The organism is Streptomyces sp. CMB-StM0423, assembly GCF_002847285.1.
Taxonomy (GTDB): Bacteria; Actinomycetota; Actinomycetes; order Streptomycetales; family Streptomycetaceae; genus Streptomyces.
The window spans coordinates 7,735,578-7,791,329 of record NZ_CP025407.1 but is presented as its reverse complement, the minus strand read 5'-3'; the positions used below and the strand labels follow the sequence as shown (position 1 = coordinate 7,791,329).

Below are 55,752 nucleotides of genomic sequence, written 5' to 3'. Positions count from 1 at the left end.
GATCGAATGGCCCTGATGCACGGAAGACTGCTGGCCGTCAGCGACCTGCACGTCGCCTACCAAGAGAACCGCGACATCACCGCCGGACTGCGTCCCACCGCGCCCGGCGACTGGCTGATCGTCGCCGGCGACGTCGGCGAGCGCGTCTCGGACATCGAATGGACCCTCGGACTGCTCGCCGAGCGGTTCGCCAAGGTCGTCTGGGTGCCCGGCAACCACGAGCTGTGGACCCACCCCGACGATCCGGTCACGCTGCGCGGCGAGGAGCGCTACCGGCACCTGGTGGAACTCTGCCGCGGCCTCGGCGTCGTGACGCCCGAGGACCCGTACCCCGTCTGGCACGGCGAGGGCGGGCCGGTGACGATCGCCCCGCTGTTCGTGCTCTACGACTACTCCTTCCGCGTCCCGGGCGCGGCGACCAAGGAGGAGTCGCTGCGCCTGGCCCACGAGGCCGGGGTCGTCTGCACCGACGAGTACTTCCTGCACCCCGACCCGCACACCTCCCGGGACGCCTGGTGCCGGGAGCGGGTGGCCCTGACCGAGCGGCGGCTCGCGGCCGTCGACCCTGCGCACCGCACGGTGCTCGTCAACCACTGGCCGCTGGTGCGCCAGCCGACGGACATCCTGCGCTACCCGGAGTTCGCGCAGTGGTGCGGCACGACGCTCACCGCCGGCTGGCACCGCCGCTTCCGCGCCGCCGCCGTCGTCTACGGCCACCTCCACATCCCCCGCGTCACCTGGTATGACGGGGTCAAGTTCACCGAGGTCTCGCTCGGCTACCCGCGGGAGTGGAAGCGCCGCCCGCCGCGCGAGCTGCTGCGCACGGTCCTGCCGCCGTCGTCGACGACGGCGGCGGCCCCGGCGGGGCGGCCCAAGGAGCTCACGACGACCCCCGAACGGGCCCGGTTCCTCCAGGAGTTACTGCCCGGCGAGGTGACCGCGGCCGAGGCGTTCACCGATCCGCCCGAGCCGCCCGCGGAGCGGCTCTACCCCGAGGAGGCGCGGGCCGTCGCCCGGGCCGTACCGCACCGGCAGGCGGAGTTCGCCACCGTACGGCAGTGCGCGCGCCGCGCCCTGGGCACGCTCGGCGTCGAGCCCGCGCCCCTGCTCCCCGGCCGCCGCGGCGCGCCGCAGTGGCCCGCCGGGATCGTCGGCTCCATGACACACTGCGCGGGCTACCGCGCCGCCGCCGTCGCCCGCCGCGGCGACGTACTCGGCATCGGCATCGACGCCGAGCCCAACGAACCGCTGAAGGACGACCTCCTGGAGGCCATCGGGCTGCCGGAGGAGCAGGAGCAGGTACGCGCCCGGATGCGCGGCACGTCCGAAGTCTGCTGGGACCGGCTGCTGTTCAGCGCCAAGGAGTCGGTCTTCAAGGTCTGGTACCCGCTGACCGCGAGGGAGCTGGACTTCGACGAGGCCCGTATCGACGTCGACCCCGGAAAGGGGACCTTCACCGCCCGGATCCTGGTCCCCGCGCCCACCGTCGACGGCACCTCGCTGGCACACATGAACGGCCGCTGGCTGTGCCGCAGCGGCCTGCTCGTCACCGCCGTCGCGCTGGCCGCGGGGGCCGGCCGGCGCGCCGGGGACGGCGGGTAGGTGCGGGCGGCGCGGGGCGGGACGGGCCCGGTGCCCCAGTCCGTCCCGTATCCGCCGGGCGACGGCGTGGGCACGGTGGGCGGGGAGCGGACGGTGGGCGTCCTGTACGACGCGGGCTCGGCCGGTGCCGCGGAGGTCGCGGCCGCCGCCCGCTTCTGCGGGGCGGAGCTGTTCCTCGTCGTGGACCGGGCCTCCGAGCACGTACGGGAGTTGCTGCCGGTGCTGACGCGGCGGTTCGCGCTGTGCGACATCACCGGGCTGGACGCGCAGGACGCGGCGCGGGCGGTCGCCGTGTTCGTACCCGACGGGCTGCTGACGTTCAGCGAGCCCCGGATGGAGCTCACCTCCGCGATCGCGGCGGCGCTCGGCATCCCGTACTGGCACACCCCGGCGGTCACCGGCCGGCTGGTGGACAAGCTCCAGCAGCGCCGGACGTTCGCCGAAGCGGGCCTGGACGACCTGCCGTTCGCGCCCGTCGCCGACGCCGCCGACCTCGACGCCGCGCTGGACACGGTGGGGCTGCCCGCGGTGCTGAAGCCGCGGCGCGGCGCCGGGGGCCGCCTCGTCCACCGGCTCGACAGCCTCTCGGGCGCCCGCGCCGCCGTCGCGGCCTGCGCGGACGCGGCGCCCGGTGCGGACCTGCTGGTCGAGGCGCTGCTCCCGGGCGACCCCGGGGCGGCCGGGGCGCAGTGGGGCGACTACGTCTCCGTGGAGACGGCCGTGCACCGCAAGGAGTGCCAACCTCTCTGCGTGACGGGGAAGTTCCCCCTGGTCGAGCCGTTCCGGGAGCGCGGCTCCTTCGTCCCGCACACCCTGGACGCACCGCTGGCGGAGTGCGCGGAAGACCTGGCCGAGGCGGCGATAGGCGCGCTGGACATCAGCGACGGGATCGTGCACACGGAGCTGAAGCTCACCGCGGACGGGCCCCGGCTGATCGAGGTCAACGGCCGCCTCGGCGGCCTCGTCGGCGACGTCGTACGGCGCGGCTCCGGCTTCGACCTGGTGGCGGCGGCGATGCGGCTCGCGCTGGGGCTGCCGGTGCCGGACCCGCCGCGGTTCGAAGGGGTCACGTACCAGTACACGCTGCTGCCCCCCGCCCGCGGGACCCGGCAGAGACCCGCGGGCGGCCCGGAGGACCTGTCCGCCCGGCTCGACGGCCTGCGCCACCTGCCGGGCGTCGACCTCGCCGACCTGGCCACCGCCGCCGCGCCCCCACCCGACCCCCGGGACGGGGCGGGCGCACGCCTCGGGCACCTGCACGGCCGCACGGCGGACCACGCCGAACTCGCCCGGCTGGCAACGGCGATCGCCGAGCTGTGCCGCCCGGTCCCCGGCACCGTCTGAGGCGCCGGCGCGGAGCGGAAGCAGGCGGGGCGGGGATCGCTCCGTGACTCGTCCGGGGGTCGTTCGTTTGGCGGTACGAGCCCGCCCGTACGAACCCCGTGGATGGTCCCCATGCCGACGAGCAGCCGCCCGCACCTCCGCGACGGCGACCGCCCCCGCGACCGGGCACCCGCCGCCGCACCGGGGGCACCGCCGCTGGCGCACTACGCGCCGCTCGCCCGGCTCGCCTACCTCACGCTCCCGCCGGCCCTCGGCAGGCACCGGCGGGTCCTCACCGCCCACGCCGCCGTGCAACGCGCGTTCGCGGCCGGGCGGTCGCGGCGTCTGGCGCGTGTCCCGGCGCAGCGCACACCCGTGCCGCGCGAGCCGGAGACCGACGTCCGCCTCGACGAACTGCGGGTGCGGGTGCTGCGGTACGCGCTGCGCCGGGACGCCGCGGCGCGCCGCGGGCCGGGGTGGCTGCGGGCGGGCCAAGGGCTGCCCCTGGTGCTGGGGCTGCGGCTGGCCACGGCTGCCGGGGGCGCGGACGAACTGGGGCTCGAACGGTCCCTGGCGCGGCTGTCGGCCCCCGAGCGCGCCGCCTTCGCGCTGCTGACGGAAGCCGGCCTGGGCTCCGCCCGCGCGCGGGACCTGCTGCGCCGGGCGGGCGTGCGGGACCCGGGGGCCGCGCTGCGTACGGCGGAGAGTGTCGCCACCGCCGTGCCGGAGTCGGAAGCGCTGCTGCGCTCAGGCGAGTTCGACCCCACGGCGGTGCAGTTGCGGCCGACGGACCTGGTACGCCGACGCCGCCGGCGGCGGGCCGCCGCGGCGCTGGTGGCCGCGGTCGCCGCCGGCGCGGTCGGGGCGGGTCTCGCCGTGCTGCCCGACGACGACGGAGGCGGGCGCACCGCCGGCAGCGCCCGGGAGGCCGCCGTCGTACCGGCCGCGCTGCTCGACCCCGGCCGGCTGGCGCAGGCACCGCCGGAGGCGTGGGCGGACACCGCGCGCGTGGACTTCACCGCCTGGCCCGCCCGCGGCCCGCTGACCGGCGACGACCAACTGCTGACCCGGGCACTGTCCGCCTGGGCCGCGCCGCCACCGGAGACCCGGGTGACCGCGACCCCGGGCACGTCCGCCGCTCCGCCGGCCACACCGCCCCGACTGCTGTACGCGGGCGAGGTCTCCGGCGCGGCGGTCGTCATGCTCTACGAGGGGCAACGCGTCGTGCGCTACGCCGAGTCCGCGGACGGCGCCGGCGCGCCCCCGGCCCTCGACGTCGCCCGGGTCGACGACGCCGACGTGACGACCGCCGCGGCGGTGGCCGTCAGCCGCGGCGGCGACGGCATCCGCTACCTCCTCGCCCCCTGGGTGGCGGAGACGGCCACCCGCGACCTGCTCCGCCCCGACGACCCCGCGCGCGACCTGGCCGTCACGGACGACGGGGTCACGGACCCGGTGCCGTCGAGCCCCGCCGAGGGCTGCGACACCTGGCCGGCGCTCCAGCTCCGGTCCTCCACGCGGATCGTGGAGGACCACTCGTTCCTCGTCACCGACCTCGGCGACCTCACCCCCGTCCATCTGACGTACACCCCGGCGCCCGGCGGCGACGCCCCGGCCCGGCAGCCGCGCGAGGCGACCGGTGGTACCGCGCTCACCGGCTGGGCCCGCTCGGCGTGCCGGCTCGACGGCTGGCGCGGCGAGGGCGTACGGGCCGTGAACAACTGGGTGTTCGCGCAGCAGAAGCTGCCCGAGGATGCCGGCCGGGCCGACTGGGTGTGCAGCAGGGCCGCCACCTGGCGGGGTCCTGGGCAGATCGTCGTCCAGTTGCAGCCGCCCGCCCGCTCCGCCGCGACGCCCGGCCGCGTGGTCGCCGCGCAGAGCAGCGGGGAGGACTCCGCCGCGTGCAGCCGCTTCGGGCAGCACGTCCTCGCGTCGACCGACTGGCGTGCCCCCTCGGGCGACTGGTACCTGCTGGCGGCCGGCAGCCGGGACGTACGCGACCTGGAGGCCACCGGGGACGTGACGGCCAGCGCCGAAGGACCGACGCTTGCGAAGCGGGCGGAGAAGGGCGTACGGGCCCGGGTGACCGGCCGCGTCGAGGGCGGCGGCAGCCTGGCGACCGGGCGTTGAGCGCATGCCCGCGCCAGGGGCCGTCAGGACGGGGCGAGGGGCACGGTGGCGTGGGAGGGGCCGCCACCGCGCCCCGGCACGTCAGCCCTGGTACTGGGCGAGGATCGAGGTGAACTCCCACGGCTCCTGCGGGATCCCCCCGCAGGTGTCGGCGCCGCCGCCGTTGCAGGGCCGGTCGCGGTTGGCGGACCAGAAGGTGAGCCGGCCCAGGCCCTTGTCCTGCGCGTAGCCGAGCATCGTGCGGAAGTCGTCCTGGTCCACGACCTCGCCGACGTCGGTGTTGCCGTTCATCGAGGAGATGCCCATGCGCGGGTACACCTCCTCCTCCCCGTACCCGTACGCCTCCTGCAGCGAGCCCTTCAGCCCCTCCGACGCCTGGACCGACAACTGGCCCATGTCCCCGCCGTTGCCGCCGAAGTTGAACGGCATGATCGTCCAGACGTCCACGTCGAGCCCGGACTCCGCGGCCCGGTCGATGAGGCTGGTGTCGGGGCCGTTCTGGCCGGTGCCGATGGTGAAGATCACCCGCAGCCCGGGATTGGCGGCCTTGACCGCCTTGAGCGCGTCGACCGTGCGCTGCTGGACCTCGGGGCTGTCATAGGCGTCGGCTTCGAGGTCGATGTCGATGGCCGTCAGGTCGTACGCGTCGATCACCTTCTGGTACGCGGCGGCGAGCGCGTCCGCGGTGCCGCAGGAGCTCTCCAGCTTGTTGCCGCTCCAGCCGCCGAAGGACGGGACGACGTCGCCGCCCGCGGCGCGGACGGCGGCGACGGTCTCCTCGTCGACGCCGCCGGTGAGCGGGCGCTGCCCGTCCCACTGCGGGTTGCAGGTGCCGTTGCTGAGGACGAACGCGAGCGTGAACCCGCCGACGCCGGTGGCGTCCATGACCTCGGCGGGGTCGGGCGGGCTGCCCCAGCCGTTGTAGAGGTAGGGCGCCACGGCCGGCGCCGCGGCGGCGGCCCTCTCTCCTGCGTCCGAGGCGCCGGCGGCGGGCATCAGTGCCCAGCCGCCGGCGACCGCGGCCGCCGCCGCGCCCGCGACGAGCGCCCGGCGGGCGGTCCTGCGGTTCGTTCGGTGTGTTCCCATGTGCTGTCACCGTCCTCTTCAGGCCGGCGCGCGGGGGCAGCCGGCCGCCGATCCGGGCACGCGTGGGCACGGGCACCGGGACGGCGGGCCGCGGCGGCCGGGGCGCGGCGGTGAAGTCGAGTGGGGGGTCCGGCTATTTCACGTGTTGAAGTTAAGGGGGCGCCGGGAAGCGGCGTCAAGACTCGGGTCCGTACCTGCGAGAGCGCTTTCCCGGCACCCCTGCGGGGCCCGTGGCGCTAGGGTCTGTCGTCGATCTCCCGGCTGCGGCTGGGGGTACCGCCCACCTGCGCGCAGCGCGCTGTGGGGGAGCCCGGCACGCACGCTCGCCGCGTTGTCGGGATCGACCGGACAGACCCACTGCGCGGTCGGCCCTCCGCCTTACGATCACACGCACCGGCCTCCCCCTACGCCCTGGGGGCGTGGGCGGTACCCCCTGCGCCGCCCGCCCTGCGGGCGAACGACGCGGGATCGACGACAGACCCTAGGAGTTGAGCGTCCACTTCTGGTTCGCGGCGCCGGTGCAGGTCCAGAGCTGCGTCGGCGTCCCGTTGGCCGTCGAGCCGCCCGCCGTGTCCAGGCACTTGTCCGCGGGCAGGTTGACGATGTCGCGGGTGGCCGAGTTGTACGACCAGCGCTGGGCGCCCGTGCCGTTGCAGTCGTAGAGCTGCACCCGGGTGCCGTCGGCGGTGCCGGCGGCGGCCGCGTCGAGGCACTTGCCGAGCGCGCGGATGGTGCCGTCGGTGCCCACGGTCCAGCGCTGCGCGGAGGTGCCGTTGCAGTCGTAGAGCTGGACCGCGGTGCCGTTGGCGGGGTTCGCGCCGGCCACGTCGAGGCACTTGTCGCCCGCGCCCGTGAACGTACCGGAGTTACCGCCGCCGTCGGAGGTGCTGACGCGGACGTAGTCCACGACGAGCTGCTGCGGGAAGGAGGTGCTGCCGTCGGGGTCGCCGGGCCAGTAGCCGCCGACCGCGAGGTTGAGGATCAGGAAGAACGGCTTGTCGAACACCCACTGCCGGCCGCCGAGGTCGGCGGGCGTGCGCGTCTGGTAGACGTTGCCGTCGACGGACCAGGTGATCTTGTTCGGCGACCAGTCGACGGCGAAGGTGTGGAAGCCGTTCGCGAACTGCTGCCCGCCGGGCAGCGTGTACCCGCCGCCGATGCCGCCGGAGCCGGAGTAGCCGGGGCCGTGCAGCGTGCCGTGGACGGTGCCCGGCTCGAAGCCGACGTTCTCCATCACGTCGATCTCGCCGCTGGCGGGCCAGCCGACCTGGCCGATGTCGTTGCCGAGCATCCAGAACGCGGGCCACATGCCCTGGCCGCGGGGGAGCTTCATCCGGGTCTCGACGTGGCCGTACGTGGTGGTGAAGCGGCCGGAGGTGTTGAGCCGGGCGGAGGTGTACTCGCACCGGCCGTACCAGCACTGGTAGTTGCCCGGGTTCTCGCGCCGGGCGGTGATGACCAGGTTGCCCTGACCGTCGAGCGCGGCGTTGGCGTTGCCGGCGGTGTAGTACTGCCGCTCGTGGTTGTTGACGTTGTCGCCCGTCTCGATCAGCCACTTGCCGCCGTTGACGGCCGAGCCCGCCGGGCCGTCGAAGTTGTCCTCGAACGTGACGGCGTAGGGCGCGGCTTCGGCTTTTCCGCCGGACTCGGGGGCCGGTGCCGAGCCCGCGGCGCCGGGCAGCGGCACGGCCAGCACGGCGGCGAGGGCCGTGGCGACGAGCACGGCCCTGCGGAGCGGATGTCTGCGTCGTCGTACGAACATGGAGCTCACCTCGATGCGTCGTGGGGTCGAGCGTGGAGCATGGTCCATACCTTTGCGCGAGGTGAGTGAACTCCCTTCATGTCATGCAGTCAATGGGTCCGGCGGGCACGCGCGGTGTTCAACTCCCGGAGGTCGTACGACCGCGCCCCTTGACAACGCATCCACACCTCACGACGCTCTGAGAGCGCTCTCTGTACGCCCGGCCCGCCGGGCAGCTCCCGCCTCGGGCCGTGTACGCCCCCACAGCGAAGGAGCCCCCGCATGTCCCCCGCGCACCCGACGTGGCCCAGACGCCACCGCGGCCTGCTGACGGCCGCCGTCGCCCTGCTGTTACTCGCCTGCTTGGCGGTGGCCGACCGCACCGGCACGCCCGCCCACGCCGCCGTACCGCCCGCACCCGGCCCGGCCCCCGCTGCGGGCGACCCGCCGCCGGCCTCCTTCTGGGGCGACACGGGCGCCATCCCGCCCGCCCAGAACGTGCTGACGGTGCAGATCCTCAACAGGACCAACGGCCAGTACCCCGACGACCAGGTCTTCTGGTCCTTCGGCGGGCAGACCCGCTCGATCGCGCAGCAGCGCTACGTGGACATGCCCGCCAACTCCGCCGGCCGGATGTACTTCCACCTCGGCTCGCCCGACAGCCGGTACTCCGACTTCATCGAGTTCACCGTCGGCCCCGACGCCTTCCACGGCAACACCACCCGCGTCGACGCCTTCGCGCTCAAGCTCGCCATGCGGGTGCACGGCCACGACGGCACGGACCGGCAGGTCGGCGAGGACTACGCGACGTTCCAGGAGTCCCGCGAGGCCACCTGGCAGAAGTTCGCGGCCGCCATGCCGCCGGAGTTCGCGTCGCTGAGCCAGGTGCAGGCCCCGTACCGCATCCCCTCCCCCGGCAACGTGCCGGACTTCCAGCCGGGCGGGAAGCACGCCGCCTACATGAGCGACTACGCCCGGTCGGTCGGTCGGAATGTCTCGACCCAGGAGGTCTTCGGCTGTTCGGGCCCGCTCGCGGGCGACGCCCCCGGCTGCGCGGCGCTCAACCGGCACGTCGCCGAGCTGCCGCAGAACCAGTGGGGCGACCCGAGCCGCTTCTACCGGCAGGGTCCCGCCAACTACTACGCCCAGTTCTGGCACCAGCACGCGATCGGCAGCCTGGCGTACGGCTTCCCGTACGACGATGTCGCCGAGCAGTCGTCGTTCGTCTCGGTCCGGAACCCGCAGTGGATGGTGGTCGCCGTCGGCTGGTGACAGCCGGGCGCCCCGCACCCCGGTCGCCCCGTCCGGTCAGCCCGCCGCGAGCCCCGACAGGACGTCGGCGGCCGGTTCCGGGTGCACCAGCCAGCGCAGATGGCCACCCGGCACGGTGTGCACGTCGAACGGGTTGCCGGGGGTGAGGGCGTCCGCTTCGCGGATCAGCCGGTCCTGCATGGCGGGCGGCATGCTGACGTCGTCCGCCAGCCGCACGTAACTGCGCGGGATCCGGCCCCAGGTGGCCGCCTGCGCGCGGTCCGCGGACGAGCCGGCGTCCAGGTTCTCGTCGGGCTGGAAGGTGTTGAGGAAGGTCCGGAACTCGTCGTCGGTGAGGTCGGCGGCGAACGCCTGCCGGAAGGCGGCGAGCGCCTCGGGGTCCGCGGTGCGGAAGTTGGTACGGATCAGGCCGAGCGCGGCCGGGTCGCCGGCGAGGGCCCGGGCGAGCCCGGCCGCGTCGACTCCGGCCATCTCGGGCTCGGCGTAGTAGTCGTTCACGTCGAGGTCGACGGGGCACCAGGCGGAGACGTAGACGAGACGGTCGATCAGGTCGGGACGGGCGTTGCCGGCGGCGGTGGCGGTGATGCCGCCTCGGCTGTGGGCGACGACGATCGCCGGGCCGTGCCGCTTCGCCCGTTCCAGGACACCGATGAGATGGGCCGCGTTCTCGGCGAGCGTGACGCCCTTGATGCCGCCGGGAGTGGTGGCGAGCGCGCCGAGATCCTGCGGGGCCTGATAGGCCGCGGGGAACGTGGCGGCGAATCCGTGGCCCGGCAGGTCGATCGCGAGGGAGCGGTGTCCGCGCAGAGCGAGTTCCGCCTGGAGCGGCGCGAAGGAGAAGGAGTTCGCGAACGCCCCGTGGACGAGGACGAAGGTCGGCGTGTTCGGCATGGTGCCACCCTCACACACGACGATCAGCCGGTACGCGGACGGGGGTGATTCGGGGCGCGGGCGGTCTGTGGTATCCCGGGGCGAATTCCCCCGGCTTTCCGGACGGGAATGCGCGCGTACGGGCCGGCCGTGGCCCGTGGCCGGGGAGTCTCCGCCCCGGCCACGGGGGTGTCGTACGTGCGGTCCGACGGTCAGGGCGCGTCGACGACGATGCGTCCGTCCATCGGCACGAGGCTCGCGAAGCCGCCGCCGTAGTTGGCTTCGACCTGCGCCCGCTCGGTCGCGTTCGGGACCGGGTTGGTGCAGCTCACGCCGGCGGTGGAGCCGGACATCAGCGACGAGCACGGGCCGGGCTTCCGGTCGGGCAGCCCGAGGCTGTGGCCCAGTTCGTGCGCGGCGATGCGGGTCGTGTCGTACCCCTCGTTGACCGCCTGGCGGCCGAACCAGACCGTGGCGCGCCCGCCGGGGCGGACCGGGCCGAGGGTGGCCCGCGGCCAGCCGTCGTCGGCGATGACCGTGATCTCGGCGCGGGTGCCCGCCGGGGCCTTCGCCAGCTTGACGTTCTGCACCGTGGAATTCCACTGTTCTGCGCCCGCGGTGACGGCGCCCTTGAATTCACCGGCCTGGCTGTCGTCGTAGTACAGCGTGGTGGCGACGGCCGTACGCTCCGGTGCGGGAGCGGGGGCGGCGGTGGCCCCGGGGGCCGAGGACAGAGAGACGATTGCGGCAGCGGCCATAACGCCGATACCCAACTTTCGCAGCATGCGGGGAGCCCTCCTCTTGGTGTGAGAATCGAGCACTACTGCGCGACCCCGATAAGGGTCGGCCCGAGTGTAGGAGCGGCGCTCCGCGGCCCACAAGAGGCGGCAATGGCAGCAGATTTCACCTTCTTACGCCATCTCGGCGCCGCCCCCGGTATTCCCTGAGCGGCGCACACGGCCGATTTCGTACGGGCGGAATCCGGTCGCGCGCCGCGGGTCATTCTTCCGGAGTAGTCGGGAAGTCGAGACGGATTGCGCCTCAGGGCCGATCCGCCGCGCCGGACGTCTTGGCAGACTGCACCGGTACGCTGACCGCGGGCGGGCGGGGGCCCGCGGTCCCGCGAGGACGGCGGTGGGGGGACGTGGGCACACAGGCAGAGCCCGGCGGGGCGGACCGGGCGCCGCGGGTGGTGATCGCCGACGACCAGGCGCTCGTCCGCACCGGCTTCCGGATGATCCTCGCCGCGGACGGCATCGACGTCGTCGGCGAGGCGACCGACGGCGAAGAGGCGGTGGCCGCCGTCCGGCGCAGCCTGCCGGACGTGGTGCTGATGGACATCCGCATGCCGGGCGTGGACGGTCTGGAGGCCACCCGCCGGCTCCTCGGCGCGGACGGCCGGACACCGGCTCCTGGTTCCGGGCCCGGGCCGGGCGGGCCGCGGGTCATCATCCTCACCACGTACGACCTCGATCAGTACGTGTACGCGGCACTGGCCGCCGGCGCCAGCGGCTTCCTGCTCAAGGACGTCACCCCCGAGCATCTGGCCGCCGCCGTCCGCCTCGTCCGCTCCGGCGACGCGCTCCTCGCGCCGTCCATCACCCGCCGCCTGGTGGAGCGCTTCGCCACCCGCGACGACCGCGCGGTGGCGCTGCACCGCGACCTGTCCGCGCTCACCCGGCGGGAGCTGGAGGTGCTGGAGTCCCTGGCGCGCGGCCACAGCAACGCGGAGCTGGCCGCCCGCTTCCGGCTCAGCGAGGCGACGGTGAAGACGCACGTGGCCCGCATCCTCGCCAAGCTCCAGCTCCGCGACCGCGCCCAGGCGGTCATCGCCGCCTACGAAACCGGCCTGATCACCCCCGGCTCCCCACAGCCCCCGCCCGCGCCGTGACTCACCGCCGTACGAACCTGCTCGGGGGCGGGCCGAGGTAGCTGTGGCGTACGCCGCCGGTGTCGACCACCAGCTTCTGCACCACCACTGTCGGGTCCACCATCCACAGCTTCAGCACGTGCACGCCCGGCCTGGTCACCCGGTGCTCCGTCACCGTGACGGTGGCGTTGTCCGACGTGTTGCGCTCCCACTGGCGGTTCATCCGGCCGTCGTCGGCGCCCGTGACCCGGGTGACGTTCACCGTCTGCGGGGCGTCGTCGTCGAAGGCGACGGCGTAGCGCAGCCCGTCCGGGGTGAGGACGCTGTTGCGCGGCGAGAGGTACGCGGCCACGCGCAGGGTGCCGGTGGTGAACAGCGTCATCGTGTACTCCAGCCGCGGCCCCTGGCCGGCCGGCCGCGGGGCGGCCGTCACCGGGAACGGCGCCATGCCGCTCCCCGTGCGCCCGATGTCGGGGATGCGGCGCCAGGCGACCCCGGCGGCGGGGACGGCGCGGGTGTGGCGGTCGGCCTCCACCGAGACGCAGCCGCCCGCCTCGACGGAGCCGGCGAGCGCGGAGTGGCGCACGGACGGGCGGTGCACCCGGGCGTGTACCTCCACGGTGCGGCCCGCGCCGCTGACGACGAGGGGCACGGTGGTGGTGCCCCGGGGGGCGCGGGCGAAGTCGACCCGCAGCCGGGCGCGGATCTGGGTGGTGACGCGCCCGCGCGGGCGGTCGACGCGCAGCCACGGCACCGCGGGCTCGATCTCGTAACCGAACGGGCTGCGGCCCCGGTTGAAGACCTCGATGTACGGGGCGGGGCCGCTGTCGTACGGGCTGACCACGGGCAGCACCGCGGGCCCGGCGGCGTCCGGCCACCACTGCTCGGAGCCCTCCACCGCCACGCCGAGCACCGCGCCTGCGGCGGGGTCGATGCGCCGGACCGCGGGGAAGACCTCGTCGGGCAGCGCCTCGTTGTCCTTCTCCGGCTGCTGCCAGGGGGCGTTGGGGCCGTAGCGCTCGACGTCGCCGTAGCCAATCTTCGGCTGGGTCTGGAAGCCCTGCCACTTCCCGCCGGAGAGCGTGTGGTTGTAGTAGTCGGCGAGCGCCTGGTCCTCGGCGAACAGGGCGTCGGTCTCGGCGGCAAGCTGGTTGGCGGCGGCACGGCCCTGCTCGGCGTAGAGGAGGTTGGTGAACTCGGCGCGGCGCAGCGCGTAGACGACGGCGGTGCCGCGCACGGCGTAGCGGACGAGCTGGAAGTAGGCCGCCCGGTCGGCGCGGTCGAGGCGCGCCTCGACGCGGTCCGCCCTGCGGGCCAGCTCCTGCCATTCGTCGGTGACCAGGTCCAGCTCGCCGTAGTTGACGCGGCTGAAGGGGGTGGCCCGGTCGTCGTAGACGACGGCGGCGGCGTCGGTGGCCGGGTCCCTGGCCGGGTCGAGGGTGATGCGGCGGTTGAGCAGCTCGGGCTTGCGCCGGGCCTGGAGGCGGCCGTACTCGTGCAGGACCTCGGCGATCTCGGCGGCGTGCCGGGGGCCGAAGTTCCCGGCGGCGTAGCGGCGTTCCCACTCGGGCAGGGCGCCGGCCGGCCAGCGGTCGGGGTTCCAGGCGTAGTCCAGGAAGAACTGGGTGGGCAGCTCGTTGGACTTCAGGTCGCCGACGTTGGCGACCCACAGGTTGCGGATGCCGTACGCGTACGTCTGCTGCAACTGCTCCCAGGTACTGGCGAGGTTGGCGGTGTCGACCCACTTGTAGTTGCGGCCGCCGCCGACGTAGTCGAAGTGGTAGTACAGCCCGTAGCCGCCGGACCGCGGCGGCAGCGAGGGGTCCGGCACGCGCCGCAGGTTGCCCCAGTTGTCGTCGGTGAAGACGACGGTGACGTCGTCGGGCGCCTGCATGCCGCTGTCCCAGTAGTGCTGGACCTCCTTGTACATGGTCCACACCTGCGGCACCGCGGCCGCGTCGCCCAGTTCGTCGGCGAGGATGCCGCGCTCGGTGGCGATGATGCGCTGCATCAGCTCGATGCCGTCGCCGTCGGGCAGCGAGGTGTCGCCGTTGCCGCGCATCCCGAGGGTCACCACGCCCTCGAAGCCCTCGGCGGCCATCCGGCGGATGCCGTCGCGCCAGTACGCCCGGATGGCGGCCTCGTTGCGTACGAAGCTCCACTCCCCCGTGCCGCCGTACGGGTCGTGGCCCTCGGTGACGATGTTCCCGTCCGCGTCGCGCACGGCGGGGACGGCGTGCCGGTTCCACTCCTCGATGCCCCGCATCATGGGGGCTTCGTGCGAGGTGCCCATGACGATGCCGTACTCGGTGGCGGTGGCGTGGTTGGCGGGGTCGTCCTCGGCGAAGGCGCGGCCCCAGACGGCCGGCCAGAGGTAGTTGGCCTTGAGCCGCAGCATGGCTTCGAAGACCTTGGCGAAGAAGGCGCTGTTGAAGCCGCCGGGGTGGCCCTCGGCGTGGCCGGGGCCGAAGAAGCCGGGCGCCCAGCGGCCGAGGGCGGGGTTCTCGTCGTTGATGAAGATGCCGCGGTACTTGACCGCGGGCGTGCCCTGCGAGAACCGGCCGGGCAGCACGTAGAGCGCGTCGTGGCGGCGGGGCGGGACGTCGGCCCAGAAGTGCCAGGGGGAGACGCCGATGCCGCGGGAGACGTCGTAGATGCCGAAGATGGTCCCGCGCTGGTCGCTGCCTGCGATGACGAAGGCGCTGTCCAGGCCGGGCAGCGGGTCGGCGACGACCTGGTGCAGCGAGGTCTCCCACCGGCCCTCGACACCGGTCACGTCGAGCTTGCCCGCGGCGATCAGGCCGTCGATGAGCGGGCTGCGGCCGATGGTACCGACGAGCACCGCGGTACGCCCGGAAGGCGCCCGGCCGCGGGTGAGCGCGGGGCGTATGCCCGTGACCCGCTCCAGGTCCGTCCGCAGGTCGCCCAGCGCGCGCAGCACGCCCGGGAAGTCGCCGCCGTCGGCCACCAGCGGCGCGGCCCGGCCGCCGGCGACGAGCGGGAACCGGCCGGCGCCGGGGCCGTGGGCGATGTACGCGCCGGGGTCGGTCGGCCGCGGCGGGTCCTGCGGCGCCGCGGCGGCCGGGCCCGGCAGCGCGAGGACCCCGCCGGCGGTCGCGGAGAGCGCGCCGAGGCCGGCGCCGAGGACGCGGCGCCTGCTGACGCCGTCGCCGGGCGGGAAGTCGGACGCGGGAGACGGGTCGTGCCGGGAGTCGCTGCTGTCCATGCCGGGCCTTCCTTCGCCGAGCCTTCAGGAGCAGGCGGCAATGTTTCGTAAATCATCGCGAATATTTCTGGGAAACCTAGGGTGAGGCCATGGGAAGGTCAAGACATCGCGCAGCGGCGGGCGGCGGGGCTACCATCCCGCCATGAGTGGTGCTGGAGTGCAGTTCGACGGAGAGGCCGCCGCGGCCGGCGAGGAGCCGCAGGCCACCGCCACGCTGGCGGCGATCGCGGAGGCCGCCGGCGTGTCGGCGTCGACAGTTTCGAAGGTCCTCAACGGCCGCTCCGACGTCTCCCCCGGCACCCGCGCCCGGGTCCAGGACCTGCTGCGCGAGCACGGCTACCGGCGCCGGGGCGGCGGCGCCCGCCAGGCCCCGCTGCTCGACCTGGTCTTCCACGAGCTGGAGAGCGCGTGGGCGATGGAGGTCATCAGGGGCGTGGAGAACGTGGCCAGGGCGGAGCGGCTCGGCGTGGTGCTCTCGGAGAGCGCCGGGCGGCTGACGCCGGGGCAGACGTGGGTGGAGGACGTGCTCGCGCGCCGGCCCGCGGGCGTCATCCTGGTGCTGTCGGACCTCTCCGCCGACCAGCGCGCGCAGTTCACCGGCCGCGGCATCCCGTTCGCGGTGCTGGACCCGGCCGGCGACCTCGCCGAGGACGTGCCCTCCATCGGGGCCACCAACTGGCAGGGCGGGCTGGCCGCCACCCGCCACCTGGTGGGCCTGGGCCACCGCAGGATCGGCGTCGTCGGCGGGCCGCCGACGATGATGTGCAGCCGGGCCCGTATCGACGGCTACCGCGCGGCGCTGGGCGTCGCCGGGCTGCCGGTGGACCCCGAGCTGATCCGGGAGGGCGACTTCCACCACGAGGCGGGCTACGCCGCCGGGCGGGAACTGCTCACCCTGCGCGACCGCCCCACCGCGGTCTTCACCGGCAACGACCTCCAGGCCCTCGGCCTGTACGAGGCCGCCCGCGAGCTGGGCCTGCGCATCCCCGACGACCTCAGCGTCGTCGGCTTCGACGACCTGCCGGTGGCCCGCTGGATCGGCCCGCCGCTGACGACCGTGCGGCAGCCGCTGATGGAGATGGCCGAGGCGGCGGCCCGGCTGGTGCTCGACATCGGCCGCGGCCACGAGCCGGTGACGCGCCGCGTCGAGCTGGCGACGAGCCTCGTCACCCGCAACAGCACGGCCCCGCCGCCCGAGCGCTGACGGCGCCCCGCAGGAACCGAAACTTTCGAACGGCAGACGCTCCCGGCACTCATCGCCGCGCGGCGGGCTTCGCGGCCTTGGGACCGCGGGCTGCACCGGGGTCGTGCAGGGCGGCCGGCACCGGCCCGGGGCGTATGACGGGCGCCGGCCTGCGGCGGCCCGGGCTCACCGCGAGCGTGTAGCCGACGAGCAGCCCGACCGACAGGACCGCGAGCCGCCCCGCGGCCGGCGGGCTGTCCGGCGGCGGGTCGTAGCCCCCGTCCTCCAGCCCCGCCGCCTGCTCGAAGTGGTTGTACGCGCCGGGGAAGAACACCTCGTCCGCCGCGTACAGCGCGGGAAACGCGGCCGGCCCCGCGAGCAGCGACCCCAGCGCCCACTGGTCGGAGTGGCGCGCCTCGTGCTCCGACAGCTTCCGCATCCGCGGCGACTGCGTCTCGGCCCGCTGGTCGGTGAGGAAGACGGTCCCGTACATCGTGCCCGCGCGGGCGAACCCGTCGTCGAGGACGACCGCGGTGGTGCCGTTCGCCGCGCAGTGGTACATCTCGCCGCCCTCCCCCGCCGCGTACAGCAACGCCGCGCCGGAGACGGGGGCGTTGAGGACCGTACGTGCCGTCTGCCACACCCCGCCGCCCTCCCCGTCCGCCGCGCACGGCCGCATCTGGCCGCCAAGCCCGAGCACCGCGAAGGCGCACGCGAGCACTGCCTGCACCACCGTGCCCCACACGACGATCAGCACCCGCCGCCGCGACGGCCGGGCGCCGCGCAGCGTGCCGACGACCGCGAGGAGCAGCCCCGTCAGCCCGCCGCAGATCAGGCAGGCCGCCCACCACACCACTCTGCGCTCGACCGGTCTCGCCGGGGCCCGCCGCTCGGCCGGGACCGTCAGGGAGGTGGGTCGCTCCAGAGTCGCTGTGCCGGCCGCCATCCGTCACCCCTGTCTCACGCCGACGCACTGGGCTCTGCGTGCCGCCGCGGACCCGGCCACAGCCGAACCCCGCCGTCGCGCGGCGGGGTTCGGCAACCTGAGTCGTTGCATGCAGTCGCAGACAAGTTCTCAGATTACGGTACCGTAACGAATTGACGTCGAACTGGCCTCGAATTCCGGCCGCTTACGACGGGAAGGGTGTGAATGGCTGCAGGCGGGATCCGCCAGGTGATCCCGTACCGAACGGAAGGGCGCTGATGGGCGACGAGGACGAGCAGGAGCCCGCGACGAAGGCCGGTCCCGCCGCCACCGGCGCGGCCGAACCCGAGGGCGGTGAGTCGGTGTGCTGGCTGGAACGCGTCTGCCCCGAGTGCGGGCGGCTCGCCGACTCCGCACCCCCGGTCCGCTGCACCCGCTGCGGCACCCTGCTCACCGGCTGACCGCGGGCCGCGGGACTACCCGCCTACCTCCAGGAGCCGCCGGTCAGCACCACACCGAGCGCGGCCAGCCCCAGGATGACCCAGCCGAACCAGAGCCATCCGCTGCTGCCCACCGACACCGTGTACGCCGTGATGACCACGAGACCGGCCACGGTACTCACGACCATGGCCTTCGCAGAACCGGGCTTGTCCATGCCGCCTCCACCAGCCGTCAGCCGACGGCCGTCCCCGCGCGACCGCACGCAACCTTGCCCCCATGGTCCCTCGCCGGGCACCGGTGCGGTAGTCGGAAGAGCGGCGGGTGTCCGCGCGGCTACTGTTCGCGAGCCTGGAGCGAGGCCAGATAGGCGTTGTACGCCGCCAGCTCCTGGTCCCCGTCGCGGTCCGCGGTGCGGTCGCTGCGCTTGGCGTGGCGCTGCTCGGAGTTGTACCACTGGTAGACCAGCGCGATGAGGACGAGCACCGAGGGGATCTCGCTGAACGCCCAGGCGATGCCGCCGGCGGCCTGCTGGTCGTCGAGGGCGTCGATGCCGAGGGACGCGGGCGGGTTGCTGTAGACGTCCACCATGGGCTCGCTGCCCATCATCAGCGCGATGCCGAAGAAGGCGTGGAACGGCATGCCCGCGAACAGCGTCAGCATCCGCATCACGTGCGTGGGCCGGTTCGGGCCGGGGTCGACGCCCATGATCGGCCAGAAGAAGACCAGGCCCACGGCCAGGAAGTGGATCATCATCCCGACGTGCCCGGCTCTGCTCCCCATCAGCGTGTCGAAGAGCGGGGTGAAGTACAGCGCGTACAGGCTCGCGATGAACAGCGGGATCGTGAACACGGGGTGCGTGATCACCATCAGATAGCGGCTGTGCAGCACCGAGACCACCGCGGAGCGCGCTCGGCCGGTCGGCAGCGCGCGCAGCAGCAGCGTCACGGGGGCGCCCAGGAGCAGCAGGATCGGCGAGAGCATGCTGATCACCATGTGCTGCACCATGTGCACGCTGAACATGGCCATGCCGTAGTCGTTCAGGCCCGTGCACATGACGAGAACGATGGTCAGCACGCCGATGGTGAACGCCACGGTCCGCCCGATCGGCCAGTCGTCCCCGCGGCGGCGCAGCCGGAGGACCCCGTACCCGTAGAGGGCGAGGGCCACGAGGGAGCCGATGAGGAAGACCGGCTCGCCGGTCCACTCCAGCCCGCGCCCCAGGGTGAACGGCGGAAGGTCCAGGTGGCCGCCGTGCCCGCCGTGGTCCATGTCGGTGTTGCTCCTTGTGCCGGTGATGCCCTGACTCAGGCTAGACCCGGCCCGTTCCGCCGCTTCGCCGGGGTACCCCGGCGGGGTGGGCCTGGGTCCGCGGCGGCGTCAGCGGGAGGCGCTGGCGGCGGCGATGCGCTCGTTGCGCAGGGCCTCGTACCAGCGGTCGTCGACCGGCGGCAGTCCCTGGGACTCCAGCGCCAGCCGGATCAGCAGGTCGGCGATCTGCGGGTTGCGGGCGAGCACGGGGCCGTGCATGTACGTGCCGAAGACGTTGCCGCTCCACGCGCCCTCGGTGCCGTCGCCGGTGCCGTTGCCGTGGCCGAAGCGGACCCGGGCGAGCGGCTTGGCGGTCGGGCCGAGGTGGGTGACGCCCTGGTGGTTCTCGAAGCCGGTGAGCTGGGGGAGGCCGAGCTGCGGGTCGATGTCGCCGAGCACGTCGCCGACGCAGCGGCCGGCCTGGCCGCGGCCGCTGGTGACATCGAGCAGACCGAGGCCCGGCTCCTGCCGGTCGAGGTCGTTGATGAACTCGTGGCCGAGGATCTGGTAGCCGGCGCAGACGGAGAAGATGATCGCGCCGTTGCCCGCGGCCCGGTTGAGGCCGCCGTCGCGGCGCAGCCGCTCGGCGGCGAGCCGCTGCGGGCGGTCCTCGCCACCGCCGATGAGGTAGATGTCGGCGGAGGCGGGCACGGGCTGGTCGGAGCGGACGTCGACGCGCGTGACGTCGTAGCCGCGCTGCCGCGCGCGGCGCTCGACGACGAGGGCGTTGCCCTGGTCGCCGTAGGTGGACAGCAGGTCGGGGTAGACCCAGACGAGGCGCAGGCTGGTGTCGTTCATGCGGTGGCTCCTTGGCGTCTCGTACGGGTCAGTTGCCGACACGGCGGCGCAGGTCCTGGAACGCGGTGTAGTTGGCGATGACCTCGATCCGGCCGGGCGGCGCGGCGGCGACGGCCTCGTCGACGTGCTCGCAGACGCGGAAGCTCTGGTTCGCCACCTCAAGCCGGACGGCGAGGTCGAGCTTGCGGTCGCCGATGACGTACAGCGGGTGGCCGGTGAGCCGGGTGTAGTCGACGTCCCACAGCCAGGAGGTGTCGGTGCCGTCGGCGCCGCGGGCGTTGACGGAGAGCACCACGGGGGTGGGCGGGGGGTCGATGAGGGAGAAGGTCTCCAGCCAGCCGGCCGGGTTCTTCGCCAGCAGCAGCCGCAGGTCACGGCCGCCGAACTGCACCGTGTCGTAGCGCCCGGCGACGGCGGTGACCTCCCACATCCGCTCCAGCGCCGTCTGCGGGTGCACGCCGAAGGCGGCGGCCACGGCGGCGGCGGTGGTGGCGTTGGCCCGGTTGGCCCGGCCGGGGAGCTGGAGGCGGATCGGCCAGGCGGCGCCGTGCGGGTCCAGCACGTGCTCGCCGGAGAGCGCCCAACTGGGTACGGGGCGGCGGAAGCCGCACTCGGCGCACAGCCAGTCCTCGCCGGGGCGCTGGAGCACGCCGCCGCAGGAGGGGCAGGACCAGGCGTCGTCCTTCCACTCCTGGCCGACGGCGACCCAGACGACGTTCGGGCTGGAGGAGGCGGCCCAGACCACGAGCGGGTCGTCGGCGTTGGCGACGACGAGGGCCTTGTTGCCGGCGAGGCCCTCGCGCCAGCGCTCGGCGAGCATGCGGGTCTCGGCGGCGCGGTCGAGCTGGTCGCGGGAGAGGTTGAGCAGGGCGATGGCCTTGGGGGTGACGTCGCGGGCGACGCCGGAAAGGTACTTCTCGTCGACCTCGATGACGCCGTAGCGCGCGTCGGAGCCGCCGGCGAGCGCCGAGGTGATGCCGGCGGGCATGTTGGCGCCGAGGGCGTTGGAGACGACGGGACCGGAGGCGCGCAGGGCCTCGGCGATCAGCCGGGTGGTGGTCGTCTTGCCGTTGGTGGCGGAGACGAGGACGACGTCGAGGTGGCCGGCGAGCCGGCCGAGCAGGTCGGGGTCCAGCCTGAGCGCGACCTTGCCGCCGATCACGGAGCCACTGCCCTTGCCCGCGGCGCGGGACACCGCTGCTGCCGCTTTGCCCGCCGTGACGGCCAGCTTGGACCGTGGCGACAGCGGTTCCGTGTTGCCTGCCATCGTCGTAGCTCCTCCTCGCGTGCCCGTGCGTGGTACGCCGCGGTGCTCCGGTGTCCTTCGTCCGCTGCCCGGCCTGCGGCGCGGCGCGGTAGCGGCCAGCCTACCGAGATCCGCGCCCGGCCCCGAATCGCGGCACGTCGCGGCGCTCGCGGGCGGGTCCCGTAGCGGCCCCGGAGGCCCCTAGAGGCCGGGTCCGCCGGCCTTGTCCGCGGCGGCGGCGAGCCGGCCCCAGAGCAGATCGGCGAGGCTCTGCACCAATTCCGCGCGGGTGCAGGGCCGTTCGTGCAGCCACCAGTCGCCCGCGGCGTGCATCATGCCGACGATGCCGTGGCCCCAGGCGCGGGCGATCACCGCGCCGCCGGGGCCGAAGTCGATGCGGTCGGCTATGACCTGGGCCAGCTCCTCGCCCAGCCGGCGGAGCAGCGGCGCGGAGTGGCGGCCGACCTCGAAGCCGCGCTCGCCTGACTCGGGGGACGCGGCCGGCTCCGGGATCTCCGCGACGCCGCCGTCGGCGGGGTGCATGAGGAACCGGTAGACCTGCGGGCGCGCCTCGATGGCCGAGAGGTACGTGTCCAGGGTGGCCTCGACCCGCTCGCGGCGGCCGGTGGGGGCGTCGAGCGCGGCGCGCAGGGCGGCGAGGAGGGCGTCGGTGTGGCGTACTGCGAGCGCGCGGTAGAGGCCGCCCTTGTCGCCGAAGTGGCGGTAGAGGATGGGCTTGGTGATGCCGGCCTCGGCGGCGATCGCGTTCATCGACGCGCCGGGGCCGTCGCGCAGGACCACCCGGTCCGCGGCTTCGAGCAGTTCGCGGCGCCGGTCCTCGGTCGCCTGCTCCCTCTCGCCGCGCCGGTTGTCCATGGAGACCGCTCCCCTGCTGGTCGATGCCCGAATGCCTGCGCAACCTAGCACCCCCGCGGCATGGCCCCCGCGGGCGTACGGGAGTTGACATCGTCTACTCGCGGGTAACAGACTTACGTTACCGACGGTAACGAATTGCGAAGGCTGCGGAGGCGCCATGTCTGAGTTCACGTTCGAGCTCAACGAGGACCAGAGGTCCGTCCAGGAGTGGGTGCACGGCTTCGCCGCCGACGTCATCCGCCCCGCCGCCGCCGAGTGGGACGAGCGCGAGGAGACCCCCTGGCCGGTGATCCAGGAGGCGGCCAAGATCGGCCTGTACTCCCTGGACTTCTACGCCCAGCAGTACTTCGACCCCACCGGGCTGAGCATCCCGATGGTCATGGAGGAGCTGTTCTGGGGCGACGCGGGCATCGCCCTGTCGATCGTCGGTACGGGCCTCGCCGCCGTCGGCGTGCTGGCCAACGGCACCGAGGAGCAGATCGGCACCTGGATCCCGCAGATGTACGGCGACGTCGACAACGTCCGGCTGGCCGCCTTCTGCTCCTCCGAGCCGGACGCGGGCTCCGACGTCTCCGCGATGCGCACCCGCGCCGTCTACGACGAGGCCAAGGACGAATGGGTGCTCAACGGCACCAAGACCTGGGCGACCAACGGCGGCATCGCCGCCGTGCACGTCGTCGTCGCCGTCGTCGACCCGGAGCTGGGCACCAAGGGGCACGCCTCGTTCATCGTCCCGCCGGGCACCCCGGGTCTTTCGCAGGGCCAGAAGTTCAAGAAGCACGGCATCCGCGCCTCGCACACCGCCGAGGTGGTGCTGGAAGACGTGCGCGTGCCGGGCTCCTGCCTGCTCGGCGGCCGGGAGAAGCTCCAGGAGCGGCTGGCCAGGGCGCGCGAGCGGGCGAAGTCCGGCGGCGAGCGGGTCAAGAACGCGGCGATGGCCACCTTCGAGGCGTCCCGCCCCGCGGTGGGCGCGCAGGCGGTGGGCATCGCGCGCGCGGCGTACGAGACGGCGCTGGAGTACGCCAAGACGCGGGTCCAGTTCGGCCGCCCGATCATCGACAACCAGGGCGTCGCCTTCCAGCTCGCCGACATGCGCACCCAGATCGACGCGGCCCGGCTGCTGGTCTGGCGGGCGTCCTGGATGGCCAGCGCGGGCAAGGGGTTCACCTCGGCGGAGGGCTCGATGTCGAAGCTGTACGCGGGCGAGGTGGCCAAGGACGTCACCGCGCGGGCGATGCAGATCCTCGGCGGCAACGGCTTCACCCGCGAGTACCCGGTGGAGCGCATGCACCGCGACGCCGCCATCTACACCATCTTCGAGGGCACGAGCGAGATCCAGCGGCTGGTGATCGCCCGGACCCTGGCCGGCGTCCCGATCCGCTGACTTCGGCCGCTCCTCTCCCCCCGGCGGGCGGCGCGCGGCTACTCTGCGAGCGCACGAGGACCGACCGGGGGAAAGGCGAGGCCGCGGTGTTCTACCACCTGCTGAAGTACCTGTTCTTCGGGCCGCTGCTGCGGCCGCTGTTCCGGCCGCGGATCGAGGGCCTGGAGCACATTCCGGAGGAGGGGGCGGCGATCGTCGCGGGCAACCACCTGTCTTTCGCCGACCACTTCCTCATGCCGGTCATGCTGAAGCGGCGCATCACGTTCCTCGCCAAGGCCGAGTACTTCAACGGCCCCGGCCTCAAGGGGCGGCTGACCGCCGGCTTCTTCCACGGCATCGGCCAGATCCCGGTCGACCGCCGGGGCCGCAAGGCGGCGCAGGCCGCCATCGAAGAGGGCCTGGGCGTCCTGGCCAAGGGCGAGTTGCTGGGCATCTACCCGGAGGGCACGCGCTCGCACGACGGCCGCCTGTACAAGGGCCGGGTCGGGGTCGCGGCAATGGCGCTGCGGGCGGGCGTGCCGGTCATCCCGTGCGCGATGCTCGGTACCCGCGAAGTCCAGCCGCCCGGGCAGAAGATCCCCAGCCTCGGCCGGGTCACCATCCGCTTCGGCGAGCCGCTGGAGTTCTCCCGGTACGAGGGGCTGGAGGACCACAAGGCCGTGCTGCGGGCCGTCACCGACGAGATCATGTACGCGATCCTCAGCATGTCGGACCAGGAGTACGTCGACCGCTACGCCCAGGAGGTCAAGGCCGAGCAGGAGGCCGCGAAGAAGAAGCCGCCGGCCGCGGCCTGAGGGAGCGCCCGTGGAAACCCGGTGGTCGCGGCCCGCCCCGGTGCGTACGGTCCTGGCATGACGAGGACAGCGGACCGCGCCGTCCCGGCGGCCCCCGGCACGGTACGGACCGGCCGCGGCGGTGCCCGGTGAGCGCGCGGCTGCGCGAAGTGGCGCGCGACAACGAGCGGATCCTCGCCGCCGGCGGGTACGAGACCGCGGGCCGGTGGGTGCCGCTGGGCGAGGCGGCCGCCCAGGCGGCGGACGGCACGCGGATGTACGGTCCCGGACCGGTCGCGGGCGCCGGAGGAGCCCCCGCGGACGGGCCGCAGGACACGCCGGCCGAGGTGACCGCCGAGACCTCGCTGGCCGCCGCCCGGCGGCTGGCCGGGGACGGGGCCGACCGCGTCGGCGTGCTCAACTTCTCCTCCGCCCGCAACCCCGGCGGCGGCTACGTCAACGGCGCCCGGGCGCAGGAGGAGGAGTTGTGCCGGGCCTCCGCGCTCTATCCGGCGCTGCTGCGGGCCCCGGAGTTCTACGCCGCCCACCGCACCGACCGCAGCCCCTTCTACACCCACCGCGTCATCCACTCCCCCGCCGTCCCGGTCTTCCGCGACGACGCGGGCGCCCTCCTCCCCGAGCCGTACGCCGTGGACTTCCTCACCTCTTCCGCCCCCAACGCGGGCGTTATCGCCCAGCGCACGCCGGAGGAGACGGACCGGATCCCCGCCGCGCTGGCCGGGCGCGCGGAGCGGGTGCTGGAGGTGGCGGCCGTCGCGGGGGTGACGGCGCTGGTGCTGGGCGCGTGGGGCTGCGGGGTGTTCCGCAACGACCCGGCGCAGGTGGCAGTGGCGTTCCGTACGCACCTGGCGCCCGGCGGGCGCTTCGCGGGGCGGTTCCCGCGGCTGGTGTTCGCCGTCTGGGACCGGCAGCCGCGGTCGGCCAACAGGGCCGCGTTCGAGGCGTCGTTCGCCGGCTGAGCACCCGGGCCGTGGTGCGTGGGGACCAGGACGCGTAGCGGGCTGGTCCGGGGGCACCAGGGGAAACCGGTGACGCCGGACGATGCCCCGCGAGGCGCCGGAAGGAAGTGTGGAAAGCGCGCCCGAACCGCGCTTCTTCCCTTCCCCACGGTGTCTGGAGTGATCCACAGGTGGCGGATTCCCCCGCCCGTACCGGGTGGCTGCCGATCGGCGCCCTCGGCTTACTGGCCCTGGCCCTCGGCACCCTGCAGTCGGTGGTGGAACCCGCGCTCCCGCTGCTGCAACGCGAGTGGGGGGTCAGCCCCTCCGAAGGGGCGCTGGTGGCCAACACGTTGCTCGTCACCGGCGCGGTCGTCACCCCCGTCGCGGGCAAGCTCGGCGACCGCTACGGCGGGAAGCGGGTGCTGCTCGGGCTGATGGCCCTGGTGTCGGCCGGCGGGCTGCTGGCCGGGCTGGCGCCGAACCTGCCGGTGCTGCTGCTGGGGCAGGTGTGCCAGGGCGTGATGGTCGGCGCGCTGCCGCTCTCGTTCATCCTCGTACGCACCCACCTCCCGGCGGCGCGGTCGCAGGCCGCCATCGGCTTCGTCATCGCGCTCTTCACCGGCGGCGGCATCGCGGGCACGATGCTCGCCGGGCCGGTCGCGGACGCCCTGTCGTGGCAGTGGATGTTCCTGCTGCCGACGCTCGCGGTCATCGCGACGACGCCGGCCGTGGCCCGGCTGCTGCCGCACGATCCGCCGGCCGCCTCGGACGAACGGATCGACTGGCCCGGAGTCGCGCTGCTGAGCGGCACGTTGCTCGCGTTCATGGTCGGGCTCGTGTCGGTGGCGCGGCACAGCCTGCCGCCGTACGCGATCGGCGCCCTCGCCCTGCTCGTGCTCGCCCTCGCCACCGGCTGGGTCGCCGTGGAGCGCCGGGCGGCCTCGCCGATGGTCGACCTGCGCATGCTGGCGAGGCCCGTCATGTGGCAGGCGTGCCTGCTCACGTTCGTCATCACCACCAGCCTCGGGATGGTGGTCTTCCTGCTGCCGCAGTTGTTCGCGCTGCCGGCCGTCGGGTACGGCTTCGGGGCCGACACCACCGCGATCGGCTGGTACCTGCTGCCCGGCGCCGTCGCCGGGGCGCTGAGCGACTCGGTCGGCGGGCTCGCGGCGCGGCGGTTCGGGCCGCGCACCGTGGTCCTCGCGGGCGCCGTCGTCACCGCGGTGACGATGACCGCCCTCGCCGCGCTGCACTCGTCGGCGTGGCACCTCGTCCTCGCGAAGGTCCTGACCGCCTTCGCCGCGGGCGTCGGCACCACGGCGCTGGTCGCCCACACCGCGGCGGCCGTCGACCCCCGGGACACCGGCATCGCCACCGGCCTGCTCGTGGTGACCCGGGTGATCGGCGTCGCGCTGGGCGCCCAGATCGCCGGCGCGGTCCTCGACGCCGGAGCCGGACCGGCGGGCCTGCCGGCCGAGTCGGCGTTCACCACGGGATTCGCCGTCGCCGGGATCGCCGCCGCGCTGTCGCTGCTCGCTGTCCGTATCACGAAGAAGGGAGTCCACGTATGAGCACCACCGGGAAGCGCACGGTGCTGATCTCCGGGGCGAGTGTGTCGGGACCCGCGCTGGCGTACTGGCTGCACCGGGCCGGATTCGCCGTCACGGTGGTGGAGAAGGCCGCCGCGCTGCGGGACGGCGGCTACCCCATCGACATCCGCGGCACGGCGATCGAGGTGGTCCGGCGGATGGGTATCCTGCCGCACCTGCGGGACGCGCACATCGACTCGCGCCGCTTCACCTTCTTCGGCGCGGACGGCGGGGAGGTGGCCGCGGTCAGCGCGCGGGCCGTCTCCGGCGATACGGCGGCCAGGGACCTGGAGGTACGCCGCGGCGATCTGGCCGTGAGCCTGTACGCGCTCGTCCGGGACGACGTGGAGTTCCGCTTCGGCGACTCCGTCGAGCACCTGGAGCAGTCCGGCGGCGGGGCCGACGTGACGTTCCGCAGCGGGCTGCGGCGGACGTACGACCTGGTGATCGGCGCGGACGGCATGCACTCGCGCACCCGGGAGGCACTGTTCGGCCCCGAGAAGCGGTTCCACCGCTATCTCGGCTACTGGTTCGCCCTCTTCACCATGCCGAACACCTTCGGGCTCGCCCGCGAGGTGGTGATGTGGAACGCCCCGGGGAAGGCTGCCGCCCTCTACGCGGTCGGCGCCCACGAAGAACTGCACGCCTTCCTCACCTTCCACCGGCCGCACCCGCCGCTCGACGGCCTCCGGCACCCTGACGCCCAACGGGAGCTGGTCGCCGAAGCCTTCGCGGGCGCGGGCTGGGAGGTCCCGGCGATCGTCGGGGCCCTGCGCGCCGCGGACGACCCGTTCTTCGACACCGCCGGGCAGATCCGCATGCCGCGCTGGTCCCGCGGCCGGGTCGCGCTCGTCGGCGACGCCGCGTACGCACCCTCGTTCCTGACCGGCCAGGGCACCAGCCTGGCGCTGGCCGGCGCGTACATGCTCGCCCACGCGCTGGCCGCGCACCCCGATCACGCGTCGGCGTTCGCCTCGTACGAGCGCGGGGTGCGCGGCTTCGTCGCCGCGAACCAGGCGCTGGTCGACGTCGGCGGCGCCGCGCTCTTCCCCACCACGGCCCGGGCCCTGGAGCGGCGCAACGCCGCGCTGCGCGGCCTCAGCACGATGCCCGCCGCGCCCCCGCGCACCGCCCACTCGGCGCTGACGCTGCCGGAGTTCGCCGTGCGGCCGTGACGCTCACACCTGGCGGTCGCCGTCGCCCTCGGGCGTGGCCCGCACCAGGCCCGTGCGGTACGCGATGACGACGAGCTGGGCCCGGTCGCGGGCCTCAAGCTTCGTCATCGCGCGCTGCACATGGGCGCGGACGGTGAAGGGGCTGAGGAACATCCGCTCGGCGATCTCCTGGTTGGACAGGCCGGTGGCGACCAGCGCCACCATCTCGCGCTCGCGCGGGGTGAGTACGGCAAGCCGTTTCGGGTGGTGCCGCGGGGCGTCGTCCGGGGTGGCGAGGAAGCGGGCGACCAGCGAGCGGGTCGCGGCGGGCGACAGCAGGGTGTCGCCCGCCGCGATCGTACGGACGGCGTCCACCAGTTCCTCGGCCCCGATGCCTTTGCCGATGAAGCCGCCGGCCCCCGCGCGCAGCGCCTGCGCGACGTACTCGTCCGTCTCGTACGTGGTGAGGATCAGGATGCGGCTGCCGCGCAGCTCCGGTTCCGCGGCGATCTCCGACGTGGCGGTGAGGCCGTCGACGTCGGGCATGCGGATATCCATCACCACGACGTCCGGGCGCAGTTCGCGGGTGAGGTGCACCGCCTCCCTGCCGTCGGCGGCCTCGCCGACCACGGTGATGTCGTCGGCGGTGTCGAGGAGCATCCGGAACGCACCGCGCAGCAGTGCCTGGTCGTCGGCGAGCAGCACCCGTAGCGTCACTGCGCCTCTCCCGTCTCTTCTGCGGCGTCTGTCGGGTCGTCCGTCTTGTCGTCCGTCTTGTCGTCCGTCTTGTCGTCCGTCTTGTCGTCCGTCTTGTCGCCGCCCGTTCCGCGCGCCGTGTCCCTGGCCGCGGGGAGGGGCAGTTCCGTGGAGACGAGGTAGCCGCCCTCGGGGCGGCTGCCCGCGGTGAGGCGTCCGCCGACCGCGGTGGCGCGTTCGCGCATCCCGATCAGACCGTAGCCGGGCCGGCGCTCGGGCGCGGCGGCGTCCGGCGCCGTACGGGCGCCGCGGCCGTCGTCGGCGACGGTGAGGGTCACGATGTCGCGGTTCCAGACGAGGCGCACCCGCGCGCGGCCGGTGCCGGCGTGCTTGGTCACGTTGGTCAGGGCCTCCTGGACGATGCGGTACGCGGTGAGGTCCACCCCCGGCGGCAGCGGCCTGGCCGTGCCCTCCTGCTCCAGCGACACCTCCAGACCCGCGCGGCCGAAGGAGTCGAGGAGCGTGGGCAGCCGGGACAGCCCGGGCGCCGGTTCCGCGGGCTCGGCCGCGTCCCCGGACTGGCGCAGCAGCCCGACCGTCGCGCGCAGGTCGTCGAGCGCGTCGCCGGTGGTCCTGACGAGTTCGGTCAGGCTCTTGCGGGTCTGCTCGGGGCGGGAGTCGAAGAGGTGGGCCGCGACCGTGGCCTGCGCGTTGGCCAGGGTGATCTGGTGGGCCACGAGGTCGTGCAGCTCGCGGGCGATCCGCAGCCGCTCCTCGGCCACCCGGCGGCGCGCCTCGCTCTCCCGGCTCTTCTCCGCCCGCCGGGCCCGCTCCTCCACGGCCGCCAGATAGGCCCGCCGGTTGTGCGCCGAGTGCCCGAGCACGCCGGCCACCATCGGGAACGCCGCCACCGAGCCCATCCGGCTCGCGTCCTGCCAGGACAGGTCCTCGAACCAGGGGGTGGCGGCGAGCAGCAGCGCCGCGGACGCGAGCGACACCACGACCGCGGCGCGCCGTTCGGTACGGGCGTGGAGCGCGTACGCGTAGGCGGCGATCACGGCGGGGGCCATGATCGGCGGGCTCAGCAGGAGGCCCAGCGGCGGCACCAGCAGCCCGGCCGCCGTCGTGGCCGCCAGGGCGGCCAGCGGCGCCCTGTGCCGTACGGGCAGCACGGCACAGGACGCCACGGCGATGACGTAGGCGGCTGCGGGCGGCGCGGTCAGCGTGTCGTCGACCTGGACCACGCCGCCGAGCAGGCAGAGCGTGAACGCAGTCGCCGTGACCGCCGCCTCCCGCCACCGCGTACGGCGCGGTCGCCGGCCGCCGCCACCCGGGTCCGTCATGCCGGTCAGTACCGGCCGGCGGGCAGCCGCGGCACCGACCCGCTCGCGGGGGCGGGGGCCCGCCTGCTCAGCGCCTCGCCCTCGATGTCCACGTTCGGCAGCACGCGGTTCAGGATACGAGGCAGCCACCAGGCCCGGTGGCCGAGCAGCGCCAGGACCGCCGGCACGATCGCCATCCGGACCACGAAGGCGTCGAAGGCGACGGCGGCGGCCAGGCCCACGCCCATCGTCTGGATGGTCGGGCTGCTCATCCCGACGAATCCGGCGAACACGCTGATCATGATGATCGCCGCGGCGGCCACCACCCGGCCGCTGTGCCGGAACCCGTGCACGATCGCTTCGCCGGGCGAGGCGCCGTGGACGTAGGTCTCCCGCATCCGGGTGAGGAGGAAGACCTCGTAGTCCATGGCGAGCCCGAAGACGATGCCGATGATGAGGATCGGCATCAGCGACATGACGGGCCCGGTCTGCTCGATGCCGAGCAGGTCCGCCCCCCAGCCCCACTGGAAGACGGCGACGAGGACGCCGAAGGCGGCGCCGACCGACAGCAGGAAGCCGAGGGCGGCCTTGAGCGGGACCAGGACCGAGCGGAAGACCACCGTCAGCAGCAGCACCGCCAGGCCGATGACCACGGTCAGATACGGCAGCAGCGCGTCCGACATGGCTGCCGAGATGTCGATGTTCATCGCGGTGGTGCCGGTAACCAGGACCTCCGCGCCCGTGTCGGCTTCGACACCGGCGGCCTCGTCCCTGATCGAGTTCACCAGGTCCTTGGTCTCGCCGCTGTTCGGCGCGGTCTCCGGGACGGCGGTGAAGAGGGCTGTCTCCCCGGCCTTGTCGAGCACCGGGTCGCCGACCGAGGCGACGCCGTCGAGGTCCCGTACGGTCTCGGCGACCCGCTCGGTGGCGGCCTCGGTGTCCGCGGCCTCCGAGGTGTCGACGACCACGGTCAACGGGCCGTTGAAGCCGGGCCCGAAGCCCTCCGACAGCAGGTCGTAGGCGCGCCGCTGGGTGGTCTCGACGGACTTCGACTCGTCTCCCGGCAGCCCGAGTTCGAGGCCCAGCGCCGGTACGGCGACGGCGCCGAGGCCGAGCCCCGCGACCAGCAGCACGGCCACCGGCCGCCGCAGGACGAAGCGCGCCCAGCGGACGCCGAGACCGGGCCGGCCGACGGTGGCGGGCACGGCGTGCGGGCGCTCGCCGGCCCGCCGGGCGGCCTTGCGGGCGGCCCGGGACAGCACCCGCCGGCCGGCGAAGCCGAGCATCGCGGGCACCAGGGTGAGCGCGACGAGGACGGCGAGCGCCACGGCACCCGCGCCGCCCATGCCCATCTTGGTGAGTTCGGGGATGCCGACGACGCCGAGGCCGACCAGGGCGATGAAGACCGTCGCGCCGGCGAAGACCACGGCCGATCCGGCCGTGCCCACCGCCCGGCCGGCGGCCTCCTCCGGCTCGCTGCCGCGGGCGAGTTCGTCGCGGAACCGGGAGGTGATGAAGAGCGCGTAGTCGATGCCGACCGCCAGCCCCAGCATCAGCGCCAGGATGGCGACGGTGGACGTCAGGCCCAGCGGCACGGCCAGCGCGGAGACCAGCCCGAAGGCGATGGCCACCCCCGCGAACGCGGTCAGCAGGGACAGCCCGGCGGCGACCAGCGAGCCGAGGGCGAGGACCAGCACCACCGCGGCCACCGCCACGCCGATGATCTCCGTCGTCCCGCCCGGCTCCTCCTCCGCGTCCAGCGCGGAACCGCCGATCTCCACGGTCAGCCCGGCGTCCCCGGCCTGGTCCGCGGCGTCCTCCAGGGCGCTTTTCGTCGGCCCGGTCAGGTCCACGGCGTCCGCGGTGTAGGTGATCGTGGAGTAGGCGATGGTGCCGTCCTCGCTGATGTCACCGGCCTCGTACGGGTCGGTGGCCGACGCGACCTGACCGCCGCCCGCCAGCGAGTCGAGCGCGTCCGCGACGGCCGCCTTGTGCTCCTGCGCCGTCACCCGCTGCCCGTCGGGCGCCCGGAAGACCAGGCGGGCCTCGGCGCCCTGCGCGTTGCTCTCGGGGAAGCGCTCGTCGAGCAGGTCGAAGGCTTTCTGCGACTCGGTGCCGGGCATGGAGAGGTCCTCTTCCTCCCCGGCCGGCGCCGCGGCCGCGGCGACCCCGGCCAGCACCAGGGCGACCAGCCAGGTGCCGCCGACGAGCCGGCGCCGCCGGAAGGCCCACCGCCCGATCCGGTACAGAAAAGTGGCCACTTCTCGATCACTCCAGACACCCGTAGGAAGGGGGAGAACGCGGGAATCCCGCGCCCTGCCCACACTCCCGTCCGGCGCCGGGCGGGACATCGTCTGCCGTGGCCGTTCTCGTCTGGTGCGCCCGGACCAGACGGCGGCGTCTCCTGGTGCCTGCGCACCATGGACCGCGCCCGGGCCGGGGCACCCGCCGGTTACTCCGCGTCGTCCTCGAAGTCCTCCACGAAGAAGCTGTCGTGCCGGATGCGGAACTGCTTCAGCTCCTCGCCGCCGCGCCGCGACATCTCCGCGACCCGCTCGAAGTACTCCTCGCGCGGCGCGCCCGGGGAGAAGAGCATGAGCACGCGGACGGGGTCGTCGGTGGCGTTCCTGAAGGCGTGCAGCCCGCCGACGGGCACGTACAGGAAGTCCCCGCCGCGCCCCGTCACCCACCTGTCGCCGTCGTACAGCTCCAGCTCGCCTGAGACCACGTAGAAGGACTCCGACATGGCCTTGTGGAAGTGCGTCTTCGCCCCGGGCGAGCGCGGGCCGAGCTGCACGTCGTACAGCCCGAACTCACCGCCGGTCGACTCCCCGGTGGCGAGGTAGCGGGTGAAGCCACCGGGCGAGGTGAGGTCCGGCGGGTTGCCGGCCGGCCGGAACGTGGCGTTCACCTCGCCTCTCTCACCGTGGTAGCGGGGCTCGGGGTAGACGAGGTCTTCGGGGTACGACATGGGGGCGCTCCTTCCGGCGGGTCCTCCGGCATCGTTTCCCGGGCGCCGCCCGGGCGGCATCGGGCAACCGGATGATCTTCGCCGGCCCCGGGCCGAGGCCCGCGGACCTACGCCGCGGGTGGGGCACGTCAGCCGTGCTTCGCGCTGAGCCGGTCGGCGCGGCGGGTCAGGTAGTCGTGCTCGGGCAGGCTCGCGGTGCGCTGCGCCGCCTCGCGGTACGCGCGGACGGCGGCCCATGCCTCGCCGGACTCCTCCAGCAGGTGGGCGCGTACGGCGAACCACCGGTGGTGACCGCCCAACTCCCCGGCCAGCTCCTCGCAGGCGGCCAGGCCGGCCCGGGGGCCCGCGACCATGGCGAGGGCGACCACGCGGCCGAGCTGCGCCATCGGGCTGGGGTCGAGCCGCTCCAGGAGGTCGTAGAGACCGAGGATCTGCGGCCAGTCGGTGTCCTGCGCGAGCTCCGCCTCGTCGTGGACGGCGGCGATGGCCGCCTGGAGCCGGTACGGCCCGACCGGCGGGCGCGGCAGGACCTCGGTGAGGATCGCGATGCCCTCGTCGATGAGTTCGCGCCGCCACAGCCCGCGGTCCTGCGCCTCCAGGGGCACCAGCCTGCCGTCGCCGTCGAGCCGCGCCGGGCGGCGGGCGTCGGTGAGCAGCATCAGGGCGAGGAGGCCCGCCAGCTCGGACTGCTCCGGCAGGCTCTCCCTGAGCTGGCGGGTCAGCCTGATCGCCTCGCCGGAGAGCTCCACCCGCGCCAGCTCCGCCCCGGTGGCGGCCGAGTAGCCCTCGTTGAAGATCAGGTAGAGCACCCGCAGCACGATCGGCAGCCGCGCGGACCTGGTGGCGGCGTCGAGAACCCCGAACCCGCCACCCGCCGCCGCGACCGCCCGCTTGGCGCGGGAGATGCGCCGCGTCATGGTGTCGGCCGGCACCAGGAACGCCGCCGCGATCTCGGCGGTGGTCAGCCCGCCGACCGCCCGCAGGGTCAGCGCCACTTGGGAGACCGGCGACAGATCCGGATGGCAGCACAGGAAGAGGAGGTCGGCGGTGTCGTCCGCGGCGTACTCCACCGGAGCGGTCAGCCGCGCCTCCGCCTCGGCGGTCCGGAGCTCGCGGCGCCGGCGCGCGGACTCCGAGCGCCACATGTCGGTGAGCCGGCGGCTCGCGACCGTGACCAGCCAGGCGCGGGGGTCGGCCGGCACGCCCTCGGCCCGCCACTGCTGCGCGGCCGCCAGCATCGCCTCGCTGACCGCGTCCTCGGCCCGGTCGAAGTCACCGGTACGCCGGGTGAGCGCGCCCAGCACCTGCGGGAGCAGCTCCCGCAGGTGCGCCTCCAGCCGGGCGTCGGTCACCACGGCTACAGTTCGTCGGCCGCGCCGCCGGGGCCGAGCAGCGGCCTGACCTCGACGCCCCAGTGCCGGGCGTCCGGGAACCGGGCGGCGATCTCCACGGCGCGGTCCATGGATTCGCAGTCGACGAGCCAGTAGCCGGCCATGTGCTCCTTGAGTTCGAGGTAAGGACCGTCGGTGGCGAGCGTCTGCCCGTCCCGTACCCGGACCGACCTGCCGGCCGGCGGTCCCGCCAGCGGGTCGCCGGCCAGCCACTCGCCGGACGCCGTGCAGTCCGCCAGCAACTGCTCGTAGTCCGCGCCCATCCGCGCGTGCTCGCTCTCGCTCAGCGCCTCCCACTCCTCGGTCGAGGCGTAGATCATCAGCAGGTACTTCACGGTGCGCTCCTCGTCGTCGGGCGGAACCCCTCGTCCCGCCGCTCGCCCCCTGGTCGAAGCCACCGCGCCGAACCGGACACGCCGCCTCCCACCGATTCCTACCAGGCAGCCGTGTCCGGTTCCCGGATACGCCGCCGACCACGGGCGCCCGGCGGCACACCCGGTGCCGCCACGCCCGAAGGAGGACTCGTGCGCACCCAGGCAGGCGCCCGCGGCACGCGGCGGGCGAACCACGTACTCGGCACGCTGTTCCTCGGCATGTTCGTCATGGGCGATGCGGAGCTGCTGGTGGTCGGCGTGCTCGACGTCATGGCGCGCGACCTCGACGTCGCGGTCTCCTCGGCCGGGGCGCTGGTCACGACGTACGCGCTCGGCCTGGCCTTCGGCGGGCCGCTCCTGACCGCGCTGACGATGCGGCTGGACAAGCGCGCCGTCCTCGTCGGCGCCCTCGTCCTGTTCATCCTGGGCACCGTGGTCGCGGTGACCACGACCAGCTTCGGCCTGCTGCTCGCGTGCCGGGCCCTGACCGGTGCGGCGGCCGGTCTCTACGACGCCACCGCGTTCGCGGTGGCGCTCGCGAGCGTCCCGCCGGAGCGGGCGGGACGCGCGATCGCGGTGGTCATCTCCGGTGTGTCCGTGTCGGCCGCTCTCGGCGTGCCGCTGGGCACGGTGGTGGGCAACCTGCTCGGTTGGCGCGGCACGTTCGTGGCCGTGATCGTGCTCGCCGGCGCCGCCCTGGCCGCGGCCATGGCGCTGGTCCCGTCCGTGCCGGCGGCGGAGGGGAGCGCGGCCGACCAGGCCCGGCACGCGTTCGCGCCGCGGGTCCTCGCCGTGCTGGGGCTGTGCTTCCTGGTGTTCGCGTCCACCTACGCCGCACTGACCTACATCGTGCCGTTCCTCGCGGAGACCACCGGCGTCTCCGGCGCGGCGGCGGGGGTGTTCCTGCTGGCGTACGGCGCCGCCACGGCCATCGGCTCCTTCGGCGGCGGCCGGTTCGCCGACCGGAACGCCGCGGGAACGCTGGTGGCGGGAACGGCGGGCTGTGCCCTCGCCCTGCTCACCCTCTGCGTCCTCGGCGCGAACCCGGTCGTCGTGGCCGTGACGATGCTGGCCTGGGGTCTCTGCGTCTTCGGCATGGCACCTGCACTGCAGTACCGCGTCGTCAGCCTGGCAGGACCCGGCGGCGGTCTCGCGCAGTCGCTGCCGGCCTCCGCGATCAACACCGGCATCGCCTTCGGCTCGTTCGCGGGCGGCGCTGCGATCGACCGCTTCTCGGTCCAGGCCGCGTTCCTCACCGCGCTGGGCATCGCCGTTGCGGCCTTCGCGGTCGCCGCGGCCACCCGCCGCCTCGCCCCGTCCCCGGCCGGGGAGCCCATGCCGGCCTCGAAGCAGGGTTGACGCGTTCGATCCCCCCGCCAGGTCGGTTGCGTGGGCGGCCGGCTGCGTCACGGCCGCGCACCGTCGACCGGCGTCCCGCGCTCCTGCGGTCAGGCGGGGCCCTCGCCGCTCGCACGGGTGTCGGGGGCACGGTGTTCGGCGGCGATGCCGAAGCGGCGTTCGCCCGTGGCAGATCCGGCGGGGCGGGCGGTGTGGACGCCGGAGACGGTGGTGATGATCTGCTCCTCGGCGGGCGGGTTCTCCAACTCGTCGAGTTTTTCCAGGTCGGCGGCGGAGACGAGGGCCACGAGGGGCTTGCCGTGTCGCGTGACCACGACCCGCTCGCCGCCGTAGACCACGCGGTTGATCAAGTCGGCCAATTCTGCGCGGGCTTGCGTCACCGGAATTTCGTACGCCATGCTCCCAGCATAACCGGATGTACGTCCTGTACATTTTGCACCGAGGATCATGAAACCGAGAGAGGGAGAGGTGCCGACGGCCATGGACAGCCCCACGGCGCGCTACGTGCTGCCGGAGTTCACCGAGCGGACGAGCAGCGGGGTGCGCACGCAGGATCCGTACTCGAAGCTGCTGGAGGAGCGGATCGTCTTCCTCGGCACACAGGTCGACGACACGTCGGCGAACGACGTGATGGCCCAGCTCATGCATCTGGAGCACGCCTCCCCCGACCAGGACATCTCGCTGTACATCAACTCCCCGGGCGGCTCGTTCACGGCGATGACCGCGATCTACGACACGATGCAGTTCGTCACCAGCGACATCGAGACCGTCTGCCTCGGGCAGGCCGCCTCCGCCGCCGCCGTGCTGCTGGCCGCCGGCACCCCCGGCAAGCGGTACGTGCTGCCCGGCGCGCGCGTGCTCATCCACCAGCCGTCGTTCGCCGAGCCGGTGCAGGGACAGGCGAGCGACCTGGAGATCTACGCGCGGGAGCTGCTGCGGCACCGCGCCCTGCTGGAGGAACTGCTCGCCCGGCACTCCAGCACGCCGATCGAGCAGATCCGCGAGGACATCGAGCGCGACAAGATCCTCGACGCCGAGCAGGCCATCGCATACGGGCTGGCCGACCGGATGACCGAGAGCCGCAAGGGCACGAGCTCCGCGCACTACGGGAGGTGACGGACCGTGCTGCCGCCAGAACTGCCGCCGCTGCCCGCGCTCACGCGTGCGGAGTCGGAGGTGATCGACCGCTATCTGGACGCCGTCGACCAGTTGGGCCGGATCAACCCGGCGCGCGGCACGGACACGTACGCGGGCCTGCGCGCCGCGCAGGCGCTGGTGCGCACCGCGGTCGGGCTGCGGGACGCGCTGGCGCTGATGCACGAGCGGCGCGAGACGCAGATCCACGCGGCGACCATGGCGCGTGCGCTGCGGGTGCTCGACGGGGAGCGGCGCACCCGGCTGGTGGCGGTGCCCCCGGGGCCGCAGGAGCCCGACGGGGCGCCGTGACGGGCGGGCGGGGGCGGGTGGCGTACGGCCGGATAGGTTGGCCGCGTTCCGCCCGCCGCGCTTCGAGGAGCCAGCCGTCATGTGTCCGCAGCCCGTTGATCCCGTGCCCCTGACGACGCCCGGGTACGGAGCCGGCGGGCCCGGCGGCGGCCGGCTCGCCGCGCTGCTGGCCGCGGCCGCCCGCGGCGACTTCCCGCCGCCGGACGGAGCGGTCACCGTGCTCCCGCAGCCGTCGCCCCGGGACGCGGGCGTCCTCGCGCTCACCGGCAGCCACGTCGTCTTCGCCGACGCCGACCCGGCGTGGATACGCGGCCTGCTGCCCGCAGACGACCTGTCCGCGCCGCTCAACCCGCCGTTCCTCGGCGCCCTCACCGCCCGCCTGGGCCGCACCGTGAACAACATCGACGCCCTGCTGGTCGCCGATCCCCTGCCGGGCCCGCCGCCGCTGCCGCTCGCGCCCGACGCCGACGGCACCCACCCCCGGATCCGCCGCGCCCTGTGCCACCGCGACGGCGTCCGCGCCTGGACCGTCCCCGGTGCCACCGTGCTGCTGGGCCGTGGCGTCGCCGGGCGCTGGGAGGCCGCCGTGGAGGTCGAGCCGGGCGCCCAGGGGCGCGGGCTGGGGCGGCGGCTGGCGGTGGCGGCCCGGCACCTGGTACCGCCGGGCGAGCCGCTGTGGGCGCAGGTGGCGCCGGGCAACGCGGCGAGCGTGCGGGCATTCCTTGCCGCCGGGTTCCGGCCGGTGGGCGCGGAGGCGCTGCTGGTGGTAGACGAGGAGTAGGACGGGCGGAGCGGGCAACCGGGAAGGGCATGGACCGAGACCGGAACGAGGACGAGCACGGCACGACGGCGCCTGCCGCGGATGCCGCTTCCGATGCGGCATACGTGCGCCACGAGACCGCGCTGGAGCGGGACGACCGCAACTTCGTGGAGCTGCTCCAGGAACTGCGGGTGACGCAGACGGGCGTACAGATCCTCTTCGCTTTCCTGCTGACCCTCGCCTTCACCCAGCGCTTCACCGAGCTGGACTCGCTGCAGCGCGGCACGTACGTGACGACCCTGCTGCTCTCCGTGGCCGCGGCGGTGCTGCTCACCGCGCCCGCGGCCGTGCACCGGGGGCTGTTCCGGCGGCACGCGAAGCGCCGCATCGTCGATGTCTCCTCGCGGCTGGCGGCGGCGGGCCTCGGCGTGCTGGCGCTCGCGCTGTCCGGGGCCGTCCTGCTCGTGGTGGACGTCGTCCTGGGGCGCCCGGCCGGGGTCGCGGCGGGCGCGGCGGTGCTGGCGTTCATCGCGGCCCTGTGGGCGGTGCTGCCGTGGGGGCTGAGCAGGAGCCTCGCCGCGCGCGCGGCGAGGCAGGACGGCGGGCGGGGCTGAGGGTCAGAGCGTGCCCGGGTCGGTGTTCGCGCCGCAGAGCACGACGGCCACCCGCTCCCCCGCGCGCGGCTTGTACGCACCGGTGGTCAGCGCCGCGAGCGCCGTACCCGCGGCGTGCTCGACGACGAGCCGGTGCTCGTCCCACAGCCGCCGCCGGGCCGCCGCGATGTCGGCGTCGGCGACGAGCACCGAGGTGCTGCCAGGACGCTGCGCCCAGGCCAGCGCGTCGCCCGACACCCGGGAGGCGCCCAGGGAGTCCGCGGCGATCGAGTCCACCGGGACGTCCACCACCTCCCCGGCCGCGAGCGCCGCGTGGAGCGCGCGGCAGTTCTCCGGCTCGACGGCGACGACGCCGATCCCCCGCTGCGCCGCGGCCGCCGCCACGCCCGCGTACAGCCCGCCGCCGCCGACCGCGACGACGACGGTGTCGACGCCGCCGGGCACCGCCGCGGCGATCTCCGGCAGCAGCGTCCCGGCACCCGCGGAGATCAGCGGGTGGTCGTAGGCGTGCGAGACGAGCGCGCCGGTCTTCGCGGCCATCGCGCGCGACGCGGCCAGCGCCTCGCCGTACGTGCGGCCCGTCAGCCGGACGTCGGCGCCCAGGCCGCGTAGCCGCTCGACCTTGAACTCCGGTGCGGTGGCGGGCAGGAAGACGTGCGCGGGGACACCGTGCCGGGCGGCGGCCCAGGCGCAGGCCAGGCCGGCGTTGCCGCCGGAGGCGATGAGCACGCCGGCGTCGGGCATGGTGCCGGCGGCGGCGTGGGCGGAGGTGAAGTTCAGCGCGCCGCGCGCCTTGAAGGAGCCGGTGTGCTGGAGGAACTCAAGCGCGAACCACACCTCGGCGTCCGGTGCCACCCCCGGGCCCGCGGGCGCGACGGCGACCGGGCGGACCCCTCCCGCGATGCGCTGCGCGGCGGCGTGGACGTCCTCGTGGCTGATGGGCTGGTCGGTCATGTCTCCAGGGTGGACCAGCGAGGTCCGCGGAGGGGGTCCCGGGGGTGTGCGTCAGGCCACAGAGGCGGGCCGCCAGGGCAGGGCGATCCACACCGTCTTGCCGCCGTCATCCGTCGGCGTCACGGACACCCGGCCGCCGGACTCCGCGACGAGGCACCGGATGATGACCATGCCGCGCCCGTTGTCCTGCTGGACGGCGGCCGGCAGCCGGCGCGGCCAGCGCGGGTGGCTGTCGCTGACGCCGACGCGCAACTGCTCGCGTACGAGCACCATCCGCACGGTGAACGTCGGGGACTGCCCGCGGGTGTGCTGGACGGCGTTGGTGGCCAGTTCGGAGACGACGAGCCGGACGGTGTCCGTCGCGTCCGTGCCTTCCGGGAGGCCCCATTTCCCGAGAATGTCAGTGACATATTTACGCGCCTGCGTGACAGAAGCAGCCTCACTCGGCAGCGTGACGGATGCATCCTGCTGGTCTGCCATTGCGACGCCGTCCCTTTCGCACGCGTGTGCCGGACTCCGACGCGTGCCTGGCGAAGTCGAGGACCGCTTCAGGTTGTTGTTCGCGCCACGGTGCCATCGATCGTGCCCGGCGCGCGACCCCTCCACCAAGTTATGCATATATCTGTCGCTCGAAGCGGTGAACTCTGCGGCGAGAGACTGTATTTGGGCGGCAGACTGGCCAGTTGTCACGCGTTCGGCCGAGCGGCCGGGAGGGGCGTCATGCGCAATGAGCCGGCGGTACGCCGCGCCAAGCTGGGCGCGGAGCTGCGCAGGCTGCGCGGCAGAGCCGGGCTGACCAGCGGGAAGGCGGCGGCGCTGGTCGGCTGGCACCAGTCGAAGATCAGCCGGATAGAGACGGGCACGTCGGCGGCCAAGGCCGCGGACGTCGCCCGGCTGCTCGACGCCTACGGCGTCACCGAGCCGGAGCTGCGCACACTGCTGGAGACGCTGGCCACGGCGCCGCGCGAGGGTCGCGAAGACCGCTGGTGGAGCGAGTACCGGGAGCTGCTGCCGGCCGCGTACCGGGACTTCATCAGCCTGGAGGCGGAGGCGGCCACGGTGCGCACGCTGGAGACGTCGGTGGTCCCGGGGCTGCTCCAGACGCGGCGGTACGCGCTGGCGGTGACCCGCGCGGCCGTCGCGGGCGCGGCGCCGCGGGAGGTGGAGTCGCTGGTGGAGGTGCGGATAGCCCGGCAGGCGGTGCTGCGCGGGGCGCGCCCGCCGCACCTGCACGCGGTGCTCGACGAGGCGGTGCTGCGGCGGCACGTGGGCGGTCCCGGGGTGATGGCGGAGCAGTTGCGGCACTTGGGGCGGATGGGGGCGCTTCCGCACGTACGCGTCCAGATTCTGCCCTTTGCCGCCGGCGAACACGTGGGCCTCACCGGACCTTTCGTTATCTTCTCTTATTCGCGCAGTTCTGATCTCGACGTGGTCGTTGTCGACCATTTGATGAGTAGCCTTCACCTCGAAAGGAAAGAAGACTTACGGGCGTATGAGACCGCCTTTGCTTCGCTGCAGGCATGCGCCCTTTCGCACGAGGAGTCCCTGTCGTTCATAGCCGCGCTCGGCGCGGGCGCAAAGGAGGCACCATGACCTCAATGCCTCGGTACGTCTCCTCCAGTACGGCACTCGACGACCTCCGCTGGCGGCGCAGTTCGCACAGTACGGGGGCGAACAACTGCGTCGAGACCGCCTATCCCGTGGGGCCGGAATCCGCCGGGCTGCTCGCCGTGCGGGACTCCACCCATGTGGAAGGGCCGGCGCTGCTGTTCCGGGCCGAGGCGTGGCGGGCGTTCGTCGCGGCGGTCAAGGACGGCGAGTTCGCCGGGGGCGCTCGGGTCGCGTACGCCTAGGTGTATTGCCCGGAGAGGTTGGGGACGCGGGTGGCGGGTGGTTGGCCCTTCAGGGCGGTGTGTCCGCGGTGGTGATTGTAGGTGTGCAGCCATGTGGGGAAGGCGTCGCGTCGTTCCTGTTCTGATCGGTAGGGCTTTGCGTAGGCCCACTCGTCGAGCAGGGTGCGGTTGAGGCGTTCGACCTTGCCGTTGGTCTGTGGCCGGTAGGGCCGGGTTCGCTTGTGAGTGATCCCTGCGTCGGCGAGTGCATCGCGCCAGGTGTGCGACTTGTAGCAGGCGCCGTTGTCGGTCAGTACGCGCTCGACGGTGATGCCGCAGTCGGTGAAGAAGGCGTGGGCGCGGGTCCAGAAGGCGGTGGCGGTCTCCTTCTTCTCGTCGGTGTGGATTTCGCTGTAGGCGAGGCGGGAGTGGTCGTCGACGGCGGTGTGGAGGTAGCTGTAGCCGGCGTTCTTGCGGGTCTTGCGGCCGGCTTGCCGGCCCAGGACCTTGTGGCCGCCGCCGTCGGGGATGTTGCCGAGCTTCTTGATGTCGACGTGCACCAGTTCGCCGGGGCGGTCGCGTTCGTAGCGGCGGATGACGCGGCCGGTGGCCCGGTCCAGGTGGGTCAGGCGGGCCAGGCGGTAGCGGGTCAGTACGCGGTGCACGGTCGAGGGGATCAGACCGAGCAGGTGGGCGATGCGGGCTGGTCCCCAGCGGCGCAGGACGCGGACCTTGATGATCCGGCGCTCGGTGCGGGTCGGGGTCCGGCGCGGGCAGCGGCGGGGGCGGCTGGAGCGGTCGGCCATGCCCGCCTCACCACACGCGCGGTAGCGGTCGGCCCACCGCTGTGCGGTGGTCGGCGATACCTGGAAGCGCTCGGCAGCACGGCGCAGGGGCCAGCCGTCCTCGACCACGCAGCGGGCCAGACGCAGCCGGCCAGTCTCGGTCAGGGGTGCATTACGGTGTGGCATGAGGGTCTTTCTGTTGGTGTAGATGTCGCAATCCACACCGAACAGGAAGGCCCTCACCTCTTCAAGATCCCACAGCCGAGACCTCGCCCACCCGTCCACAACCTCCCCGGACAGAACACCTAGACCGCGGGCGCCGTGCGCTCCGGGGCCGCGGGCGCGGGCGCGGTGCGTACGACCGTCCCGATCGCGGTAGCGACCTGATCCTCCGCGAGGTCCGCACGGGCGGTCAGGCGCAGCCGCGAGATGCCGTCGGGCACCGACGGGGGGCGGAAGCAGCCGACCGCCACCCCCGCCTCGCGGCACGCCGCCGCCCACGCCACGGCCGCCTCGGGCGCCGGGGCCCGTACCGACACCACCGCCGCGTCGGGGCGTACGGCCGTCAGCCCGGCGGCCGTCAGCCCGCCGTGCAGCGCCGCCGCCACCCGCCGGACCGCCGCCGCCCGCTCCGGCTCGCGGCGCAGCAGCCGCAGCGCGGCGAGGGCGGCGCCCGCGGCGGCGGGGGCGAGGCCGGTGTCGAAGATGAAGGTGCGGGCGGTGTTGACCAGGTGCTCGATCACCCGCGCGGGACCCAGCACCGCGCCGCCCTGGCTGCCCAGCGCCTTGGACAGCGTGACGGTGGCGACGACGTCGGCCGCGCCCGCCAGCCCCGCCGCGTGCAGGGCGCCGCGCCCGCCGGGCCCGAGGACGCCGAGTCCGTGGGCGTCGTCCACCAGCAGCCCGGCACCGTACGAGCGGCAGACGGCCGCCAGCGCCGGCAGGTCGGCGGCGTCGCCGTCGACGGAGAAGACCCCGTCGGAGACCGCCAGCGCGCGCCCGGCGAAGCCGTCGAGGGCCTTGGCGACCGCGTCGGCGTCGGCGTGCGGGACGACGGCGACGTCGGCCCGGGAGAGCCGGCAGCCGTCGATGAGCGAGGCGTGGTTGCCCGCGTCCGAGACCACAAGGGTGCCGCGGTCGCTCAAAGCGGTGACGGCGGCGAGGTTTGCCGCGTACCCCGAGGAGAAGACGAGCGCGGCCTCGAAGCCGCAGAAGGCGGCGAGTTCGGCCTCCAGCTCCGCGTGCAGCGCGGTGGTGCCGCTGACGAGCCGGGATCCGGTGGCGCCCGCGCCCCAGCGGCGGGCCGCGGCGGCCGCGGCGGCGGTGACCTCGGGGTGGCGGGCGAGGCCGAGGTAGTCGTTGCCGCACAGGTCGAGCAGTCGGGCGTCGTGCGCGCGGGGGCGCAGGGCGCGTACGAGGCCGGCGCGCCGCCGCTCCTCGGCCTGCGCGTCGATCCAGTCGAAGGCGTGACGGGGCATGCGGTTCCTCGGCTCGGCGGGCTGTTTCTGCACCGTAGTGCGCGCGGGGGCGCGCGGTGGTGTGGCGATGAGCACAGAAGACGGGGGCGGCCGTTGTGCGGTGCCCCATTGGCCCGGGCCGGTGCGGTGGGCGAGGATCGGCGCCATGGACCTGCTTTCGACGCTGGTGGACAAGGGGCTGCGGCGCGAGGCGCCCACCCGGGACGAGGCGCTGGCCGTGCTGCGCACCCCGGACGAGGACGTGCTCGACGTCGTCGCCGCGGCCGGGAAGGTGCGCCGGGAGTTCTTCGGCCGCCGGGTGAAGCTCAACTACCTGGTCAACCTCAAGTCGGGGCTCTGCCCCGAGGACTGCTCGTACTGCTCGCAGCGGCTGGGTTCCGAGGCGGGGATCCTCAAGTACACGTGGCTGAAGGCCGACCAGGCGGCCGAGGCCGCGGCGGCCGGGGTGGCGGGCGGCGCCAAGCGCGTCTGCCTGGTCGCCAGCGGGCGCGGGCCCACGGACCGGGACGTCGACCGGGTCTCGGAGACCATCGCCGCCATCAAGGAGCAGAACGGCGGCGTGGAGGTGTGCGCCTGCCTCGGGCTGCTCTCCGACGGCCAGGCGGAGCGGCTGAAGGCGGCGGGGGCGGACGCGTACAACCACAACCTCAACACCTCCGAGGCGACATACGCGGACATCTGCTCCACGCACGGCTACGAGGACCGGGTGCAGACCGTGCAGCAGGCGCAGGCGGCCGGGATGTCGGCCTGCTCCGGGCTGATCGCGGGCATGGGCGAGAGCGACGAGGACCTGGTGGACGTGGTCTTCGCGCTGCGCGCGCTGGACCCGGACTCGGTGCCGGTGAACTTCCTCATCCCGTTCGAGGGCACGCCGCTGGCCGGGGAGTGGGATCTCACGCCGCAGCGCTGTCTGAAGATCCTCGCCATGGTGCGATTCGTCTGTCCTGACGTGGAGGTGCGGCTCGCGGCCGGCCGGGAGATCCATCTGCGGACGCTCCAGCCGCTGGCGCTGCACCTGGCCAACTCGGTGTTCCTGGGCGACTACCTGACCAGCGAGGGGCAGGCGGGCAAGGCGGACCTGGAGATGATCGCGGACGCCGGGTTCGAGGTGGAGGAGGCGGGGAGGACGACGCTGCCGCCGCACCGGGCGGCGGACGGGCCGGCTCCGGGCGCCGGACCCGCCGGCTGCTCGTCCACGGCCGCGGACGAGCAGCCGCGGGAGGCGCGTACGGACCTCGTGGCCGTACGCCGCCGCGGCGCCGGTACGGAACTGCCGCCCAATGCCTGAGCCGTTGCCGCCGCGGCGGCTGCTCGACCTGGACCGCGAGCATGTCTGGCATCCCTACGGGCCCATGCCGGGCCGGCAGGAGCCGCTGGTCGTCGACTCCGCCGAGGGCGTACGCCTGCGGCTTGCACAGCCGGCGTGGGGCGTGGACGAGCTGGTCGACGGGATGTCGTCGTGGTGGTCCGCGATCCACGGCTACCGCCACCCGGCGCTCGACGCCGCCGCCCGCGGGCAGTTGGAGCGGATGAGCCACGTGATGTTCGGCGGGCTCACCCACGAGCCGGCGGTGCGGCTCGCGGCGCGGCTGGTGGAGGTCACGCCGGAGCCGCTGGAGCACGTGTTCCTCAGCGACTCGGGCTCGGTGTCGGTCGAGGTCGCGGTCAAGATGTGCCTGCAGTACTGGCGTTCGCGCGGCCTGCCGGGCAAGCGCAGGCTGATGACCTGGCGCGGCGGCTACCACGGTGACACCTGGCAGCCGATGTCGGTCTGCGACCCGGAGGGCGGCATGCACGAGCTGTGGTCCGGCGTGCTGCCGCGGCAGTTGTTCGCCGGCGTGCCGCCCGCGGGCTTCGACGCGCCGGTGGACGGGGCGTACGAGCGCGAGCTGCGCGACCTCGTGGCGCGGCACGCGGACGACTTGGCCGCGGTGATCGTGGAGCCGGTCGTGCAGGGCGCGGGCGGGATGCGCTTCACCGCGCCGGGCTATCTGCGGGTGCTGCGCGAGGCGTGCGACGCACACGGCGTGCTGCTGGTGTTCGACGAGATCGCTACCGGCTTCGGCCGCACCGGCGCGTTCTTCGCCGCGGACCACGCGGGCGTCACCCCGGATGTGATGTGCGTCGGCAAGGCGCTGACCGGCGGCTATCTGTCGATGGCCGCGACATTGTGCACACCGGAGGTCGCCGAGGGCATCTCGCGGGGCGAGGTTCCGGTGCTCGCCCACGGGCCGACGTTCATGGGCAACCCGCTCGCCTCGGCCGTCGCCCTGGCCTCGCTCGACCTGCTGGCCGACGACGGCTGGCGGCAGGACGTCAAGCGCATCGAGAGCGGGCTGCGGGAGGGGCTGGCCGGGGCGGCGGAGCTGCCGGGGGTGCGGGACGTACGGGTGCTGGGCGCCATCGGCGTCGTACAACTGGACCACGACGTGGACATGGCCGCGGTCACCCGGGCCGCGGTCGGGGCCGGGGTGTGGCTGCGCCCGTTCCGGGACCTGATCTACACCATGCCGCCGTACGTGACAGGGGACGCCGACCTCGCCCGGATCTGCGCCGCCGTGCGCGCCGCGGCGGCGGCCGGCTGACGGGCGGGGGGCGACGCGATGGGCAGCGTGCTCGTGGTCACCGGCACCTCGACCGGTGTGGGCAAGACGGTCGTCACCGCCGCGGTGGCCGCCGCGGCGCTGGCGCGGGGCCGCTCGGTGGCCGTGCTCAAGCCGGCCCAGACCGGCGTGGCGGAAGGCGAGCCCGGGGACGCCGACGAGGCGGCGCGCCTCGTCCCGGGCATACGGGCGGTGGAGCTGGCCCGCTTCCCCGAGCCGCTGGCCCCGGCGACGGCCGCCCGGCGCGCGGGGCTGCCGCCGCTGAGGGCGGCGGACGCGGCGGGGATGGTGGAGAAGCTGGGGCACGACCACGACCTGGTGCTGGTGGAGGGCGCGGGCGGGCTGCTGGTGCGGCTGGACGACGCGGGCGGCACACTGGCGGAGGTGGCGCGGCTGGTGGCGGCGCCGGTGCTGGTCGTGGCCGCCGCCGGGCTCGGCACGCTGAACGCCACCGAGCTGACCACGGAGGCGCTGCGCCGCCGCGGCCTGGCGTGCCCGGGCGCGGTGGTGGGCAGTTGGCCGGCGGCGCCGGACCTGGCGGCCCGGTGCAACCTGGCGGACCTGCCGGCCACGGCGCGGGTGCCGCTGCTGGGCGCGGTGCCGGAGGGCGCCGGCGGGTACGGCCCGGAGACCTTCTGCGCCGCCGCCCCGGGGTGGCTGGCGCCGGCGCTCGGCGGGCACTGGGACGCGGACGGCTTCCGCGCCCGGGAGGCCCCGGGCGGGTCCGGGAGGGGACAATCGCACTGACCCCGCACGCCTGGAGGCCCCCATGCCCTCACCGACGCGCGCGGCGCAGGACGCCGTGTACCACCCGTACTTCGCGCGCTTCTACGCCCGCCTCAGCGTCGCCGCCGACGAGCACGGCGGGGTCGCCGAGCTGCGCAAGGAGCTGCTGACCGGCCTGTCCGGCCGGGTCGTGGAGATCGGCGCGGGCAACGGGCTGAACTTCGCGCACTACCCGCCCGCCGTCTCCGAGGTAGTCGCGATCGAGCCGGAGCGGCACCTGCGGCAACTCGCCGCGGAGGCGGCGCTGCGGGCGGCCGTACGGGTGGACGTACTGCCGGGGACGGCGGAGGAGCTGCCGGTCGGGAGCGGGTCGTGCGACGCCGCCGTCGCCTCGCTGGTGCTCTGCTCGGTCGCGGACGTGCCGCGGTCGCTCGGCGAGCTGCGCCGGGTGCTGCGTCCCGGCGGCGAGCTGCGGTTCTACGAGCACGGGCAGGCCGGCGGGCGGGTGATGCGGGCGGTGCAGCGGGCGGCGGACCGCACGGTGTGGCCGCTGCTGCTCGGCGGCTGCCACTCCGGTCGCGACGTGCTCGGCGAGCTGACCGCCGCCGGGTTCACGCTGGGCCCGTACCGGCGGGTGCGGATGCCGGAGAAGGGGCCGCCGACCCCGGCCTCGTACCACGTCCTGGGCACTGCGCTTCGCGGCTGACGGCGACTGCGCCGGACACAGGAGACGCCGGTCCTCCCGCGGGAGTAGTGGGTTATCCACAGGTGCCACCCGGGAGGGATGCGCGGGATTCCACGGCCGCCTAGTCTCGCTGGCAGGCGGCGCGGATCCGATCGATCACGCAGCCTCGCAGCACGTCCCCGCCGGGCACCCACGGTTTACGGCGGGGAGACAGGAACGCGCAACCGGCGCCCGGCTCACAGCCCGATGGGGGAACGGCATTGTCCACACCGGCGGCACTCGACAGACGCGAAGCGGAACGGCCCGCCGGGGTCGCGGCCCGCGCCGGCGGGCTGACGAAGACGTACGGCAGCGGCGAGACGGCCGTCGTGGCGCTGGACGCGGTGGACGTGGAGATCCACCGGGCCCGCTTCACCGCGGTCATGGGCCCGTCCGGGTCCGGGAAGTCCACGCTGATGCACTGCCTCGCCGGGCTCGACACGGTGACGTCCGGGCGGATCTGGCTGGGCGACGAGGAGATCACGGGGCTGGGCGAGCGGGAGCTGACGCGGCTGCGCCGCGACCGGATCGGCTTCATGTTCCAGTCCTTCAACCTGCTGCCCACGCTGAACGCCCTGGAGAACATCACGCTGCCGATGGACATCGCGGGCCGCAAACCCGACCCCGGGTGGCTGGACCGGGTGGTCGACACGCTCGGCCTGCGCGACCGGCTCGACCACCGGCCCTCCCAGCTCTCCGGCGGCCAGCAGCAGCGGGTGGCGTGCGCGCGGGCGCTGGCCTCCCGGCCCGAGCTGATCTTCGCCGACGAGCCGACGGGCAACCTCGACTCGCGCTCCGGCTTCGAGGTGCTGGGCTTCCTGCGGGAGGCCGTGGACCAGTTGGCGCAGACCGTGGTGATGGTGACCCACGACCCGGGCGCCGCCGCCCACTCCGACCTGGTGCTCTTCCTGGCCGACGGGCGGATCGTGGACGAGATGCCGGAGCCGACGGCCGAGGCGGTACTGGAGCGCATGAAGCGCTTCGACGGCATCAGGAAGAGCTGAGGCGGGCGTGCTCAAGGCGACTCTGCGCAGCTTCTTCGCGCACAAGGGGCGGCTGCTGCTGTCGGCGCTGGCCGTCCTGCTGTCGGTGGCGTTCGTCTCCGGCAGCCTCATCTTCTCCGACACCGTCAGCCGCACTTTCGACCGGCTCTTCGCCTCCACGGCCGCCGACGTGGCGGTCTCGCCGAAGGAGGCGTTCGAGCAGAACCGCGGGTTCGGCTCCGGGCTGGTGCCGACGCTGCCCGCGTCGGTCGCCGACGAGGTGGCGAAGGTACCGGGGGTGCAGGCAGTCCACCTCGACGTCGAGGTGGAGAACCTCACCGTCACCGACGCGGAGAACGAGCCGATCGGCCGGACCACGGGCCCCCCGACGATCGCCGCCAACTGGTACGTCAGCGATCGCAGCCCGGTGGAGCTGTCGGACGGCCGCGAGCCGGGCGGGGCCGGCGAGGCGCTGCTCGACAAGGACACCGCCGATCGCAAGAACATCGAGATCGGCGACACGCTCAACGTCCTCGCGCAGCCGGGCAGGTTCGAGGTCGAGGTCGTCGGCATCGCGAAGTTCACGACCACCAACCCGGGCGCCACGGTGGTCTATCTCGACACGGCGGCCGCGCAGCGCCAGTTGCTCGACAACCCGCAGCGCGGGGACGGGGAGGCCGCGGGCCCGCCGCTGGCCACGTCGGTCTCCGTGGACGCGGCGCCGGGGGTGTCGGACGCCGCGCTGAAGAAGCGCGTCAAGGCGGCGCTCGACGGGAACTACGCCGTGCAGACCGCGGACGAGCAGGCGAAGTCGGCGGCGGAGGAGCTGGGCACGTTCCTCGACATCATCAAGTACGTGATGCTCGGCTTCGCCGGCATCGCCGTGCTGGTCGGCATCTTCCTGATCGTCAACACGTTCTCGATGCTCATCGCGCAGCGCACCCGCGAGCTGGGCCTGATGCGCGCGCTGGGCGCGGACCGGCGGCAGGTCCGCCGCTCGGTGCTCACCGAGGCGCTGCTGCTCGGGCTGGCGGGCTCCACGCTCGGGCTGCTCAGCGGCATCGGCCTGGCCGTCGGGCTCATCGAGACGATGGGCCTGCTGGGGATGAACCTGGACGCGGCGGAGATGGTCGTGAGCTGGGTCACGCCGGTCTTCGCGTACGCGGTGGGCGTGGGCGTCACGTTCGTCGCGGCGTACCTGCCGGCCCGGCGCGCGGCGCGGGTCTCCCCCATGGCGGCGCTCGCCGACCTGGAGATCGCGGAGGTCGGCCGGCCGATGCGGGTGCGGGCGGCGCTCGGCTCCGTCCTCGGTGCCGCCGGGGCGCTGTCGTTCTACCTCTGCGCCACGGCGGACCGGACCCGTGACTCCGCGGTGTGGCTGGTGGGCGGCGTGGTGCTGACGATGCTCGCCGTGGTCGCGGCCGGGCCGCTGCTGGTGCGGCCGGTGATCCGGGTGGTGGGCGGCTGGTTCCCGCGGATCTTCGGCTCCGTCGGCGCCCTCAGCCAGCGCAACGCGCTGCGCAACCCGCGGCGCACCGGCGCCACGGCCGTGGCACTGATGGTGGGCCTGGCCCTGGTCGGCGGCATGTCGGTGGCCGCCGCATCGATGACGAAGTCCTTCGACGAGGAGATCGACCGGACGCTGGGCGCCGACTTCCTCGTACAGAGTGACAGCTTCGGCCCGTTCCCCCGCGAGGTCACCGAGCGGGTCGAGGAGGCGGACGGCGTGGGCCTCGTCGTACGCCAGCGGTTCGCGCCGCTGCGGGTGACGCTGCCGGACGGCGAGAAGACCAGCACCAGCGCCGGCGCCTTCGACAAGGAGCTGGACCAGGTCAGCCGGCTGGAGTACGCGGCGGGGAGCACCGGCGACGCGCTCGCGCCCGGGCACGTGGGCCTGCAGCGGCAGTTCGCCCGCGACCACGGCATACGCATGGGCAGCACGCTCCGGGTCGAGTTCCCCAACCGCAAGAAGGCGGACCTGACTGTCGGGGCGCTCACCAAGCAGGAGACGAGCGGCGGGTTCGGCGCGGCGGGCGGCTTCTTCCTCGGCATGGAGACCCTGGAGAAGTACCTGCCCGGCGGGCAGGAGGCGGTCGTCTTCGTCAACGCCGCGAGCGGCACCGACGTCGACAAGCTGCGCGCGTCGCTGGAAAGCGGGCTCGAAGCCTTCCCGCAGGTGAAGGTGCGGGACCAGGCCGACTTCAAGGAGCTGATCCGGGAGCAGATCATCGTGCTGCTCTATCTGGTCTTCGCGCTGCTGGGGCTGGCAATCGTCATCGCGGTGCTGGGCGTGGTGAACACGCTGGCGCTGTCGGTGGTCGAGCGGACCCGGGAGATAGGCATGCTGCGGGCCATCGGGCTGTCCAGACGCCAGACGCGCCGGATGATCCGGCTGGAGTCCGTCGTGATCGCCGTGTTCGGCGCGCTGCTCGGCCTGGTGCTGGGCCTGGCGTGGGGCGCGGGGGTGCACGAGGTGCTGGCGCTGGAGGGCATGCGCGCCTTCGCGATCGACTGGACGGTGCAGCTCGCCGTGGTGATCGGGTCGGTGCTGGTCGGCCTGCTGGCCGCGCTGCTGCCGGCGCTGCGGGCGTCCCGGCTCAACGTGCTGGCAGCCATCGCCCACGAGTGACCGCCGCCCGGTCCGGGGGCGCTCGTACGGACCGGGCGGGTCGTGCGACCGCGCGCGCCGCCCGGCCGGACGGCCCGTCAGGGACCGGCCCGCCGGGGCGGCCGTGGCCCGGCCGTGCGCCGAATACGGTCGACGCGGGCGGGCCCCCGGTGATGGGATGCCGGGCATGGACGATCTACACATCCGGGCCGCGGAGCCCGCGGACGTGCCGGCGGTGCTCGCGTTCTGGAAGGCGGCAGCCGAGGGCACGTCCGTCAGCGACGACGAGGCGGGCGTCGCCGGGCTGCTGGAGCGCGACCCGGGCGCGCTGCTGCTGGCCGAGCGCGGCGGGGAGCTGGCGGGCACCGTCATCGCCGGGTTCGACGGCTGGCGCTGCCATCTGTACCGGCTCGCCGTGGACCCCGGCCACCGGCGCCGCGGCGTCGGCACCGCGCTGCTGGTCGCGGCGGAGCGGCGGTTCGCCGCCTTCGGCGGCCGGCGCGCGGACGCGATGGTGCTGAACCGCAACGAGCAGGCGCACCACGCCTGGCACGCCGGGGGCTATGTCCGCCAGGAGCAGTGGAGCCGCTGGGTCAAGCCGCTTGCCGCCGGCTGACCGCGGTCGCCGCGCGACCCCCGCGACCCTGCGTGATCATGAGACGGAGGTGACCCGATGACCGAGGTGCTGCTGCTGGTCCTGGCCCTGGCGCTCTGCCTGGCCTGCGGCCTGTTCGTGGCGGCCGAGTTCTCGCTGACGACCGTGGAGCGAGCCGAGCTGGAGCGGGCCGTGGACCGCGGCGAGCGCGGCGCTGCCGGTGCGCTCCAGGCCGTTCGCGGCCTGACGTTCCAGTTGTCGGGCGCGCAGCTCGGCATCACCGTCACCAACCTCGTCGTCGGCATGCTCGCCGAGCCGTCCGTCGCCTCGCTGCTGCACAGCCCGCTGCGCGCGGCGGGCGTACCTGGCTCGGCCACCTCCGGCGTCGCGCTCGTGCTGGGCACGGCGCTGTCGACCGTCGTCCTGATGGTCGTCGGCGAACTCGTGCCCAAGAACTGGGCCATCTCCCGCCCGCTGGCCATGGCCAAGCGCGTCGCCGCCTTCCAGCGCACGTTCAGCGGCGTCTTCCGCCCCTTCATCCGCCATCTGAACAACACCGCCAACCGGGTGCTGCGGCTGATGGGCCTGGAGCCGGCGGAGGAGCTGGCCTCGGCGCGCAGCCCGCAGGAACTCGCCGCGCTGGCCCGGCACTCGGCGAAGAAGGGCTCGCTGGAGGCCGACACCGCCGAGTTGTTCGTCCGCACGCTGGGGCTCGCGGAGCTGACCGCGGAGAACGTGATGACGCCCCGGATGCAGGTCGTCGCGCTGGAGGACGACGCCACCGTCGGGGACGTCGTCGACGCCTCCCGCGCCACCGGCCTGTCCCGCTTCCCGGTCTACCGCGGAAGCCTGGACACCGTCCTGGGCTACGTGCACGTCAAGGACGTCCTCGGCATCCCCGCCGACCGCCGCGCCCGCCACCCGCTGACCCGGCTGCTGCGCGAGCCGGTGCTGGTGCCCGAGACGCTGCCCGTCGACCACCTGATGGACCGGCTGACGGAGAAGCGCACCATGGCGGTGGTGGTCGACGAGTACGGCGGCACCGCCGGCGTGGTCACCATGGAGGACGTCGTGGAGGAGGTCATCGGCCAGGTGCGGGACGAGCACGACCCGCTGGAGACGCCGGACCTGCTGCCCAGCGGTGCGGACCCGGACGGCCGGATGCTCTTCGACGCCGACGGCGGGGTACGCCCCGACCAGCTTGCGGAGATCGGTCTGCGGGTGCCGGAGGGCCCGTACGAGACGCTGGCCGGGCTGGTCGCCACCGAGCTGGGCCGCATCCCCGTCGACGGGGACGCGCTGGAGGCCGGGGGCTGGCGGCTGGACGTCGTGGACGCGACCGGACGCCGCGCCGCGCGGGTGCTGCTGCACGCCCCGCCGCCGGGCGCCGAGCCCGACGACGGCGAAGACGAAGGCACCGGCGGCGCGGGCGGCAGCAGCAGCCGTACGGCGGCCGGCAGGGGGGAGCCCGGATGACCGTCGTCCAGTTGATCATCGGCCTGCTGACGCTGGTGCTCAACGCCTTCTTCGTGGGCGCGGAGTTCGCGCTCATCTCCGTGCGCCGCAGCCAGATCGAGCCGTACGCCCAGGAGGGCGACCGCCGTGCACGCCGGGTGATCTGGGGTCTTGAGCACGTCTCCACGCTGATGGCCGCGGCCCAGCTCGGCATCACCCTGTGCACGCTGGTCCTCGGTGTCGTCGCCGAGCCGGCCATCGCCCATCTGCTGGAGCCGCTGTTCAACGCGGTGGGGGTGCCGCACGGCCTGGTGCACCCGATCTCCTTCGCGATCGCGCTGGCCGTGGCCACGTACCTGCACATGCTGCTCGGCGAGATGGTGCCCAAGAACGTGGCGCTGGCCGACCCGGTGCGCTCCGCGCTGCTGCTCGGCCCGCCGCTGGTCGCGCTCACCCACGCGCTGCGCCCCGTCGTCTTCACCGTCAACGCCTTCGCCAACGCGCTGCTCCGGCTGCTGCGCGTGCAGACCCGCGACGAGGTCGCCGCGTCGTTCTCCGACGCCGACCTGGCCCGCATGGTGGCGGACTCCGCGGAGGCCGCGCTGCTCGACGACCGCTCCGCCGAGCGGCTGCGCGACACCCTGGAGCTGGGCCGCCGCCCCGTGGGCGACGTGGTGGTGCCCACCGGGCACGTGGTCACCGCGCCCGTCGGCGTCACCCCGGAGGCGCTGGAGGCACTGGCCGTCGCCTCCGGTTTCTCCCGCTTCCCGGTGGTGGACGACAGCCGCAGGATCCTCGGCTATCTGCACGTCAAGGACGCCCTCGGCGCCGCCGACCGCGAGGCGCCGTTCCCGCGCACGGCGATGCGCCGCATCGCCCGGGTGCGCGCGAGCGCGCCGCTGGACGACGTGCTGACCGCCATGCGCCGCAGCCGCACCCACCTGGCCGCGGTGACCGGCGAGGAGGGCCGGGTGACGGGGCTGGTGACCATGGAGGACGTGCTCCGCGAGCTGGTCGGCCGGGAGTCGTGACCCGCGGTACGGGCGCCGGGAGCGACACCCGCGGCGGCGAGTAGGATCGGCGGACGTGAACGCGCGCTACACCAGTTTCGTCGCGGTCGGCGACTCCTTCACGGAGGGTATGTCCGACCTGCAGCCCGACGGCTCCTACCGCGGCTGGGCAGACCTCCTCGCGGCCCGCTTCGCGGCGGCGCAGCCCGGCTTCCGGTACGCGAACCTGGCCGTCCGCGGCAAGCTCATCCGCCAGATCCTCGACGAGCAGGTCGACCGGGCCGCCGCCATGGAGGCCGACGTCATCACCCTCGTCGGCGGCCTCAACGACGCCATCCGGCCGCGCTGCGACATGGACCGGGTGTGCGGCCTGCTCGAAGAGGCGGTGGCGAAGCTGGCGCCGAGCTGCAAGCAGCTCGTGCTGATGCGCAGCCCGGGGCGCGACGGCCGGGTGCTGGAGCGGGTCAGACCGCGCATGGAGCAGCTCTTCACGCACGTCGACGACCTCGCCGCACGCCACAGTGCGCTGGTCGTCGACCTGTACGGCGCCGACGTGCTGAGCGACGTACGGCTGTGGGACGAGGACCGGCTGCACCTGACGCCCGAGGGCCACCGCCGCGTCGGCGAGGCCGTCTGGCAGACGCTCGGCGGCACCCCCCAGTACGACTGGACGGGCCCGCTGCCGCCCCCGGCCCCGCGGCCGCCGTGGCTCACCCGCCGCACCGCGGACGCCCGCTTCGCCCGTACGCACCTGCTGCCCTGGGTGCACCGCCGGCTCACCGGCCGCTCCTCCGGCGACGGCCGCGCGCCGAAGCGCCCGGATCTGCTGCCGTACGACGTCTGACGCCGGCACCGCGCGGCCGCGGACCCCTGACGCCCGCCCCGCGCGCGGACCCCGGCGCACGTCCCCGTACGCCCCCACCCGCCGCCCTCCGCACCCCGCCCGGCGGGGCCCGTAGAATCTCCCCACGTGAACAAGCCGCGCATCCCCAACGTCCTGGCCGCCCGCTACGCCTCCGCGGAGCTGGCCGCCCTCTGGTCCCCCGAGCACAAGGTCGTCCTGGAGCGGCAGCTCTGGCTCGCCGTGCTGCGCGCCCAGCGGGATCTGGGGATCGAGGTGCCCGAGGGCGCCGTCGCCGACTACGAGCGGGTGCTGGAGGACGTCGACCTCGCCTCGATCGCCGAGCGCGAGAAGGTCACGCGGCACGATGTGAAGGCCCGTATCGAGGAGTTCAACGCGCTCGCCGGGCACGAGCAGATCCACAAGGGCATGACCTCCCGCGACCTGACGGAGAACGTGGAGCAGC

Annotated in this window: 52 protein-coding genes and 1 pseudogene (1 of these 53 cut by a window edge); 31 read left to right on the top strand and 22 right to left on the bottom strand. The window is 74.1% G+C overall.

The window, feature by feature from the left end; translation table 11 throughout:
* Positions 1–6: 6 nt before the first annotated feature.
* The 4 genes and pseudogenes from CXR04_RS36285 to CXR04_RS33825 all read left to right on the top strand — a co-directional run.
* Positions 7–858: pseudogene (locus CXR04_RS36285) on the top strand (metallophosphoesterase family protein); the annotation flags it as partial.
* 75 nt (positions 859–933) lie between these two features.
* Positions 934–1,602 (top strand): 4'-phosphopantetheinyl transferase family protein, encoded by a 669-nt coding sequence (locus CXR04_RS36280; RefSeq protein ID WP_234380852.1) that lies wholly within the window; start codon positions 934–936, stop codon positions 1,600–1,602.
* A 30-nt stretch (positions 1,603–1,632) separates the two neighbouring features.
* Positions 1,633–2,946: an ATP-grasp domain-containing protein gene (locus CXR04_RS33830; protein ID WP_234380630.1), complete on the top strand. Its 1,314-nt coding sequence runs from the start codon at positions 1,633–1,635 to the stop codon at positions 2,944–2,946.
* Between the two features lie 102 nt (positions 2,947–3,048).
* The gene (locus tag CXR04_RS33825; RefSeq protein ID WP_101426003.1) at positions 3,049–5,055 is read left to right on the top strand and encodes a hypothetical protein; all 2,007 of its coding nucleotides are present in this window, start codon (positions 3,049–3,051) and stop codon (positions 5,053–5,055) included.
* An 81-nt stretch (positions 5,056–5,136) separates the two neighbouring features.
* Here CXR04_RS33825 and CXR04_RS33820 read toward each other — a convergent pair whose 3' ends face one another.
* Together CXR04_RS33820 and CXR04_RS33810 are read right to left on the bottom strand one after the other, a co-directional pair.
* Entirely contained in the window at positions 5,137–6,141 is a 1,005-nt protein-coding gene (locus CXR04_RS33820; protein WP_101426002.1) for a chitinase, read from the bottom strand.
* Positions 6,142–6,622: 481 nt separating this feature from the next.
* Positions 6,623–7,903, bottom strand: coding sequence for a glycoside hydrolase family 16 protein (locus CXR04_RS33810; protein ID WP_234380628.1), 1,281 nt, complete (start codon positions 7,901–7,903; stop codon positions 6,623–6,625).
* Between the two features lie 261 nt (positions 7,904–8,164).
* Here CXR04_RS33810 and CXR04_RS33805 point away from each other — a divergent pair, with 261 nt between their 5' ends.
* On the top strand, positions 8,165–9,154 hold the full coding sequence (locus CXR04_RS33805) for a glycoside hydrolase family 64 protein (protein WP_101425999.1): 990 nt from the start codon (positions 8,165–8,167) through the stop codon (positions 9,152–9,154).
* 36 nt (positions 9,155–9,190) lie between these two features.
* Here the strand turns inward: CXR04_RS33805 and CXR04_RS33800 are convergent, their stop codons facing one another.
* Both CXR04_RS33800 and CXR04_RS33795 read right to left on the bottom strand, forming a co-directional pair.
* Complete coding sequence (locus CXR04_RS33800) at positions 9,191–10,045, bottom strand: alpha/beta fold hydrolase (RefSeq protein WP_101425998.1); 855 nt, start codon at positions 10,043–10,045, stop codon at positions 9,191–9,193.
* A 191-nt stretch (positions 10,046–10,236) separates the two neighbouring features.
* A complete protein-coding gene (locus CXR04_RS33795; protein WP_159072423.1) occupies positions 10,237–10,809 on the bottom strand; it encodes a snapalysin family zinc-dependent metalloprotease in 573 nt (190 codons plus the stop codon).
* A 359-nt stretch (positions 10,810–11,168) separates the two neighbouring features.
* Here CXR04_RS33795 and CXR04_RS33790 point away from each other — a divergent pair, with 359 nt between their 5' ends.
* Complete coding sequence (locus CXR04_RS33790; protein ID WP_101425997.1) at positions 11,169–11,915, top strand: response regulator transcription factor; 747 nt, start codon at positions 11,169–11,171, stop codon at positions 11,913–11,915.
* A gap of 1 nt (position 11,916) precedes the next feature.
* On the opposite strand, the gene CXR04_RS33785 is transcribed toward CXR04_RS33790, so the two are convergent.
* Positions 11,917–15,120, bottom strand: coding sequence for a glycosyl hydrolase 115 family protein (locus tag CXR04_RS33785; RefSeq protein WP_101425996.1), 3,204 nt, complete (start codon positions 15,118–15,120; stop codon positions 11,917–11,919).
* Between the two features lie 142 nt (positions 15,121–15,262).
* Between CXR04_RS33785 and CXR04_RS33780 the strand changes: the two genes are divergently transcribed.
* Positions 15,263–16,324: a LacI family DNA-binding transcriptional regulator gene (locus tag CXR04_RS33780; protein WP_101425995.1), complete on the top strand. Its 1,062-nt coding sequence runs from the start codon at positions 15,263–15,265 to the stop codon at positions 16,322–16,324.
* A 49-nt stretch (positions 16,325–16,373) separates the two neighbouring features.
* Here CXR04_RS33780 and CXR04_RS33775 read toward each other — a convergent pair whose 3' ends face one another.
* Entirely contained in the window at positions 16,374–17,249 is an 876-nt protein-coding gene (locus CXR04_RS33775; protein WP_101425994.1) for a hypothetical protein, read from the bottom strand.
* A 257-nt stretch (positions 17,250–17,506) separates the two neighbouring features.
* On the opposite strand from CXR04_RS33775, the gene CXR04_RS33770 reads away from it, so the two are divergent.
* Positions 17,507–17,689, top strand: coding sequence for a hypothetical protein (locus CXR04_RS33770; protein WP_101425993.1), 183 nt, complete (start codon positions 17,507–17,509; stop codon positions 17,687–17,689).
* A gap of 23 nt (positions 17,690–17,712) precedes the next feature.
* Here CXR04_RS33770 and CXR04_RS35380 read toward each other — a convergent pair whose 3' ends face one another.
* The 5 genes from CXR04_RS35380 to CXR04_RS33750 all read right to left on the bottom strand — a co-directional run bounded on the left by CXR04_RS35380 (position 17,713) and on the right by CXR04_RS33750 (position 21,897).
* Positions 17,713–17,883: a hypothetical protein gene (locus CXR04_RS35380; protein ID WP_164715901.1), complete on the bottom strand. Its 171-nt coding sequence runs from the start codon at positions 17,881–17,883 to the stop codon at positions 17,713–17,715.
* A 119-nt stretch (positions 17,884–18,002) separates the two neighbouring features.
* The gene (locus CXR04_RS33765) at positions 18,003–18,938 is read right to left on the bottom strand and encodes a cytochrome c oxidase assembly protein (RefSeq protein ID WP_101425992.1); all 936 of its coding nucleotides are present in this window, start codon (positions 18,936–18,938) and stop codon (positions 18,003–18,005) included.
* 108 nt (positions 18,939–19,046) lie between these two features.
* Positions 19,047–19,775 (bottom strand): type 1 glutamine amidotransferase, encoded by a 729-nt coding sequence (locus CXR04_RS33760; protein WP_101425991.1) that lies wholly within the window; start codon positions 19,773–19,775, stop codon positions 19,047–19,049.
* A gap of 28 nt (positions 19,776–19,803) precedes the next feature.
* Positions 19,804–21,042, bottom strand: a complete 1,239-nt coding sequence (locus CXR04_RS33755) for a MurT ligase domain-containing protein (protein WP_101425990.1) — start codon at positions 21,040–21,042, stop codon at positions 19,804–19,806.
* Positions 21,043–21,222: 180 nt separating this feature from the next.
* Entirely contained in the window at positions 21,223–21,897 is a 675-nt protein-coding gene (locus CXR04_RS33750) for a TetR family transcriptional regulator (RefSeq protein ID WP_101425989.1), read from the bottom strand.
* A gap of 157 nt (positions 21,898–22,054) precedes the next feature.
* Between CXR04_RS33750 and CXR04_RS33745 the strand changes: the two genes are divergently transcribed.
* The 5 genes from CXR04_RS33745 (at position 22,055) to CXR04_RS33725 (ending at position 27,780) form a co-directional block, all read left to right on the top strand.
* Positions 22,055–23,281, top strand: a complete 1,227-nt coding sequence (locus CXR04_RS33745) for an acyl-CoA dehydrogenase family protein (RefSeq protein WP_101425988.1) — start codon at positions 22,055–22,057, stop codon at positions 23,279–23,281.
* A gap of 86 nt (positions 23,282–23,367) precedes the next feature.
* Positions 23,368–24,075, top strand: a complete 708-nt coding sequence (locus CXR04_RS33740; protein ID WP_101425987.1) for a lysophospholipid acyltransferase family protein — start codon at positions 23,368–23,370, stop codon at positions 24,073–24,075.
* Between the two features lie 128 nt (positions 24,076–24,203).
* A complete protein-coding gene (locus tag CXR04_RS33735) occupies positions 24,204–25,034 on the top strand; it encodes a TIGR02452 family protein (RefSeq protein ID WP_234380627.1) in 831 nt (276 codons plus the stop codon).
* A 170-nt stretch (positions 25,035–25,204) separates the two neighbouring features.
* Positions 25,205–26,587 (top strand): MFS transporter, encoded by a 1,383-nt coding sequence (locus tag CXR04_RS33730; RefSeq protein ID WP_234380626.1) that lies wholly within the window; start codon positions 25,205–25,207, stop codon positions 26,585–26,587.
* Positions 26,584–27,780: an FAD-dependent monooxygenase gene (locus tag CXR04_RS33725; protein ID WP_101425986.1), complete on the top strand. Its 1,197-nt coding sequence runs from the start codon at positions 26,584–26,586 to the stop codon at positions 27,778–27,780. Before CXR04_RS33730 ends, CXR04_RS33725 begins: the two co-directional genes overlap by 4 nt.
* A 3-nt stretch (positions 27,781–27,783) precedes the next feature.
* On the opposite strand, the gene CXR04_RS33720 is transcribed toward CXR04_RS33725, so the two are convergent.
* From CXR04_RS33720 to CXR04_RS33695, 6 genes are all read right to left on the bottom strand, one after another.
* Positions 27,784–28,476: a response regulator transcription factor gene (locus CXR04_RS33720; protein ID WP_101425985.1), complete on the bottom strand. Its 693-nt coding sequence runs from the start codon at positions 28,474–28,476 to the stop codon at positions 27,784–27,786.
* Positions 28,473–29,798, bottom strand: coding sequence for a sensor histidine kinase (locus tag CXR04_RS33715; protein WP_234380625.1), 1,326 nt, complete (start codon positions 29,796–29,798; stop codon positions 28,473–28,475). The genes CXR04_RS33720 and CXR04_RS33715 overlap by 4 nt, the downstream gene beginning before the upstream one ends.
* A gap of 5 nt (positions 29,799–29,803) precedes the next feature.
* Positions 29,804–32,038 (bottom strand): MMPL family transporter, encoded by a 2,235-nt coding sequence (locus CXR04_RS33710; protein WP_101425984.1) that lies wholly within the window; start codon positions 32,036–32,038, stop codon positions 29,804–29,806.
* Positions 32,039–32,229: 191 nt separating this feature from the next.
* Complete coding sequence (locus CXR04_RS33705) at positions 32,230–32,748, bottom strand: cupin domain-containing protein (RefSeq protein WP_101425983.1); 519 nt, start codon at positions 32,746–32,748, stop codon at positions 32,230–32,232.
* Between the two features lie 128 nt (positions 32,749–32,876).
* The gene (locus CXR04_RS33700; protein ID WP_101425982.1) at positions 32,877–34,103 is read right to left on the bottom strand and encodes an RNA polymerase sigma factor; all 1,227 of its coding nucleotides are present in this window, start codon (positions 34,101–34,103) and stop codon (positions 32,877–32,879) included.
* 2 nt (positions 34,104–34,105) lie between these two features.
* On the bottom strand, positions 34,106–34,474 hold the full coding sequence (locus CXR04_RS33695) for a YciI family protein (protein ID WP_101425981.1): 369 nt from the start codon (positions 34,472–34,474) through the stop codon (positions 34,106–34,108).
* 189 nt (positions 34,475–34,663) lie between these two features.
* Between CXR04_RS33695 and CXR04_RS33690 the strand changes: the two genes are divergently transcribed.
* Positions 34,664–35,872 (top strand): MFS transporter, encoded by a 1,209-nt coding sequence (locus CXR04_RS33690; protein WP_101425980.1) that lies wholly within the window; start codon positions 34,664–34,666, stop codon positions 35,870–35,872.
* Positions 35,873–35,961: 89 nt separating this feature from the next.
* Here the strand turns inward: CXR04_RS33690 and CXR04_RS33685 are convergent, their stop codons facing one another.
* On the bottom strand, positions 35,962–36,270 hold the full coding sequence (locus CXR04_RS33685) for a type II toxin-antitoxin system Phd/YefM family antitoxin (RefSeq protein ID WP_101425979.1): 309 nt from the start codon (positions 36,268–36,270) through the stop codon (positions 35,962–35,964).
* A gap of 82 nt (positions 36,271–36,352) precedes the next feature.
* Between CXR04_RS33685 and CXR04_RS33680 the strand changes: the two genes are divergently transcribed.
* The 4 genes from CXR04_RS33680 (at position 36,353) to CXR04_RS33665 (ending at position 38,692) form a co-directional block, all read left to right on the top strand.
* Positions 36,353–36,988, top strand: coding sequence for an ATP-dependent Clp protease proteolytic subunit (locus CXR04_RS33680; protein ID WP_101425978.1), 636 nt, complete (start codon positions 36,353–36,355; stop codon positions 36,986–36,988).
* Between the two features lie 6 nt (positions 36,989–36,994).
* Complete coding sequence (locus CXR04_RS33675) at positions 36,995–37,318, top strand: hypothetical protein (RefSeq protein ID WP_101425977.1); 324 nt, start codon at positions 36,995–36,997, stop codon at positions 37,316–37,318.
* Positions 37,319–37,421: 103 nt separating this feature from the next.
* The gene (locus CXR04_RS33670; RefSeq protein WP_101425976.1) at positions 37,422–38,099 is read left to right on the top strand and encodes a GNAT family N-acetyltransferase; all 678 of its coding nucleotides are present in this window, start codon (positions 37,422–37,424) and stop codon (positions 38,097–38,099) included.
* Between the two features lie 29 nt (positions 38,100–38,128).
* The gene (locus tag CXR04_RS33665) at positions 38,129–38,692 is read left to right on the top strand and encodes a DUF6328 family protein (RefSeq protein ID WP_101425975.1); all 564 of its coding nucleotides are present in this window, start codon (positions 38,129–38,131) and stop codon (positions 38,690–38,692) included.
* A 3-nt stretch (positions 38,693–38,695) separates the two neighbouring features.
* Here the strand turns inward: CXR04_RS33665 and CXR04_RS33660 are convergent, their stop codons facing one another.
* Together CXR04_RS33660 and CXR04_RS33655 are read right to left on the bottom strand one after the other, a co-directional pair.
* The gene (locus CXR04_RS33660; protein ID WP_101425974.1) at positions 38,696–39,646 is read right to left on the bottom strand and encodes a serine/threonine dehydratase; all 951 of its coding nucleotides are present in this window, start codon (positions 39,644–39,646) and stop codon (positions 38,696–38,698) included.
* A 51-nt stretch (positions 39,647–39,697) separates the two neighbouring features.
* On the bottom strand, positions 39,698–40,126 hold the full coding sequence (locus CXR04_RS33655) for an ATP-binding protein (protein WP_101425973.1): 429 nt from the start codon (positions 40,124–40,126) through the stop codon (positions 39,698–39,700).
* A gap of 240 nt (positions 40,127–40,366) precedes the next feature.
* On the opposite strand from CXR04_RS33655, the gene CXR04_RS33650 reads away from it, so the two are divergent.
* Complete coding sequence (locus CXR04_RS33650) at positions 40,367–41,239, top strand: helix-turn-helix domain-containing protein (protein ID WP_101425972.1); 873 nt, start codon at positions 40,367–40,369, stop codon at positions 41,237–41,239.
* Positions 41,236–41,499 carry a DUF397 domain-containing protein gene (locus CXR04_RS33645; RefSeq protein WP_101425971.1) on the top strand — a complete coding sequence of 88 codons (264 nt, stop codon included), beginning with the start codon at positions 41,236–41,238 and terminating at the stop codon, positions 41,497–41,499. The genes CXR04_RS33650 and CXR04_RS33645 overlap by 4 nt, the downstream gene beginning before the upstream one ends.
* On the opposite strand, the gene CXR04_RS33640 is transcribed toward CXR04_RS33645, so the two are convergent.
* Both CXR04_RS33640 and CXR04_RS33635 read right to left on the bottom strand, forming a co-directional pair.
* Positions 41,496–42,449: an IS481 family transposase gene (locus CXR04_RS33640; protein WP_101420045.1), complete on the bottom strand. Its 954-nt coding sequence runs from the start codon at positions 42,447–42,449 to the stop codon at positions 41,496–41,498. The two genes, CXR04_RS33645 and CXR04_RS33640, sit on opposite strands and share 4 nt — an antisense overlap.
* 119 nt (positions 42,450–42,568) lie before the next feature.
* A complete protein-coding gene (locus CXR04_RS33635; RefSeq protein ID WP_101425970.1) occupies positions 42,569–43,741 on the bottom strand; it encodes an 8-amino-7-oxononanoate synthase in 1,173 nt (390 codons plus the stop codon).
* A 145-nt stretch (positions 43,742–43,886) separates the two neighbouring features.
* Between CXR04_RS33635 and bioB the strand changes: the two genes are divergently transcribed.
* From bioB to purB, 11 genes are all read left to right on the top strand, one after another.
* Positions 43,887–45,029, top strand: coding sequence for a biotin synthase BioB (bioB, locus tag CXR04_RS33630; protein ID WP_101425969.1), 1,143 nt, complete (start codon positions 43,887–43,889; stop codon positions 45,027–45,029).
* A complete protein-coding gene (locus CXR04_RS33625; RefSeq protein ID WP_101425968.1) occupies positions 45,022–46,326 on the top strand; it encodes an adenosylmethionine--8-amino-7-oxononanoate transaminase in 1,305 nt (434 codons plus the stop codon). Before bioB ends, CXR04_RS33625 begins: the two co-directional genes overlap by 8 nt.
* Before the next feature lie 18 nt (positions 46,327–46,344).
* The gene (bioD, locus tag CXR04_RS33620) at positions 46,345–47,091 is read left to right on the top strand and encodes a dethiobiotin synthase (RefSeq protein ID WP_101425967.1); all 747 of its coding nucleotides are present in this window, start codon (positions 46,345–46,347) and stop codon (positions 47,089–47,091) included.
* A gap of 22 nt (positions 47,092–47,113) precedes the next feature.
* On the top strand, positions 47,114–47,776 hold the full coding sequence (locus tag CXR04_RS33615; RefSeq protein WP_101425966.1) for a class I SAM-dependent methyltransferase: 663 nt from the start codon (positions 47,114–47,116) through the stop codon (positions 47,774–47,776).
* 239 nt (positions 47,777–48,015) lie between these two features.
* The gene (locus tag CXR04_RS33610) at positions 48,016–48,798 is read left to right on the top strand and encodes an ABC transporter ATP-binding protein (protein ID WP_101425965.1); all 783 of its coding nucleotides are present in this window, start codon (positions 48,016–48,018) and stop codon (positions 48,796–48,798) included.
* Between the two features lie 7 nt (positions 48,799–48,805).
* A complete protein-coding gene (locus tag CXR04_RS33605; RefSeq protein ID WP_101425964.1) occupies positions 48,806–51,406 on the top strand; it encodes an ABC transporter permease in 2,601 nt (866 codons plus the stop codon).
* Positions 51,407–51,572: 166 nt separating this feature from the next.
* Positions 51,573–52,001 (top strand): GNAT family N-acetyltransferase, encoded by a 429-nt coding sequence (locus CXR04_RS33600; RefSeq protein WP_199850585.1) that lies wholly within the window; start codon positions 51,573–51,575, stop codon positions 51,999–52,001.
* 57 nt (positions 52,002–52,058) lie between these two features.
* On the top strand, positions 52,059–53,456 hold the full coding sequence (locus CXR04_RS33595) for a hemolysin family protein (protein ID WP_101425962.1): 1,398 nt from the start codon (positions 52,059–52,061) through the stop codon (positions 53,454–53,456).
* Positions 53,453–54,466 carry a hemolysin family protein gene (locus tag CXR04_RS33590; RefSeq protein ID WP_101425961.1) on the top strand — a complete coding sequence of 338 codons (1,014 nt, stop codon included), beginning with the start codon at positions 53,453–53,455 and terminating at the stop codon, positions 54,464–54,466. The genes CXR04_RS33595 and CXR04_RS33590 overlap by 4 nt, the downstream gene beginning before the upstream one ends.
* Before the next feature lie 109 nt (positions 54,467–54,575).
* Positions 54,576–55,289 carry an SGNH/GDSL hydrolase family protein gene (locus CXR04_RS33585; protein ID WP_234380850.1) on the top strand — a complete coding sequence of 238 codons (714 nt, stop codon included), beginning with the start codon at positions 54,576–54,578 and terminating at the stop codon, positions 55,287–55,289.
* 126 nt (positions 55,290–55,415) lie between these two features.
* Positions 55,416–55,752, top strand: the beginning of a protein-coding gene (purB, locus tag CXR04_RS33580; protein ID WP_101425959.1) for an adenylosuccinate lyase. 1,103 nt of this gene lie beyond the right edge of the window; 337 of the gene's 1,440 nt are visible here — the first part of the coding sequence; the start codon lies at positions 55,416–55,418; its stop codon lies off the right edge, out of view.

What these genes read in the sequence shown, in the direction of transcription:
- CXR04_RS33755 (WP_101425990.1), bottom strand. Translation starts at nt 21,042, where the DNA reads ATGGCAGGCAACACGGAACCGCTGTCGCCACGGTCCAAGCTGGCCGTC.
- CXR04_RS33825 (WP_101426003.1), top strand. Translation starts at nt 3,049, where the DNA reads ATGGTCCCCATGCCGACGAGCAGCCGCCCGCACCTCCGCGACGGCGAC.
- CXR04_RS33805 (WP_101425999.1), top strand. Translation starts at nt 8,165, where the DNA reads ATGTCCCCCGCGCACCCGACGTGGCCCAGACGCCACCGCGGCCTGCTG.
- CXR04_RS33760 (WP_101425991.1), bottom strand. Translation starts at nt 19,775, where the DNA reads ATGAACGACACCAGCCTGCGCCTCGTCTGGGTCTACCCCGACCTGCTG.
- CXR04_RS33625 (WP_101425968.1), top strand. Translation starts at nt 45,022, where the DNA reads ATGCCTGAGCCGTTGCCGCCGCGGCGGCTGCTCGACCTGGACCGCGAG.
- CXR04_RS33810 (WP_234380628.1), bottom strand. Translation starts at nt 7,903, where the DNA reads ATGTTCGTACGACGACGCAGACATCCGCTCCGCAGGGCCGTGCTCGTC.
- CXR04_RS35380 (WP_164715901.1), bottom strand. Translation starts at nt 17,883, where the DNA reads ATGGACAAGCCCGGTTCTGCGAAGGCCATGGTCGTGAGTACCGTGGCC.
- CXR04_RS33785 (WP_101425996.1), bottom strand. Translation starts at nt 15,120, where the DNA reads ATGGACAGCAGCGACTCCCGGCACGACCCGTCTCCCGCGTCCGACTTC.
- bioB (WP_101425969.1), top strand. Translation starts at nt 43,887, where the DNA reads ATGGACCTGCTTTCGACGCTGGTGGACAAGGGGCTGCGGCGCGAGGCG.
- CXR04_RS33820 (WP_101426002.1), bottom strand. Translation starts at nt 6,141, where the DNA reads ATGGGAACACACCGAACGAACCGCAGGACCGCCCGCCGGGCGCTCGTC.
- CXR04_RS33590 (WP_101425961.1), top strand. Translation starts at nt 53,453, where the DNA reads ATGACCGTCGTCCAGTTGATCATCGGCCTGCTGACGCTGGTGCTCAAC.
- CXR04_RS33725 (WP_101425986.1), top strand. Translation starts at nt 26,584, where the DNA reads ATGAGCACCACCGGGAAGCGCACGGTGCTGATCTCCGGGGCGAGTGTG.
- CXR04_RS33715 (WP_234380625.1), bottom strand. Translation starts at nt 29,798, where the DNA reads ATGACGGACCCGGGTGGCGGCGGCCGGCGACCGCGCCGTACGCGGTGG.
- CXR04_RS33780 (WP_101425995.1), top strand. Translation starts at nt 15,263, where the DNA reads ATGAGTGGTGCTGGAGTGCAGTTCGACGGAGAGGCCGCCGCGGCCGGC.
- CXR04_RS33685 (WP_101425979.1), bottom strand. Translation starts at nt 36,270, where the DNA reads ATGGCGTACGAAATTCCGGTGACGCAAGCCCGCGCAGAATTGGCCGAC.
- CXR04_RS33765 (WP_101425992.1), bottom strand. Translation starts at nt 18,938, where the DNA reads ATGGACCACGGCGGGCACGGCGGCCACCTGGACCTTCCGCCGTTCACC.
- CXR04_RS33775 (WP_101425994.1), bottom strand. Translation starts at nt 17,249, where the DNA reads ATGGCGGCCGGCACAGCGACTCTGGAGCGACCCACCTCCCTGACGGTC.
- CXR04_RS33615 (WP_101425966.1), top strand. Translation starts at nt 47,114, where the DNA reads ATGCCCTCACCGACGCGCGCGGCGCAGGACGCCGTGTACCACCCGTAC.
- CXR04_RS33665 (WP_101425975.1), top strand. Translation starts at nt 38,129, where the DNA reads ATGGACCGAGACCGGAACGAGGACGAGCACGGCACGACGGCGCCTGCC.
- CXR04_RS33585 (WP_234380850.1), top strand. Translation starts at nt 54,576, where the DNA reads ATGTCCGACCTGCAGCCCGACGGCTCCTACCGCGGCTGGGCAGACCTC.
- bioD (WP_101425967.1), top strand. Translation starts at nt 46,345, where the DNA reads ATGGGCAGCGTGCTCGTGGTCACCGGCACCTCGACCGGTGTGGGCAAG.
- CXR04_RS33770 (WP_101425993.1), top strand. Translation starts at nt 17,507, where the DNA reads ATGGGCGACGAGGACGAGCAGGAGCCCGCGACGAAGGCCGGTCCCGCC.
- CXR04_RS33655 (WP_101425973.1), bottom strand. Translation starts at nt 40,126, where the DNA reads ATGGCAGACCAGCAGGATGCATCCGTCACGCTGCCGAGTGAGGCTGCT.
- CXR04_RS33595 (WP_101425962.1), top strand. Translation starts at nt 52,059, where the DNA reads ATGACCGAGGTGCTGCTGCTGGTCCTGGCCCTGGCGCTCTGCCTGGCC.
- CXR04_RS33635 (WP_101425970.1), bottom strand. Translation starts at nt 43,741, where the DNA reads ATGCCCCGTCACGCCTTCGACTGGATCGACGCGCAGGCCGAGGAGCGG.
- CXR04_RS33795 (WP_159072423.1), bottom strand. Translation starts at nt 10,809, where the DNA reads ATGCTGCGAAAGTTGGGTATCGGCGTTATGGCCGCTGCCGCAATCGTC.
- CXR04_RS33750 (WP_101425989.1), bottom strand. Translation starts at nt 21,897, where the DNA reads ATGGACAACCGGCGCGGCGAGAGGGAGCAGGCGACCGAGGACCGGCGC.
- CXR04_RS33800 (WP_101425998.1), bottom strand. Translation starts at nt 10,045, where the DNA reads ATGCCGAACACGCCGACCTTCGTCCTCGTCCACGGGGCGTTCGCGAAC.
- CXR04_RS33745 (WP_101425988.1), top strand. Translation starts at nt 22,055, where the DNA reads ATGTCTGAGTTCACGTTCGAGCTCAACGAGGACCAGAGGTCCGTCCAG.
- CXR04_RS33600 (WP_199850585.1), top strand. Translation starts at nt 51,573, where the DNA reads ATGGACGATCTACACATCCGGGCCGCGGAGCCCGCGGACGTGCCGGCG.
- CXR04_RS33645 (WP_101425971.1), top strand. Translation starts at nt 41,236, where the DNA reads ATGACCTCAATGCCTCGGTACGTCTCCTCCAGTACGGCACTCGACGAC.
- CXR04_RS33660 (WP_101425974.1), bottom strand. Translation starts at nt 39,646, where the DNA reads ATGACCGACCAGCCCATCAGCCACGAGGACGTCCACGCCGCCGCGCAG.
- CXR04_RS33650 (WP_101425972.1), top strand. Translation starts at nt 40,367, where the DNA reads ATGCGCAATGAGCCGGCGGTACGCCGCGCCAAGCTGGGCGCGGAGCTG.
- CXR04_RS33705 (WP_101425983.1), bottom strand. Translation starts at nt 32,748, where the DNA reads ATGTCGTACCCCGAAGACCTCGTCTACCCCGAGCCCCGCTACCACGGT.
- CXR04_RS33680 (WP_101425978.1), top strand. Translation starts at nt 36,353, where the DNA reads ATGGACAGCCCCACGGCGCGCTACGTGCTGCCGGAGTTCACCGAGCGG.
- CXR04_RS33640 (WP_101420045.1), bottom strand. Translation starts at nt 42,449, where the DNA reads ATGCCACACCGTAATGCACCCCTGACCGAGACTGGCCGGCTGCGTCTG.